The sequence below is a fragment of the Macrococcus brunensis genome (assembly GCF_004359615.1).
Classification (GTDB): domain Bacteria; phylum Bacillota; class Bacilli; order Staphylococcales; family Staphylococcaceae; genus Macrococcus; species Macrococcus brunensis.
In genome coordinates, this window is the sequence record NZ_SCWA01000010.1 from 1 (window position 1) to 57,671 (window position 57,671).

48 protein-coding genes, 1 tRNA gene and 1 pseudogene (1 of these 50 running past the window's edge) are annotated in these 57,671 nt (G+C 42.5%); 43 read left to right on the top strand and 7 right to left on the bottom strand.

The window, feature by feature from the left end; translation table 11 throughout:
* A partial coding sequence (locus ERX27_RS06460) for a transposase (RefSeq protein ID WP_165983082.1) occupies nucleotides 1-132 on the bottom strand: 132 nt, incomplete at its 3' end.
* An 85-nt stretch (nucleotides 133-217) separates the two neighbouring features.
* The gene (gene acsA, locus ERX27_RS06465; protein WP_133432021.1) at nucleotides 218-1,930 is read right to left on the bottom strand and encodes an acetate--CoA ligase; all 1,713 of its coding nucleotides are present in this window, start codon (nucleotides 1,928-1,930) and stop codon (nucleotides 218-220) included.
* Between the two features lie 101 nt (nucleotides 1,931-2,031).
* On the opposite strand from acsA, the gene ERX27_RS06470 reads away from it, so the two are divergent.
* From ERX27_RS06470 to ERX27_RS06535, 14 genes are all read left to right on the top strand, one after another.
* Nucleotides 2,032-2,664, top strand: coding sequence for a GNAT family N-acetyltransferase (locus ERX27_RS06470; RefSeq protein WP_133432022.1), 633 nt, complete (start codon nucleotides 2,032-2,034; stop codon nucleotides 2,662-2,664).
* Between the two features lie 10 nt (nucleotides 2,665-2,674).
* Complete coding sequence (locus ERX27_RS06475) at nucleotides 2,675-3,310, top strand: CBS and ACT domain-containing protein (protein ID WP_133432023.1); 636 nt, start codon at nucleotides 2,675-2,677, stop codon at nucleotides 3,308-3,310.
* Nucleotides 3,307-4,446: an acetoin utilization protein AcuC gene (locus ERX27_RS06480; RefSeq protein WP_133432024.1), complete on the top strand. Its 1,140-nt coding sequence runs from the start codon at nucleotides 3,307-3,309 to the stop codon at nucleotides 4,444-4,446. The genes ERX27_RS06475 and ERX27_RS06480 overlap by 4 nt, the downstream gene beginning before the upstream one ends.
* Before the next feature lie 105 nt (nucleotides 4,447-4,551).
* Nucleotides 4,552-4,634, top strand: a tRNA-Leu gene (locus tag ERX27_RS06485).
* A gap of 240 nt (nucleotides 4,635-4,874) precedes the next feature.
* Complete coding sequence (gene abc-f / locus ERX27_RS06490; RefSeq protein ID WP_165983109.1) at nucleotides 4,875-6,458, top strand: ribosomal protection-like ABC-F family protein; 1,584 nt, start codon at nucleotides 4,875-4,877, stop codon at nucleotides 6,456-6,458.
* Between the two features lie 152 nt (nucleotides 6,459-6,610).
* Entirely contained in the window at nucleotides 6,611-9,451 is a 2,841-nt protein-coding gene (locus ERX27_RS06495; RefSeq protein WP_133432026.1) for a YhgE/Pip domain-containing protein, read from the top strand.
* A 94-nt stretch (nucleotides 9,452-9,545) separates the two neighbouring features.
* Complete coding sequence (locus tag ERX27_RS06500; protein WP_165983110.1) at nucleotides 9,546-10,073, top strand: tyrosine-type recombinase/integrase; 528 nt, start codon at nucleotides 9,546-9,548, stop codon at nucleotides 10,071-10,073.
* Between the two features lie 11 nt (nucleotides 10,074-10,084).
* Nucleotides 10,085-12,430 (top strand): hydrogen gas-evolving membrane-bound hydrogenase subunit E, encoded by a 2,346-nt coding sequence (mbhE, locus tag ERX27_RS06505; RefSeq protein WP_133432028.1) that lies wholly within the window; start codon nucleotides 10,085-10,087, stop codon nucleotides 12,428-12,430.
* Nucleotides 12,417-12,842, top strand: coding sequence for an MnhB domain-containing protein (locus ERX27_RS06510; RefSeq protein ID WP_133432029.1), 426 nt, complete (start codon nucleotides 12,417-12,419; stop codon nucleotides 12,840-12,842). Before mbhE ends, ERX27_RS06510 begins: the two co-directional genes overlap by 14 nt.
* Nucleotides 12,839-13,168, top strand: a complete 330-nt coding sequence (locus tag ERX27_RS06515; RefSeq protein ID WP_133432030.1) for a Na(+)/H(+) antiporter subunit C — start codon at nucleotides 12,839-12,841, stop codon at nucleotides 13,166-13,168. The genes ERX27_RS06510 and ERX27_RS06515 overlap by 4 nt, the downstream gene beginning before the upstream one ends.
* The gene (locus ERX27_RS06520; protein ID WP_165983111.1) at nucleotides 13,161-14,606 is read left to right on the top strand and encodes a proton-conducting transporter transmembrane domain-containing protein; all 1,446 of its coding nucleotides are present in this window, start codon (nucleotides 13,161-13,163) and stop codon (nucleotides 14,604-14,606) included. The genes ERX27_RS06515 and ERX27_RS06520 overlap by 8 nt, the downstream gene beginning before the upstream one ends.
* Nucleotides 14,606-15,091, top strand: a complete 486-nt coding sequence (locus ERX27_RS06525; protein WP_133432032.1) for a Na+/H+ antiporter subunit E — start codon at nucleotides 14,606-14,608, stop codon at nucleotides 15,089-15,091. Before ERX27_RS06520 ends, ERX27_RS06525 begins: the two co-directional genes overlap by 1 nt.
* Complete coding sequence (locus ERX27_RS06530; protein ID WP_133432033.1) at nucleotides 15,088-15,372, top strand: Na(+)/H(+) antiporter subunit F1; 285 nt, start codon at nucleotides 15,088-15,090, stop codon at nucleotides 15,370-15,372. The genes ERX27_RS06525 and ERX27_RS06530 overlap by 4 nt, the downstream gene beginning before the upstream one ends.
* Complete coding sequence (locus ERX27_RS06535; RefSeq protein ID WP_133432034.1) at nucleotides 15,350-15,694, top strand: Na+/H+ antiporter subunit G; 345 nt, start codon at nucleotides 15,350-15,352, stop codon at nucleotides 15,692-15,694. Before ERX27_RS06530 ends, ERX27_RS06535 begins: the two co-directional genes overlap by 23 nt.
* A 34-nt stretch (nucleotides 15,695-15,728) precedes the next feature.
* On the opposite strand, the gene nagA is transcribed toward ERX27_RS06535, so the two are convergent.
* Nucleotides 15,729-16,868 (bottom strand): N-acetylglucosamine-6-phosphate deacetylase, encoded by a 1,140-nt coding sequence (gene nagA / locus ERX27_RS06540; protein WP_133432035.1) that lies wholly within the window; start codon nucleotides 16,866-16,868, stop codon nucleotides 15,729-15,731.
* Nucleotides 16,869-16,988: 120 nt separating this feature from the next.
* Between nagA and nagE the strand changes: the two genes are divergently transcribed.
* The 8 genes and pseudogenes from nagE to ERX27_RS06580 all read left to right on the top strand — a co-directional run.
* A complete protein-coding gene (gene nagE / locus ERX27_RS06545; protein WP_133432036.1) occupies nucleotides 16,989-18,437 on the top strand; it encodes an N-acetylglucosamine-specific PTS transporter subunit IIBC in 1,449 nt (482 codons plus the stop codon).
* A 496-nt stretch (nucleotides 18,438-18,933) separates the two neighbouring features.
* Nucleotides 18,934-19,209 carry a 30S ribosomal protein S16 gene (rpsP, locus tag ERX27_RS06550; RefSeq protein WP_133429287.1) on the top strand — a complete coding sequence of 92 codons (276 nt, stop codon included), beginning with the start codon at nucleotides 18,934-18,936 and terminating at the stop codon, nucleotides 19,207-19,209.
* A 5-nt stretch (nucleotides 19,210-19,214) separates the two neighbouring features.
* Nucleotides 19,215-19,442, top strand: a complete 228-nt coding sequence (locus ERX27_RS06555) for a KH domain-containing protein (protein WP_133432037.1) — start codon at nucleotides 19,215-19,217, stop codon at nucleotides 19,440-19,442.
* Between the two features lie 42 nt (nucleotides 19,443-19,484).
* Nucleotides 19,485-19,985, top strand: a complete 501-nt coding sequence (rimM, locus tag ERX27_RS06560; RefSeq protein WP_133432038.1) for a ribosome maturation factor RimM — start codon at nucleotides 19,485-19,487, stop codon at nucleotides 19,983-19,985.
* Entirely contained in the window at nucleotides 19,982-20,707 is a 726-nt protein-coding gene (gene trmD / locus ERX27_RS06565) for a tRNA (guanosine(37)-N1)-methyltransferase TrmD (RefSeq protein WP_133432039.1), read from the top strand. Before rimM ends, trmD begins: the two co-directional genes overlap by 4 nt.
* Nucleotides 20,708-20,846: 139 nt before the next feature.
* A complete protein-coding gene (gene rplS, locus ERX27_RS06570; protein WP_133432040.1) occupies nucleotides 20,847-21,194 on the top strand; it encodes a 50S ribosomal protein L19 in 348 nt (115 codons plus the stop codon).
* A gap of 1,024 nt (nucleotides 21,195-22,218) precedes the next feature.
* Complete coding sequence (locus ERX27_RS06575) at nucleotides 22,219-23,874, top strand: ABC transporter ATP-binding protein (RefSeq protein ID WP_481817044.1); 1,656 nt, start codon at nucleotides 22,219-22,221, stop codon at nucleotides 23,872-23,874.
* Nucleotides 23,859-25,688, top strand: a pseudogene (locus tag ERX27_RS06580) (ABC transporter ATP-binding protein); the annotation flags it as partial. The gene ERX27_RS06575 and the pseudogene ERX27_RS06580, both read left to right, overlap by 16 nt.
* Before the next feature lie 41 nt (nucleotides 25,689-25,729).
* On the opposite strand, the gene ERX27_RS06585 reads toward ERX27_RS06580, so the two are convergent.
* The 4 genes from ERX27_RS06585 to ERX27_RS06600 are packed head-to-tail and all read right to left on the bottom strand — an operon-like array spanning nucleotide 25,730 to nucleotide 32,207.
* On the bottom strand, nucleotides 25,730-28,333 hold the full coding sequence (locus ERX27_RS06585; protein ID WP_133432043.1) for a YfhO family protein: 2,604 nt from the start codon (nucleotides 28,331-28,333) through the stop codon (nucleotides 25,730-25,732).
* Nucleotides 28,330-30,906, bottom strand: coding sequence for a YfhO family protein (locus ERX27_RS06590; RefSeq protein WP_243715873.1), 2,577 nt, complete (start codon nucleotides 30,904-30,906; stop codon nucleotides 28,330-28,332). The genes ERX27_RS06585 and ERX27_RS06590 overlap by 4 nt, the downstream gene beginning before the upstream one ends.
* A complete protein-coding gene (locus ERX27_RS06595; protein ID WP_133432044.1) occupies nucleotides 30,896-31,279 on the bottom strand; it encodes a GtrA family protein in 384 nt (127 codons plus the stop codon). Before ERX27_RS06595 ends, ERX27_RS06590 begins: the two co-directional genes overlap by 11 nt.
* Nucleotides 31,272-32,207 (bottom strand): glycosyltransferase family 2 protein, encoded by a 936-nt coding sequence (locus ERX27_RS06600; protein ID WP_133432045.1) that lies wholly within the window; start codon nucleotides 32,205-32,207, stop codon nucleotides 31,272-31,274. The genes ERX27_RS06595 and ERX27_RS06600 overlap by 8 nt, the downstream gene beginning before the upstream one ends.
* Before the next feature lie 87 nt (nucleotides 32,208-32,294).
* On the opposite strand from ERX27_RS06600, the gene ylqF reads away from it, so the two are divergent.
* The 21 genes from ylqF to ERX27_RS06705 all read left to right on the top strand — a co-directional run.
* Nucleotides 32,295-33,170: a ribosome biogenesis GTPase YlqF gene (gene ylqF / locus ERX27_RS06605; RefSeq protein ID WP_133432046.1), complete on the top strand. Its 876-nt coding sequence runs from the start codon at nucleotides 32,295-32,297 to the stop codon at nucleotides 33,168-33,170.
* Nucleotides 33,157-33,912: a ribonuclease HII gene (locus ERX27_RS06610; protein ID WP_133432047.1), complete on the top strand. Its 756-nt coding sequence runs from the start codon at nucleotides 33,157-33,159 to the stop codon at nucleotides 33,910-33,912. The genes ylqF and ERX27_RS06610 overlap by 14 nt, the downstream gene beginning before the upstream one ends.
* An 81-nt stretch (nucleotides 33,913-33,993) precedes the next feature.
* Nucleotides 33,994-35,163, top strand: coding sequence for an ADP-forming succinate--CoA ligase subunit beta (gene sucC / locus ERX27_RS06615; RefSeq protein ID WP_133432048.1), 1,170 nt, complete (start codon nucleotides 33,994-33,996; stop codon nucleotides 35,161-35,163).
* Between the two features lie 17 nt (nucleotides 35,164-35,180).
* Nucleotides 35,181-36,089 (top strand): succinate--CoA ligase subunit alpha, encoded by a 909-nt coding sequence (gene sucD / locus ERX27_RS06620; protein ID WP_133432049.1) that lies wholly within the window; start codon nucleotides 35,181-35,183, stop codon nucleotides 36,087-36,089.
* A 156-nt stretch (nucleotides 36,090-36,245) separates the two neighbouring features.
* Entirely contained in the window at nucleotides 36,246-37,091 is an 846-nt protein-coding gene (dprA, locus tag ERX27_RS06625; RefSeq protein ID WP_133432050.1) for a DNA-processing protein DprA, read from the top strand.
* Nucleotides 37,092-37,167: 76 nt separating this feature from the next.
* The gene (topA, locus tag ERX27_RS06630; protein WP_133432051.1) at nucleotides 37,168-39,237 is read left to right on the top strand and encodes a type I DNA topoisomerase; all 2,070 of its coding nucleotides are present in this window, start codon (nucleotides 37,168-37,170) and stop codon (nucleotides 39,235-39,237) included.
* 88 nt (nucleotides 39,238-39,325) lie between these two features.
* Nucleotides 39,326-40,630, top strand: coding sequence for an FADH(2)-oxidizing methylenetetrahydrofolate--tRNA-(uracil(54)-C(5))-methyltransferase TrmFO (gene trmFO / locus ERX27_RS06635; RefSeq protein ID WP_133432052.1), 1,305 nt, complete (start codon nucleotides 39,326-39,328; stop codon nucleotides 40,628-40,630).
* Nucleotides 40,631-40,690: 60 nt separating this feature from the next.
* Entirely contained in the window at nucleotides 40,691-41,563 is an 873-nt protein-coding gene (locus ERX27_RS06640; protein WP_133432053.1) for a tyrosine recombinase XerC, read from the top strand.
* 14 nt (nucleotides 41,564-41,577) lie between these two features.
* Nucleotides 41,578-42,102: an HslVU peptidase proteolytic subunit gene (gene hslV, locus ERX27_RS06645; RefSeq protein WP_133432054.1), complete on the top strand. Its 525-nt coding sequence runs from the start codon at nucleotides 41,578-41,580 to the stop codon at nucleotides 42,100-42,102.
* 10 nt (nucleotides 42,103-42,112) lie between these two features.
* Entirely contained in the window at nucleotides 42,113-43,498 is a 1,386-nt protein-coding gene (hslU, locus tag ERX27_RS06650; protein ID WP_133432055.1) for an ATP-dependent protease ATPase subunit HslU, read from the top strand.
* A gap of 13 nt (nucleotides 43,499-43,511) precedes the next feature.
* Nucleotides 43,512-44,285 carry a GTP-sensing pleiotropic transcriptional regulator CodY gene (gene codY / locus ERX27_RS06655; RefSeq protein WP_133432056.1) on the top strand — a complete coding sequence of 258 codons (774 nt, stop codon included), beginning with the start codon at nucleotides 43,512-43,514 and terminating at the stop codon, nucleotides 44,283-44,285.
* Between the two features lie 153 nt (nucleotides 44,286-44,438).
* Entirely contained in the window at nucleotides 44,439-45,209 is a 771-nt protein-coding gene (gene rpsB / locus ERX27_RS06660; protein WP_133432057.1) for a 30S ribosomal protein S2, read from the top strand.
* Between the two features lie 126 nt (nucleotides 45,210-45,335).
* Nucleotides 45,336-46,217 (top strand): translation elongation factor Ts, encoded by an 882-nt coding sequence (gene tsf, locus ERX27_RS06665; protein ID WP_133432058.1) that lies wholly within the window; start codon nucleotides 45,336-45,338, stop codon nucleotides 46,215-46,217.
* A 149-nt stretch (nucleotides 46,218-46,366) separates the two neighbouring features.
* Nucleotides 46,367-47,086, top strand: coding sequence for a UMP kinase (pyrH, locus tag ERX27_RS06670; RefSeq protein WP_133432059.1), 720 nt, complete (start codon nucleotides 46,367-46,369; stop codon nucleotides 47,084-47,086).
* A 17-nt stretch (nucleotides 47,087-47,103) separates the two neighbouring features.
* Nucleotides 47,104-47,661, top strand: a complete 558-nt coding sequence (gene frr / locus ERX27_RS06675) for a ribosome recycling factor (protein WP_133432060.1) — start codon at nucleotides 47,104-47,106, stop codon at nucleotides 47,659-47,661.
* Between the two features lie 111 nt (nucleotides 47,662-47,772).
* Nucleotides 47,773-48,522 carry an isoprenyl transferase gene (locus tag ERX27_RS06680; protein WP_133432061.1) on the top strand — a complete coding sequence of 250 codons (750 nt, stop codon included), beginning with the start codon at nucleotides 47,773-47,775 and terminating at the stop codon, nucleotides 48,520-48,522.
* On the top strand, nucleotides 48,519-49,307 hold the full coding sequence (locus ERX27_RS06685; RefSeq protein ID WP_133432062.1) for a phosphatidate cytidylyltransferase: 789 nt from the start codon (nucleotides 48,519-48,521) through the stop codon (nucleotides 49,305-49,307). The genes ERX27_RS06680 and ERX27_RS06685 overlap by 4 nt, the downstream gene beginning before the upstream one ends.
* Nucleotides 49,308-49,315: 8 nt before the next feature.
* Nucleotides 49,316-50,446, top strand: a complete 1,131-nt coding sequence (gene dxr / locus ERX27_RS06690; protein WP_133432063.1) for a 1-deoxy-D-xylulose-5-phosphate reductoisomerase — start codon at nucleotides 49,316-49,318, stop codon at nucleotides 50,444-50,446.
* Nucleotides 50,447-50,449: 3 nt separating this feature from the next.
* Complete coding sequence (rseP, locus tag ERX27_RS06695) at nucleotides 50,450-51,730, top strand: RIP metalloprotease RseP (protein ID WP_133432064.1); 1,281 nt, start codon at nucleotides 50,450-50,452, stop codon at nucleotides 51,728-51,730.
* 14 nt (nucleotides 51,731-51,744) lie between these two features.
* Nucleotides 51,745-53,448, top strand: a complete 1,704-nt coding sequence (locus ERX27_RS06700) for a proline--tRNA ligase (protein WP_133432065.1) — start codon at nucleotides 51,745-51,747, stop codon at nucleotides 53,446-53,448.
* Between the two features lie 79 nt (nucleotides 53,449-53,527).
* Nucleotides 53,528-57,671 carry the 5' portion of a PolC-type DNA polymerase III gene (locus tag ERX27_RS06705; RefSeq protein WP_133432066.1) on the top strand. It continues 161 nt past the right edge of the window, so the window shows 4,144 of its 4,305 coding nt (coding positions 1-4,144); its start codon is at nucleotides 53,528-53,530; its stop codon lies off the right edge, out of view.

A 57,671-nucleotide genomic window follows, 5' to 3' on the forward strand; every position in this document is an offset into this window, starting at 1 on the left:
GATCCATTTCCCTAATGCCGAAGGCGTCAGGTCATACTCACGTACAATTTCATTTCTAGGTTTACCATTCTCATAAAGTTTGACCATCTGTAATTTGAATTCTGGACTGAAACTTCTTCTTTCACGTAACATAAATAAATCGCCTACTTTCTTAGATTAACAATATCTATTCACATAGAAATTGTCCAACTAAGTGTAGACGATTCAGAACTATGACCTAGTCTTCCATCGTACTTAAATCGCCTGTCGGTAGATTTAGTTCCCATGCTTTCAGCACGCGGCGCATAATTTTACCGGAACGGGTTTTAGGCAGTTTATCTTTAAACTCGATTTCTCTAGGTGCCGCATGAGCTGCAAGACCATTTTTAACGAAGACGCGTATCTCTTCTTTCAATTCATCGCTTGGTTCATATCCTTCACGCAGAGCAATGAATGCCTTAATAATCTCGCCGCGAATCGGATCCGGTTTACCGATAACGCCTGCTTCTGCGACTGCCGGGTGTTCGACAAGTTTAGACTCCACTTCGAAGGGACCGACACGTTCACCCGCTGTCATGATGACATCATCGACGCGCCCCTGGAACCAGAAGTAACCGTCCTCATCCATATAAGCGGAATCACCTGAAACATACCAGTCACCCGGCAGGAAATAAGATTCACATTTTGCTTTGTTGTTCCAGATAGTCCGCATCATAGATGGCCAGCCTTTTTTCATGGCCAGGTTCCCCATACGGTTCGGTGGCAGCATATTACCGTCGTTATCGACAATTGCTGCTTCGATGCCTGGCAGGGGTTTACCCATCGAGCCTGATTTAATAGGCATGCTTGGGAAATTGACAATCATATGAGCGCCAGTTTCCGTCATCCACCATGTGTCATGAATGCGTTTGCCGAATACTTTATAGCCCCATTTAATCACTTCTGGATTCAGAGGTTCGCCGACAGATAAAATATGACGAAGATGCGTGAGGTTATAATTTTTAATCATCTCATCGCCGGCACCCATCAGCATACGAAAAGCAGTTGGTGCCGAATACCAGATGGTCACTTTAAATTCTTCAAGAGTCTGATACCAGCCCTCCGGGGAGAAGCGTCCGCCAGCTATAACATTCGTTGCGCCGTGCAGCCATGGTGCAAAGACACCATAACTTGTACCTGTGACCCAGCCTGGATCGGCTGTACACCAGTAAATATCGTCTTCCTTTAAATCGAGCACGAAATAGCCTGAAATATAGTGCTGAAGCATGGCGTTCTGAACATGGAGAACCCCTTTAGGCTGCCCCGTTGAGCCTGACGTGTAATGCAGAATAAGGCCGTCCTCACGGTCCAGCCATTCTATGTCAAATGTCTCGTCCGCTTCCTGGTATAATGCATTGAAGTCGATATAATCTGCACTGACATCTTCATCTACTATGAAGATATGCTTGAGGTGGGGCAGTTCATCAACTGGAATACGTTCAACAAGACTGTTAGTCGTTACAATAACGCTTGCTTCACTATTTTCGAGGCGGTCTTTAACTGCTTTTTCCATGAATGCTTCAAATAAAGGCCCTACAATGGCCCCTGTCTTTAGAGCCCCTAATAACACGAAATAAAGTTCAGGTGAGCGGGGCATAAAGATGAATACACGATTTCCTTTTTTGACATCAGCCGCTTTTTTGAGTACATTCGCAGCTTTATTGGAATTTAATTTCATATCACTGAATGTGTACTGCTCATGCCGTTCTTTATCTTTATAATAAAGTGCGACCTTGTCCCCTTTGCCAAGATCGACATGCCGGTCAATACATTCATACGCCATATTCACTAGACCTGTCTCATGCCACGAAAAAGCTTTCTCTACTTCTGTCCAATCAAAATTTGCATAGGTCTGGTCATAGTCAGATAGATGATACTGGCCGTGCTCTACTTCATAGATTTCACTTTTCATCATTACATCCCCTTTGTATGCGTTTTCATATGTACATTTTTATTATATAATAAACATAAGTAAATTTTCAAAATAATTTGAATCTTAAGAGGGAGAATCATATGAATCACACCAAAACTTATTACAGGCGTGATGTTCAATATCAAGCGCGGACTTTTGTTATTGAAGGTCCAGTGTCAGGTGATGAGTTATCCCACTATTCGTTTGATGACGGTCTCAGTGCCTTTAGACGACCGGCGGAACAATTTGCAGCAATTAAAGAAATAGCGGATCTGCCGGAAGGTCGTATCATCATCTGCAGAGATCATTCTCAAATCATTGCCTACGTGACTTTTCTTTATCCGGATCCTTTAGAGCGATGGAGCGAAGGGAATCTGCCTTTTCTGATGGAACTCGGCGCTATAGAGGTTGCGCTTCCATATAGAAGTCTTGGAATAGGTAAGGAGATGCTGAAGCTTGCGATGCTGGATGACCAGATGGAGGATTACATCATCATCACGACTGAATATTATTGGCACTGGGATCTGAAAAATAGCGGGCTCAGTGTCTTTGAATATAAAGACGTCATGAGAAAAATGATGGAGGCTGGTGGGATGGAAGTCTTTGCAACGAATGACCCTGAAATCACCAGTCATCCTGCTAACAGTCTGATGGCACGCATCGGTAGCAGAATTAACAATGAGCAGATTGATCAGTTTGATAAAATCCGGTTTATAAACCGATTCTTTTTTTAGGGGTGAAGCTATGTTAGTAGAACGAATCATGACTAGTCCATGTATCACTATCAATGAAGAACGAACAATTGATGAAGCCATCAAATTGATGCGCGAGGAAGATATCAGACATTTGCCTGTTGTCGATGAGCTTTTAAGAGTAAAGGGGATTATCACCGACCGGGATGTCAATCTCGCTCTCCCGTCGATATTAGGTGAAACAGAAGTAAAGTTAGACGCGCCTGTCGCTGATATTATGAATCGTGATGTTATGACCTGCCATCCGCTAGATTTTGTTGAAGACATCGCTATCGATTTCCATGAGCTTTCAATCGGCTCTATCCCAGTTGTCAAAAAAGGCCGCTGTATCGGAATTGTCACACAGAAGGATATGCTGAATACATTTCTTGAGCTGACGGGCGTTATGACACCAGGTTCTGCTGTTGAAGTGGCAGTACCTGATGTGCCAGGCATTATGCACGAAGTCACAAAAGTATTTTATGTACATCACACCAGCATCGAGAGTATTCTGGTCTATCGGGATAAAGAAAACCCAGGACAGAAGCTGGTGCTGATCCGTATGCAGTCCATGAATCCGCGTCCCATTATTGATGCACTGAATGAAGCAGGATTTACTGTGCGTACCCCTCTGGACATGCGCTTATGAGCCGATATGTCTATACAGAAGAACTGCTTAAATACCGTTTTTCAGATCAGCATCCTTTTAATCAGATGAGACTTGTTCTGACCACTGATCTGTTGAAAAAATTGGGGGTCCTGTATGATGATGAAATCGTTGCCGGAAGAAAGGCCACGGATGAAGAACTGGCACTCGTTCATCATGCTGGTTATATCGATGCGGTGAAGGCCGCTTCAAAAAACGAACTGCCAGCTGATAAATGTGAAAGTCATGGACTGAATACAAATGATACACCAAGTTTCCCTGATATGCATGACAGTGCAGCGTGGCTCGTAGGGAGTACTTTGACAGCCTGTGACGTCGTGATGACAGGTGTTGACCAGACAGCCTGCAATATAGGCGGCGGTCTCCATCACGGGTTTCAGGGTAGAGCATCCGGATTCTGCATCTATAACGACAGTGCAGTTGCCATCCAGTATATGATAAAGAAATACGGAGCACGTGTTCTTTATATTGATACCGATGCGCATCACGGTGATGGTGTTCAGTTTACATTCTATCATACAGATGATGTCTTCACATATTCCATTCATGAGACCGGTCGCTATTTATTTCCTGGTACTGGTCATTATAATGAAAGAGGTGAAGGGGAAGGCTATTTATACAGCATGAATCTGCCCGTCGACGCTTACACAGAAGATGATTCTTTTCTCGAGTGTTTTAAGGGAAGTCTGGAGACAGCCTGTGCTTTTTTCAAGCCTGATGTCATCTTAAGTCAGAACGGGGCGGACGCACACTTTTTAGACCCGCTGACGCATCTACATTGTACGATGCGGATATTTGAGGAAATTCCGCGTTTCGTCAAATATCTTGCGAATACATACTGTAGTGGCAGATGGATTGCTGTCGGCGGCGGTGGCTATAATATCTTTCAAGTTGCGCCGCTTGCCTGGAGCCAAGTATGGCTGGCGATGAAAGGATTACCGGCACCAGCTGGCGCTCTGCCGGTGCACTGGATCACTAAGTGGCAGAAAGAAACAGAGCTAGAGCTGCCGAAGTCATGGCATGATGATCTGAAATCATATCAGGAGATACCCCGTCGTTCAGAGATCACTGAAAAGAATCAGCTGATGTTGAAACGAGTGCTTCAGCATTATATTTAGAGGACTGAAGGACAGCGCCGAGCAAAATTTACAAATTTAATATAAGTTTTACACAAAGACTTTTCTTTTTTTAAATTACTGTTATAATTAATTTATTGCTTTAGAGCGGTCGTGGCGGAATGGCAGACGCGCTAGCTTCAGGCGCTAGTGCCCGCAAGGGCGTGGAGGTTCAACTCCTCTCGGCCGCATACTGGAACTTCTGATCAGTCAGAAGTTCTTTTTTTATTTGCTAAATTATAGGTGTATAGTAAAATGTAACCAATATATTAAAGGAGGCATCTACATAGATGATTATTCGATAATATGCTAAACATATCATGTGAAATGTTATCGGGATAAATCTGTCTATTTTTAAATGCCCTGGCGGGTCTCTTTTTGCCGATTTCTCTCACATGATAAGTGAGGATTTTTTTATGGGGAGAGATTCGATGAAAACAATTGTTAAGCAGTTAAAAGTAGAAGATAAAGTACTATGTGAACAGGTTCATTTTACAGTTTCTGAAGGAGAGCATATCGCGCTTATTGGCCATAACGGTGTCGGCAAATCAACGCTACTTTATCAACTAAGAGACGATTATGATGCCGTTATTCTGGAACAGGAGACGATGTCAGATGATGTCGTCATGGATTACATTCTCAGCGTCCGTCCTGACATTTATGCAGTGAAGCAGAGAATAGTAGATGATTATGAGGCCATCAGTGACTATATTGAACTCAGTGGATACGAACTGGAAAACACGGTTATAACTTATATTAAAAAGTTCGGCATGGCGGAGTCACTGATAGAAAGAGCTGTGAATACATTGTCAGGCGGAGAACAGACTAAAGTTTCATTAATTCGGCTATTGGTCAGTGGCAAAGACTGGTTTCTCTTCGATGAGCCGACCAATCATATTGATCAGGAGACAAAAGCCTGGCTTATAGACTGGATGCAGGAGGCCGGGCAGACGATTCTTTTTGCCTCTCATGACCGGGATTTCATTAATCAGACTGCAACAAAGATCATAGAGATGACAGCGGATAGAACATACACATATCAGATGAATTACGATGATTATGCAGTAGAAAAAGAACGGCAGGACCGGGAGAATGCGGCACTGATTCAAAAAGAAAATAAAGAAAAACAGAAAATGCGACGCATGATTCAGGAGATGAAAGAATGGCATCACGAGGCAAGTGCTAAAGCGAGTGTCAGGAACCCGGGAGAACAGAAGAAAGTTGCTAAAATAGCGAAGCGTTATAAAACAAAGGAACATCAGCTGGAGCAGAAGCTAACTGGCTTCACGGCGCAGCGCGACAAACAGCCTCGTACAGAATATGACTTGAAACATAGTGGTTTCAGAGGAAGATACTTAGTTCAGGCAGAGAATATCTCACTTAAGTTTGGAGAAAAAGTGCTTTTCACTGATGTCTCCTTCCAGATTAAGCCGGGTGATAAGATAGCCTTGACCGGTAAAAATGGCAGTGGTAAAACGAGCCTGCTTAAACTTTTACTGAATGAGCTGGAGCCAGACACAGGTTCTCTTCAGCTGAATCCGAATGTGAAGATCGGTTACTTTTCTCAGCAGCTGGAAAATTTAAATGATGCCAATACAGTGCTTGAAGAAGTGCAGTCTCTCAATATCGCTTCAGCTAGTGAGGTACGTACGATTCTCGCTTCATTCAGATTCGGCGCAGACCGTATGGATGATCAAGTTGCTTATCTGTCGATGGGAGAAAAATGTCGTCTGTCATTTATTAAGCTGTATTTCTCAGAAGCGAACCTGTTATTGCTGGATGAACCGACCAACTATTTCGACATAGAAATGCAGGGACTGATTGAAGCGATGCTGCAAAAATTTGAAGGTGCCATACTTTTTATCAGTCATGATCCTTACTTCTGCGAGGCAGTCAGCACGAGACAATGGAAAATAGAACAACAATCTTTGATTGATCTCAATCTAGTGGGAGAAAAGGCAGAAAATGAAGAACTATTAAACAACTTCTATAAACTTGATGATATTTTAGAATAATAACATTTTTATCATTTAGGGCTACATATAACTGATAAAATCTTTTTTAACTAATAACAAGTTATATTGATATAAATTTAAGTGTATTATTTCCTTGAAAATGATGCGTCAATGAAGTAGAATAGTAGAATCGAAAAAACGGGAGGACTACTATGAAAAAGATCTTCAGCTTATTTATTAAGGATGTTCAGCATGCGCTTAAAACGCCTATGGTACTCATCGTCATACTTGGACTGTGTATTCTCCCATCATTTTATGCATGGTTCAATTTAAAATCCTCATGGGATCCTTATTCCAATACAAAAGGCATAAAAGTGGCAGTTGTCAATTTTGATGAGGGCGCGACTGTTCAAGGTAAACACGTCAATGTCGGCAAATCGCTTGTCAAAGAACTGAAGACAAATGATCAGTTCGGCTGGGTCTTTGTCGATTCCCTTAAAGATGCGAAACAAGGTGTAAGACTAGGGAAATACTATGCCATGATTCATATTCCGGAACACTTCTCGGAAGATATGACAAGTATTTTCGATAAAAAGCCAAAACGAGCGCATATCGATTATCAGGTCAATCAGAAAATCAATGCCATCGCACCTAAGATGACGACAGCGGGCGCGACAGCTATCACAAAGACTTTAAACGATAAGTTTGTTGAAGCGGCGACTCAGGCTTTCCTTAAAGAAAGTAATTCGCTTGGTATCGATTTAGAGAAGAAACTGCCGCTATATCACAAGATTGAAAATGCTGTGTTTCAGGCTGAAGCCGCCATCCCCAAGATGGAAAAGTTCAGTGCTGCAGTGCAGAAAATAGATGCACATCAAGGTGATATCAATCAATATGCAGAAGAATTCTATGCACTTGAATCCTATAAAGACGAAATTAACAGTGGAGCCGCTAAACTGATCAAAGCCAATCAGCATGCCGGAGAAATCAATGAAGCGGGTCAGATGATTGTGGGTCTTAACAGTAAGATGAGCAATATAGAGGCTGCACTGAATAAGGCACAGCAGTTCGAGGAACGTTTTCCGGAGATCAATGCGGCTGTCGCTAAAGGGATAGATGCCACTAACAAAGCAAGTGAAGTTCTTTCAACCGCGCAGAACAGAATGCCTCAAGTCCACGCTCGGTTAAACCAGGCACAGGACGCGACAAGTAAAGCGGATACTAAAGTAGAATCAGCTGAAGAAAAAGTATCATCTGAGGAAGTAGATACTGAAGAAAAGGTGACTACAGAAGGCAGTTCAACACAGGAAAATCAAACAACGTCATCCGAACAAAAAATAGAGATTCCAGATTCTACTGAAGCGGTAACGACTGAATCAGTGACGACTGAATTGCCAAGTACAGAAGCCAAAAAGACAGCGACCATGCAGACGGTTGCTAAAACCAAGGATGAACCACTGACACAATCCGATCTGGAACCTGCTAAACAGGCACTGAGTGAAGCGCTGCAGGCAATGGCCGGCCTAGTAAAAGATAATGCAGCGGCTCAGAAGGATACGCTTAGTGCCTTGAAAGACCACCAGCCTTCTAAAGATAATATGAAGGTGATTGCACAGAATATTGGACAGACGATTCAGCTTCAGAAAGAAGTCGCAGACGTACTCCAACAGTCATCGATTGATACGAGTCAAATAGAAGAAGCACTCAATAATAGCAACAATGCCCTGGCAGTCGTGCAAAAACAGCTGGAAAACGGTCAGATCGATGCGTCCAGCACCAGTCGTGCTGAAGAAGCACTAAGTGTCATTCAAAATATGGATATGCAGTCTATTTTATTACAAGGACTTGAAACAATAGATTCAGGACTTGATACAGCAGCAATGAAACTCAGAGACGCAGAGCAATTTGCAAACAAAGTCGACGGCATCCTGACGGAAGCTCAGCAGGTGACTTCTGCAGCAAACGAAAGACTGGTGACGATAAACAATGAACTGCCTGCACTAGAAGAACGCTTCAAGGAAGTCAATGCGAATGTGCAGTCTAATTTTCCTGCATTCAAAGCACGAGTTGCAGAAGCAAGTCAGTTTGTACAGAATGAACTGCCTGGTGTGCTGAACGATTTAAGTCGCATCAGTCATTTTGCCCAGAATGATCTGCCAGGCGTCATGTCTAAATACGATGAGACCGCAGATCTTCTGCGTAACAATTTGCCAGGAGCAGAAAAAGGGATTCATGATTTAGCTGAGTTTTCACGCAATGACTTACCAGGCATCGAAAAAGATATCAAAAAAGCTGCAGATAAGTTCAGAGAACTAGACAAAAAAGATGTCATGAATAAACTGATCAAACTATTACGTAATGATCTTCAGGGGGAAGCGGATTATTTTTCTGATCCGATACAGTTAGACGAAAAGCAGATGTTCCCGATTCCGAATTATGGTTCTGCCAGTGCGCCTTTCTATACAGCACTTGCACTCTGGGTAGGTGCCTTATTATCAAGCAATCTGTTGACGACAGAACTGAAAGACCAGTCGCTTAAGGGCACCTATTCACTTAGAGAACTGTTTGCCGGACGACTGCTCTTATTCCTGAGTATCGGTATCATACAGTCTGTAATCGTCGTCATCGGTAATTTCTTTATACTGGATGCCTATGCTAAACATCCTGTCATGAATCTGTTGTTTGCCGTACTGGTCTCTATCGTCTTTACATCCATTGTCTACACGATGGTCAGTTTACTGGGTAACGTCGGTAAGGCACTGGCCATTATTTTGATGGTGCTCCAGATTTCTGGTGGAGGTGGTACGTTCCCGGTACAAGTGACGCCACATTTCTTTCAGATGATTCATCCGTTCCTGCCGTTTACGTATGCGGTTGATCTCCTGCGAGAAGCTGTAGGTGGAATCGTGCCGGAACTGGTGACACTCAACATCAGCAGACTGCTTATATTTTTCACTGGCATTCTGGCCATTGGATATGGTCTTAAACCAAAATTCGAGCCGATCAAAAATCGCATGATCAAAACTTCAGAAGAAAGCACAATTGTCGAATAGAGCATCCTCGGATGCTCTATTTTTTTATGAGCATGTTGATGGAATGTTTCTTAAATATAATATATTATAAATGTGTAACTTCAAGGAGGTTAGTATGCATAAAGTTGATCCGATAAAAGACATAGAAGTGATTAAACAGATTGAAACCCATTTAAAAGAAAGAAGTTTAACCTATTATTTTATATTTAAGATAGGAATCAACGCACCTCTTAAAACAGAGGAGCTCGTTCAATTGACTGTTTCATCCGTTCAGTCGCCAGTTTTTCTTGAGATGAATGGGTTTAAGATTTTGCTGTCGGAGGCGCTTGTACATGAGCTGAATGATTATATCGCTGACCATCAGCTCGCGCCGGAAGATTGTCTTTTCTGCTCAAAACGGACAGGAAAACCTTATACGCGTCAGCATCTGCACCGCGTATTAGCTGAAACAGCAGAAGCATTAAACTTAGACTGCCATATTGGTGCGCAGTCGTTGAAAAAAACATTTGCTTATCATGCTTATCAGCAGGGAATGGAACTTACATACTTACAGCATCTGCTAGGTCATCAGTCTAAAAAAATGACTCTCAGTTTTATTGATGTCCCACCTGAAACAGTCTGTTTAATACAATTAAATTTATAAGGAAGTGAATTATGCTCATCTTATTTCTGTTATTTGGACTCGTCATGATGGGTCTTACTTTATTCCATTATTCGTTGACTCGTCGAATTCCTTTAGGTGTTACGGTTCTTTTTTATCCGCTGGTGGGCGCAGTTATCAGTCTTTATGCGCTCGTCACTAAACAGACCCTCAGTCAGACGATTCCGTGGATTCCCGCTTTTGATATTAATTTTTCCTTCAGACTTGACGCTTTAAGCCTCATCTTTTTTGCGCTTATTTCATTTATAGGCGTGCTTGTTGTCATTTATTCTATTTTCTATCTCTCATCACGTGAGAACCTGCCTAAGTTTTATAGCTATTTACTGCTCTTCATGATTGCGATGTACGGTGTTGTTTTGTCCTCAAATACAATCGTTCTTTACTTGTTCTGGGAGCTGACTAGTATATCCTCTTTCCTGTTGATCAGTTTCTGGAATAAAAAGTCAGCTGCCCTTCAAGGCGCGCTTAAGTCATTTCTTATCACTGTCTTTGGCGGCATGATGATGCTGCTTGGTTTTATCGCACTTTATGTTATAACGGGGACAAATGACATAGTCGCTATAGCCGAATTAATGAAAGGCACCGATAAAAATGTGCTTTATTATTTTGCGCTTGCTTCTATATTACTGGGTGCATTAACTAAATCTGCACAGTTCCCGTTCCATATCTGGCTGCCGGATGCTATGGAAGCGCCGACACCTGTCAGTGCATTTCTCCACTCCGCGACAATGGTTAAAGCAGGTATTTATCTATTGCTTAGAATGATGCCGGTTTTCAGCGGGGATCCGATTTTTCAGTGGATACTGGTGATTGACGGTTTGATCACCATGCTTGTCGGCAGTCTTTTTGCGGTCCGTCAATCAGACTTAAAAGGGCTGCTTGCTTATTCAACTATCAGTCAGCTGGGCATGATTGTGACTTTGATCGGACTCGCTGCATTTGACGGTATGAACCCAAATTATCAGCCTTTTATTGTCATGGCACTTATTGCAGCACTGCTTCATATTATCACACACGGTATATTTAAAGCGGCGCTCTTTATGGGGGCAGGTATAGTCGATCATGCGGCGCATACGCGTGACATGAATCAATTAGGCGGCTTAAGAAAAGCCCTGCCTGTCACTTTTATCGTGATGACGATTGCAGCACTTTCTATGGCAGGGATACCATTTCTGAACGGCTTTTTAACGAAAGAGATGTTCCTGACTGCTTTAGTAGATCTCAGAGAACTGAATATAAATGGTGTATTCTGGCTGATTGCAGCTGGGGTCATCGCAAGTGTCGGTACTTTTGTTTACAGTCTGATTGCGATTGCACGTACATTCTTCGGCCAGCAGACAATTGAAATTGAAAAGGGTGAGTCTAAAGGCATTCTGATATCGCCGACGATTTTAGCTGTTCTGGTTATTTTGTTGTTCTTTATACCGAATGTACTACTTGTGTATATGATTGAACCTGCATTATCTGTCATACTCGACTTTAATCCAGGCACTTATATGAAGCCGATTCATGCATGGCATGGATTTAATTTACCTTTGATGCTGACGATTGTGATTATTATAAGCGGCTTGGTTATTGTTCTTACTGGTGTCTACCGTAAACTGTTTCCTAAATATAAAGAGATGCCTCTAAACAAAGTATATAGAAAGACGTTGCATGGCCTGGACGTTGTCAGCCATCAAATGATTCGCCGGATTATGACTGATCGTCTCAACCATTATCTGATGTTTTTATTCGGGGTTGTACTGGTATTGATATTGCCTGTCACCTTAAAAGTACTGTTCGATGTTTATCCGGCTTTTGAACTGACCGAAGCAGGCATCTATCCGGTTATTTTATTACTGGTTATCAGTGTCGCTTGTTTAGCGCTGCTGCAGGTGAAGTCCAGAATGACAGCGACCATCTTGACGGGTGTCGTCGGTTACGGGACGTCTCTGATCTATGTGCTCATGTACGCGCCTGACCTTGCACTGACACAGTTTGTGATAGAGACCATTACAACTGTCCTCTTTTTGAGCTGTTTCTACCATCTGCCTAATCTCGAAAAAGAAAATAAGAGTCGGCTCAATCGAACTGTCAGCTTAACCATTGCATTCAGTATGGCGATTCTCATGATGACGATGATGGTCATTTCTCAGTCTGCTGAAAGCTTTGAATCTATTTCAGAGTTTTATGAACAGGCTTATGAATTAGCGGGCGGTAAAAATATAGTCAACGCCATTCTTGGAGACTTCCGCGCGTTTGATACGTTACTAGAGGGAATTGTTCTTTTAATTACGGGTCTAGGGATTTATGCATTAGTTAGAAAGAGAGGAGAGGTCAAACATGAGAGAAAATGATGTACTGCTGGTGACGATTTCTAAAGTCGTTATTGTCATCATTTTGACGTTCGGATTTTATATCTTCTTCAGTGGTCATAACGGACCAGGTGGGGGATTTATCGGAGGTCTTGTCTTTACTTCTGCCTTCATTCTGATGTTTCTCGCTTTTGATGCTGAGAAAATACGTCAGTCATTACCTTTTGACTTCAGATATCTTATAGTGGGGGGAAGTGTGATATCCTTATCAACTTTGTTTCTGCCGCTTTTTCTTGGTGATGAATGGCTGACACAATATGATGAATATTATCAGCTTCCTGGAGTCGGTGAAATTCACTTTACGACGGTAACTGTCTTCGAATTTGGGATATTACTGACAGTACTCGGCGTCGTGATGACAATATTATTAACGATTAGTGGTGATCAAAAATGAATTTAGTGATGATACTCATGACAGGTATTCTTACCTTTACAGGTGTTTATCTCGTGCTGTCAAAGAACCTGATTCGGATTGTTCTGGGTACGAGCATTCTAAGTCATGCCTCAAATATCTTCCTGCTTTCGATGAGCCAGGCAGGTAAAAATGTACCGATCATAGGAAATGGTGAAGAGTATGTAGATGCAGTTCCGCAGGCTCTTATTCTGACTGCCATTGTCATCAGTTTTGCGATTACCGCATTTCTGCTAGTCATCGTATACCGGACTTATCGGCATACCAATCATAACCATATTGATGCGTTAGGAGGTCATGATGAATAACTTGATATTACTGCCTCTTTTAATTCCACTTTTAGCCGGTTTAGTGACTGTGCTCTATAAGCCTTATCGACGTGAAATCACCATAATAGCAAGTGCTGTAGCAGGTGTTATAGCGTTGACGCTGTCTTTTCATGCTGTTAACGAAATGATGGTCATCAATTTTGGTGGCTGGCAGTCGCCTTATGGTATTCAGTTTGCGGGTGATTTTATCAGTCTGTCACTCTCAGGCATCAGTCTTATTCTGACTTCGCTTATTCTGATGTACGGCTTACATCGGCCGGAATATGAAAATGATAAACTGCCGTTTATTCTTTTCCTGCTCGTGGGCGTCAATGGGTCATTTCTTACCGCTGATATCTTCAATTTGTTCGTGCAATTTGAAGTGATGCTGCTTGCATCGTTTGTCCTTATGGCGATTGGTAATCGGGCTGCGCAGTTTAAGGCGAGTATTCCATATATCGTCATCAATATTATTGGTTCATGGATTTTCCTCGCTGCTATAGCGATGACCTATCGATTGTATGGCACATTAAACTATGCACATCTATCCATCCGAGTGCAGGATCATGGCATGTCTGATCATGCGATTTTGATTGCACTGCTTTACCTGCTTGTTTTCGCCTTAAAGTCAGCGCTTATTCTGTTTATGTGGCTGCCGAAATCTTATGCGGTTCTGTCGACTGAGAACTCTGCTATATTCAGTGCGTTGCTGACGAAAGTCGGTGTCTACGCGATGATCAGATTCTTCACCGTTATTTTTTCTGTTCATGCTGCTGTCACCCACGAAGTGTTATTAGTCGGCAGTATTCTGACGATGATCATCGGTTCAATAGGTGTACTTGCCTATAGAAGCATCAAATATATGATCTGTTATCAGATCATATTGTCAATCGGCATTATCTTATTTGGTCTTTCGACTCATACAGACGCGGGACTACAGGGTGCGCTGCTTTATCTGATGAATGATATGTTGATCAAGGGATTGTTGTTCCTGGTTGCAGGTATTATTATACGTGACCTTCACATCAGTACGGTCCACGCTCATCATGGTGCCATCAAACAGTATCCGCTGCTTGGTACTATTTTTCTGTTAGTGACGCTGACGATAGGAGGCGTTCCGCCGTTTGGTGGATTTGCAGGCAAGTTACTGATAATCGAAGGCGGACTGCACGATAGATCATACATCGGCACAATCGTGATGATTATAGCGAGTCTTATTGCACTCTATACTCTGATTAGAATGTTCCTTAAAGTCTTCTTCGGGGAAGTCGATAAAATGAGGGCAAATGACATTCCTAAACATCAGTATGGCGTCATGGTGGTTATTCTCATCTTGTCACTCTGCATTACCTTGTTTGCTCAGCCGATTATCGATATGCTGAGTCACTTCGATGTAGATCAGTATAACCAGTTTCTAATTAAAGGAGGTGAGAAATAGTGGCACAGTTTCTGCTTAATATTCTGATTGCTATATTATGGACGTTATTTGGAGACCAGGATCGCTTTTATTTCTCAACTTTCTTTAAAGGCTATCTTATTGGACTTATTATTGTCTGGCTGATTCATCAGTTCTTCGGAGGTAAGTTCTATCTCTACAAGATTTGGGCTCTTTTCAAGCTGTTCATGGTCTTCAACTATGAGCTGCTGACTTCCAGTCTGTCAACAAGTCGTTATATTCTCTTTAAGTCGTCTGAGGTAAATCCTGGGGTGGTACAATATCAGACAAAACTCACGACTGACTGGCAGATCACAGTTCTGACGATGCTGATTATTCTGACTCCGGGTTCTGTTGTGCTGAGAATTTCTGATGATAACAGCACACTGTTTATCCATGCCTTAAATCAAACGGAAAAGGAAAATAAAAAATTACTGAGTTCTATTAAAAACTATGAAGCATTGATAAAGGAGGTCATTTATTCATGAGTGTGATCATCATAAAAGTGGCATTAATTATTTATGGTGCTGCGATGTGTCTGGCATTATTTCGGCTTCTGAAGGGACCTTCGCTGCCAGATAGAGTCGTAGCGTTTGATACGATTGGTGTCATCACGATGTCTTCTGTTGCCATCATTGGTGTACTGTATGAAACACAAGTCTATCTAGAAGCGGTTCTTATTATCGGCGTCCTGGCTTTCATCAGCACGATAGCGACTTCACGGTTTATAGAAAGGGGCGTTATCTTTGAACGTAAACGACATAAGTAACCTTATTGCGGCCTTTGTTATTCTGCTCGGCAGCATCATGACGTTGATCAGTACAATCGGAATTGTGAAGTTCAAGGATGTTTATACGCGGAGCCATGCTGCAACAAAAAGTTCGACATTAGGTGTCCTGCTTACTCTTTCAGGCGTGTTCATCTACTTCTGGGTCAATGATCATTATTTCAGCGTACGGATTATTTTAGGTATCGTCTTTCTTTATATCACCAGTCCAGTGGCCGGTCACCTCATTACGCGTGCCGCCTTTAATTCTGGTGTCGAGATGTATACGAAAGAAAAAGGTAAAAAAGGAAAACGACTCAACTAAAAAGACATACAGAGCAGCTGCTCTGTATGTCTTTTTAGTGTCTATAGCCATTTTTAATGGTCATCTGGACATGACAGTCGTCATCCAGAATGACGAGGTCTGCATCACTTCCAGGGGCGATACTGCCTTTTTGGTCTGCTATGCCTAGTGCCTTAGCCTGGTTAAAACTCGTAACAGGCCAGAGTTCTGCTAAAGGACGTCCTGTGTACTCTTTCAAAAGCCGAAGTCCATCATTCATCTTGAGTATACTGCCAGCTAGTGTGCCATCACTAAGACGCGCTGTCTGATTTTTGACGATAACATCCTGTCCGCCAAGATCATAGGTGCCCTCAGACATTCCTTTTGCCCGCATAGCATCCGTGATGAGGTAAAAACGCTCACGTCCTTTCATACGATAGGCAATCGCCACAGAAGCGGGATGAGAATGCACGCCGTCGACAATCACTTCAGCAGATAACTGGTCGTTCAGCCAGGCGGCACCGAATGCACCTGGGGCACGGTGCTGAAAAGGAGTCGCAGCATTATAAAGATGGGTGATATGCTTCGCACCGAGGTCTGCTGCCTGGTTCAGCTGATCAAAATCAGCTGTTGTATGCCCGATAGAAAAAATGATATCATCTTTGAAATGCTGCAGGACTTCCTCTGCGCCAATGACTTCTGGTGCAAAAGTCATCACTTTGATCAGACCATTTGCTTTGTCCTGCAGGTCATTGATGGCTTGGATAGTCGGTTTTTGAACATAAGCTGGATTCTGGGCGCCTACTTTATCAGGAGAGATAAACGGACCTTCTAGATGGATGCCCAGCATCTCGGCATCTTCAGGCAGCTGTTTAGAGTGGTACGATTGAAGTGTTTCAAGCGCTGTCATAATAGCATCACGTGACTGTGTCATTGTCGTTGCCAGGTAACTGGTTGTACCTTCAGAGAGCAGAGACTTGGATAAGTGATGAAGACCAAGTGCATTGGCATCCATGAAATCTTCGCCGTACCCCCCGTGTATATGAATATCAATGAAGCCTGGGAGGACATGTTTGTATTCTAGATCGATTGTCTCAAGAGGACCTGAATAGGGGCCTTCCTGAACAGATTTAATATGACTTTCTTCTATTATAATATGGCCCTCTACCGTACCGTTTTCTGTATGAATCGTGCCATTCATCAGCACATAACTCATGGGATCACTTCCTTATTAGAATGGTTACATTATAGCATAAATAGACGCTTGCTTTAGTCTATGAAAACGGTTAAAGTAATTAAGTGAAAAGTTTAACAAACTATAAAGGAGAATCAAAATATGTTAGGTTTCTTACAAAAACTGGGACGTTCATTAATGCTCCCAGTTGCAATACTACCGGCAGCGGCAATTATTATTGGTATTGCCAATACAATGATTGCTATTCAGGAAAAGCCGAATGCAGTGTCTTCATTTATTCTGAATGCAGGTGTGAGTATATTAGGTCTAATGGGCGTCCTGTTTGCTGTAGGAACAGCTCTTGGCATGGCGAAAAAGAATGACGGAGCGGTGGCGCTTGCTGCTGTTGTTGGATTTTTCATGGTATCAACTATTCTCAAACCTGTAAATGTAGCACTTTATCTAGGAATTGATGTCGCTAAAGTGAATCCGGGTTTCGAAAAACTTGATAATTCAAATGTCTTTGTTGGTATTTTAGTCGGATTGATTGCAGCATATATGTACAATCGATTTTCTGAAACAGAACTTCCTATGGCGCTATCGTTTTTCAGTGGTAAGCGTCTTGTACCGATTATGACTGCGTTCGCTAGTATGCTACTCGCATTTATACTGCTGTTTATCTGGCCTATTGTCTTCAGTGGTCTTGTTAATTTTGGTGAGATGATTTTAGGACTTGGCCCAGTGGGTGCGGGGCTTTACGGATTTTTTAACCGACTGCTGATACCTGTAGGTCTTCACCATGCCTTGAACTCTGTATTCTGGTTTGATGTCGCAAATGTCAATGACATCATCAACTTCCAGAAAGGGCACGGAACTGAAGGTATTACCGGTCGCTATATGGCTGGTTTCTTCCCGGTTATGATGTTCGGTATGCCGGCTGCTGCACTCGCGATGTATCATACAGCGAAGACAGATCAGAAAAAACGTGTTGCGGGCCTACTACTCGCAGGTTCAGTCTCTGCGTTCTTTGTTGGTATTACAGAGCCCATTGAATTTGCATTTATGTTTGTCGCACCTGTTCTATTTGTCATTCATGCAGTACTGACTGGTCTTTCGATGTTCATCGCGGCTTCATTCCAGTGGACAGCAGGATTTTCTTTCAGTGCTGGCTTGATTGACTTCATACTTTCATTACTGAATCCAATGGCGCATCAGCCAATGATGCTGATGATACAGGGCGTCGTATTCTTTGTTCTTTATTATGTCATTTTCAGAGCAGCTATTCAGTTCTTTGATTTAAAGACGTTAGGGCGTGAAGATAATGTTACTGAAAGTATGAGTGAAGAAGTTGCTGCTGGAGAAGGTAAATATTCAGCAATGGCACATCATATCATCGATGGATTAGGGGGAGAGGACAATATCGTCACTCTGACGAACTGTGCCACTCGTCTTCGATTGGAAGTAAAGGATAATTCAGTGATCGATGATGATAAAATTAAACAGGCAGGTGCAGTAGGGGTCGCTAAAAGTGGGCGCACACAAGCTCAAGTGATTATCGGCACACATGTTCAGCAAGTAGCTGATGAAGTAGAACGACAATTAGAATATTAAGACGAATCTATCCAGGCGAGTACTGGATAGATTTTTTGTTATGAGCGGTATCTGGCGTTTATCGCTGGTAATGTGGTGGAATCGCTTGAATACACAGAGTTACCGTTGATATTTGCTGTTTATCGCTGGTAATGTGGTGGAATCGCTTGATTACACAGAGTTACCGTTGATATTTGCTTTTTATCGCTGGTAGTATGGTGGAATTGCTTGAATACACAGAGTTACCGTTGATATTTGCTGTTTATCGCTGGTAGTATGGTGGAATTGCTTGAATACACAGAGTTACCGTTGATATTTGCTGTTTAACACTGGTAACTTGAAGGAATTGATTATTTGCATGAAATTACGAGCGATATTTGGTGTTTATCGCTCATAACGCCAGACACCATTCAAGCCTCAAAAAAAATTCAAACTGTAAAGAAAAAATACTTTACAGTAATTTTGTTATCTGTTATAGTAAGTACTTGAGAAAAGAACTAAAGGAGAGAATTAAATTATGGCAGTTAAAATTCGTTTAACACGTATGGGTTCTAAAAGAAACCCTTTCTACCGTATCGTTGTAGCTGACGCTCGTGCGCCACGTGACGGTCGTATCATCGAAGCAATCGGAACTTACAATCCAGTTGCTAAACCAGCAGCAGAAATCAAAGTTGACGAAGAGTTAGCTTTAAAATGGTTAGCTGATGGTGCGAAACCAACTGATACAGTACGTAATATCTTGTCTACACAAGGTATCATGGAGAAATTCCATAACCAAAAAATCGCGAAGTAATAGCGATGGAACAATTATTACAAACGATTATTGAGCCACTCGTTGATTTTCCGGAAGATATTCATATATCTAAAGAAGAACATCATTCAAGTGTCACTTATCATATAAGCGTCAACAAAGAAGATACTGGCAAAGTCATCGGTAAGCAAGGTCGTCTGATTAAGGCGATTCGTACGCTGACGATGGCGGGCCAGCACGAGTCAGGTAAAAAAGTGTTTGTAGAAATTGATTAAGGGGTGCCTGTTGGTGCCCTTTTTTTATTAGGAGGCGATCTAATGTCAGTCAATGTAGGTAAGATTGTGAATATGCATGGTATTAAAGGTGAGGTGCGTGTGCTGTCTGCTTCAGACTTTACACAGGAGCGTTTCAAACCGGGCAATGAAATCATCATTAAGCAGAATAATGAGGAAACAACTGTTAAGATTAAAAGTTACCGTACGCATAAGAACTTCCATTTACTGCAGTTTGAAGGGCTGGAGAACATTAATTTTGTCGAGAAGTTTAAAGGTGCCGATATATTTCAGGACATCGATGAGATAGAGATTCCACTCGCAGAAAATGAGTTCTACTACCATGATATTATCGGCTGTACAGTCTTTAATGCAGATGAACCGATCGGCCGAGTGATTGATATCTTTGAAACAGGTGCGAATGATGTCTGGGTCGTGAAAGGTAACAAGGAATATCTGATTCCCTATATCGAGGATGTCGTGAAAAAAGTAGATGTCGCGAATAAAACAATTATAATAGAAGCAATGGATGGACTGTTATCGTGAGAATTGACTATCTGACACTCTTCCCTGAGATGTTTGAGACCCTCAATCATTCCATTATGAAGCGTTCTCAGGATAAGGGGATTGTCTCTCTTAATCCGGTGAATTTCCGTGAGTTTTCGAATAATAAGCATAATCAGGTGGATGACTACCCGTACGGTGGCGGGCAGGGTATGGTGCTGAAACCGGAACCTGTCTTCAGTGCGATCGAGTCGCTTGAAGTGTCCGATCAAACGCGTATTATATTAATGTGTCCGCAAGGTGCACGTTTTGATCAGGCGAAAGCAGAAGAACTGGCTCATGCAGAGCATCTGATATTTATCTGCGGTCACTACGAGGGATATGATGAACGGATTCGGACGGAGCTGGTGACCGACGAGATTTCGCTCGGGGATTTTGTCCTGACTGGTGGTGAGCTTGCTGCGATGACGATGACAGATGCGATTGTACGTCTGATTCCTGATGTGCTTGGAAACGAAGTCTCTCACGAAGATGATTCATTTTCTTCCGGTCTACTGGAGCATCCGCAGTACACTCGCCCTGCAGACTTTAAGGGAATGCAGGTACCTGATGTGCTGCTCAGTGGTAACCACAAGCTGATAGAAGAATGGCGGCATCAGGAAAGTCTGAAACGGACATTTGAAAGACGACCGGATCTTTTAGAAAGTTATCCACTGACACAAGCGGATATTCAGTATTTACAGACGCTCGGCTACCAGGAATAAAATTAATTTATAAACTGTCAAGATTTTTTCTTGTCAGAAGCGTTCAATTGTGATAATATTCTATGAGTGTGAAAACACATAATCACTATGGTCCGCTGAAATTATTATTTTAAGAACATAGGAAGAAGGAGAAGGAAAAATGAACAACAAATTAATCGATGCAATTACTAAAGAACAACTCCGTACTGACATCCCGGCATTCCGCCCTGGTGATACTTTAAAAGTACACGTACGTATCGTTGAGGGAACTCGCGAACGTATCCAGGTCTTTGAAGGTGTTGTAATCAAACGTCGTGGTGGCGGTATCTCTGAGACTTTCACGGTTCGTAAGATTTCTTACGGTGTGGGTGTAGAACGTACTTTCCCAGTACACACTCCAAAAATCGAGAAAATCGAAGTATTACGTCGTGGTAAAGTACGTCGTGCGAAACTTTACTACTTACGTAGCTTACGTGGTAAAGCTGCTCGTATTAGAGAAATTCGCTAATAAAAGCGTGAAGCATCCTGAGTATTCAGGGTGCTTTTTTTATTGTCTACTGTAAATTCTTATTTTTAGATATATTGTAAATTATTGACTTTGATAAAAATGCTTATTAGAATGAATTAGAAAAGAAGTGCATAGTGATGGGATTTTATTATCTGATAATATTACTAATAGGCGTTACTAGTTTAGTTTTAGGTCTGAGAAGCCAGTCTTTAAACCAAAAAGTAATTTTAGTTGTTGCTGGTGTACTAACTATTACAGGATCTTTGTTGTTATTTCTGCCAGGCAGTTCTGAGATTTTAGCAATTTTATTTGATATTAAGAGTGCCTGAGTTCTTCAAGTGCTATTAACTTCTCATGTTTGACATGAGTCTGTTAATAGGGCTTTTTTTGTTATCCAACATTTCTACGAGTTTTGTTCATTGACTCAACCAGTCGTACGCTATATGATTTACCAAGTAATGAAAAAGAAATGTAAAGGAGTGAAAAAATGTTATATATTTTCAGATATTTAAAAGCCTTCATCATTCCACTTCTACTGGCGATTGTTTTTCTATTTGTACAGGCATTTAGTGATCTGAGTCTGCCGAACTATATGTCAGATATTGTTGATAACGGTATACAGCAGAATGGTGTGACGGATGAGGCACCAGAAGCCATCAGTCAGAATGGAATGAAGCTGATGCAGACCTTTATGACCGATAATCAGAAAGATAAGGTCAAAGCTTCTTATCAATTAGTCGACGCTGAACAGTACAAAGATACATATAAAAAAGCAGAAGGACAGTTTTATGTAAGACAGGATGTATCGAGTAGTGAGCTGAAAGATTTAAATAGTACGTTCCATAAATCAAGTCTTGGACTGTTCAATGCGCTCAGTGATGCTTCTAAGTCACAGAACAAAACAGCTCAACCGACTGAGAAAAAACTGGATGTGACTCAGCTCTACAAGATTCAGCCAGTTCTCGATCAGCTGCCTGAAACGAAAAAAGAAGCATATCGCAACCAGAAAGCAGATAATGATATCATGACGAAACAGCTCGGCGTTAGTCTGACTCAATCATTTTATAATGAACTGGGACTTGATATCACAAAAATTCAGACATCCTATATCATTAAGATGGGTCTTTTCATGTTAGGCATTGCGCTGATCGGTGGTATCGCGACGATTATGGTGAGCTTACTGTCATCTCGTATAGCAGCCGGCTTAACACGTAACTTGCGTCGTGATGTCTTTAAGAAAATTGAAAGTTTTTCATTTAAGGAGATAGACAATTTCTCAACCGCGTCATTAATTACCCGCTCTACAAATGACATGACGCAGATTCAGCAGTTCTTTATGATAGGAATCCGTATGATCTGTTATGCACCGATTATGGGGGCAGGCGGGGTCATTATGGCAATCAATAAATCAAACTCTATGAGCTGGATTATCGTGATTGCTGTGGTCATTTTGCTGATTTTTATCGGCATTATTATGGTGCTCGCCATTCCAAAGTTTAAAATCATTCAGAAACTGGTGGATAAGGTCAACCTCGTGTCACGTGAATTTTTAAGTGGCTTAATGGTTGTCCGTGCGTTTGGTACAGCGGAGTACGAGAAAAAACGTTTTAACGTCGCTAACAGAGATCTGACAGATACTAATTTATTTATCGGGCGGGTGATGTCACTCATGTCGCCTGTTATGACACTGATTATGAATGGTGTGTCGCTTGTGATTGTCTGGGTAGGGGCGCACCGTATTGCTGATGCTTCCATGCAGGTGGGTGATATGATGGCGTTCATCCAGTATACGACACAGATCATCATGGCTTTCCTGATGCTATCGTTCACGTTTATCCTGATTCCGCGTGCTGCTGTATCAGCTGGTCGGATCAAGGAAATACTGGAAACAGATTTATCAATAGAAGACCACCAGAATACGAAAGAATTTACAAATCAGAGTGGTCTTGTTGAATTCAAAAACGTCAGCTTTAAACATGACGGCGCGAAGGAATATGCGCTTAAAAATATCGATCTAGTGGCAAGACCAGGAGAGATGACTGCGATCATCGGTTCAACAGGCGCAGGGAAATCGACTCTGATTAACCTGCTGCTCAGATTCTATGACACAACGAACGGGGAAGTGCTGTTAGACGGCGTCAATATTAGAGATGTTAAACTAGAGAGCCTGCGGGACCGCGTTGCACTTGTGCCGCAAAAAGCAGCACTCCTAAAAGGGACTATCCGTTCTAATCTGCGGGTCGGTAAGGAAGACGCAACTGATGAAGAGATGCTTCTTGCCCTTGATATTGCTCAGGCGACTGAATTTATCTCACAGATGGACGGACTTGATACAGAAATCTCGCAGAACGGCAGTAACTTATCCGGTGGTCAGAAACAGCGTCTGGCTATTGCCCGTGCAGTATTGCGCGATGCTGAAGTTCTGGTATTTGATGACAGTTTCAGTGCACTGGATGCGAGAACAGAGAAACAGCTGAGACAGGCTCTTTTCAATCAGCAGAGAGGGAAGACGATTATCGTCATCGGCCAGCGTGTAACTTCTATCATGGGTGCTGAACAGATCATCGTTCTAGATAAAGGCGAAGTGGTCGGCAGAGGTACACATGAAGAATTACTTCGAACAAACAAGGAATATTTCGAGATTGCATCATCACAATTATCTGAGGAGGAGTTAGCATGAAACAGGATAAACCCAATAATATGAAACAAGCGCTCATGCGTCTCTTCAGGTATATCGCCACCTATCGTCTGATGATTCTCCTTGTTGTCATTTTAGCAATGGTGTCAACAGTCTTTATGATTTTTGGACCGAAGATTCTTGGTAACGGGATTGATGTCCTCTTTAAAGGGGTTATTGCACAGACAAATGGTACCGGCAGTATTGATTTTGGTGAAATAGAGCGTGTCTTACTCTTACTCACAGCATTTTATCTGGTCAGTGCACTCTTCAACTATCTGCAGGGATATGTTATGTCTGGTGTTACCGCCAAAATAACTTATTCTTTAAGAGAAGATATCAATAAAAAACTCCATCAACTGCCGCTCAAATATTATGATAAAACGTCACAAGGTGATGTCTTAAGTCGTATCACTAATGATATCGATACCATCAGTCAGACGTTAAATCAAAGTTTAGCGCAGATTATTACTTCCATCACGATGCTGATCGGTATCTCGATTATGATGTTCACCATCAGCTGGCAGCTGACTCTCGTCGCACTATTGACACTGCCACTGTCAATGATTGCAGTTGTCATGATTATGAAGAATTCACAGATTCATTTTAAGAACCAGCAGGAATCACTCGGGCTGGTCAATGGTCACGTTGAAGAAATGCTCAGCAATCATACAGTCATCAAAGCATTTAACCGCGAGACAGAATCCGGCAGAACATTTGAGGCATACAATGATACACTTTACAAGTCAGCCTGGAAAGCGAACTTCCTGTCCAGTCTGATCATGCCGATTACGATGTTTATCGGTAATATCACTTATGTCGTCATCTGTATACTCGGCGGCTACTTTACAGTAAAAGGCACGATGACTGTCGGCGGCATTCAGGCATTTATCCAGTATATCCGACAGTTCAATCAGCCGATCTCTCAGATTGCAAGTATCAGTAATACGCTGCAGCTGACAGCAGCTGCGACAGAACGAGTATTCGCAATTATTGATGAGCCAGAAGAAGTAAAAGATGATGTCCATGCATTATCGGTCGCAGATCATCGTCAAGACGTGAGTAGAGAACATGTTTATGTTGAAGGTTCAGTGGACTTTGAAGGCGTGAACTTCGGTTATAATGCAGATAAAACAATCATCAATCATTTTTCAACACACGTTAATCCTGGTCAGAAAGTCGCCATTGTCGGTCCGACAGGTGCCGGGAAATCAACTATCATCAAGCTTCTGATGCGTTTTTATGATGTGAACAGCGGTGCCATCAAAATAGATGGCATCAATATACAGGACTTTAAACGTGATGAACTACGTAAACTGTTCGGTATTGTGCTCCAGGATACATGGTTATTCAACGGGACGATTCGTGAAAATATCCGCTACGGTAAACTGGACGCTACAGTTGCAGAAGTAGAGCAGGCAGCACGTGATGCGCAGGTTGATCACTTCATCAGAACATGGCCGCATGCTTATGATATGGTCTTAAATGAGGAGACGAGCAACGTGTCACAAGGTCAGAAACAGTTACTGACCATCGCCCGTGCGATTCTATCAGATCCTAAGATTCTGATTCTCGACGAGGCAACCAGTAACGTCGATACACGAACAGAAGTCCTGATTCAAAAAGCGATGGATAAACTGATGGAAGGACGGACCAGCTTCGTTATTGCACACCGTCTATCTACAATCCGGAATGCTGACTTGATTCTTGTCATGAAGGACGGGGATATCATCGAGCAGGGTACACACGATGAACTATTGGAGCAGGACGGCTTTTACAAAGGATTATATGAAAGTCAGTTTGACGAGGCAGTATAAGAAAAATCCCGTTATATCTTTTAAGATATAACGGGATTTATTTATTCAGCAGGGGGCGCAAATGTTTCGATTTCTTCTTTATTGGTTACAATGCTGTGTTTTCCTCGGCTCACTTTTCGCGTATACCAGATAGCAATGACCAGACCGATAAGGCTGATGAACTGCATGAGGTGGAAGTAGGGCGGTGTGTAGGAAAGTTCTATTTTCCTGGCACTTTTGTCTATTTTGACAGCAGTCATTAAATAGTTGCCTTCAGAAACTTCAGCTTTCTTACCGTCCACTTTAGCTGACATCCCTTTTAAATAAGGGGTGGGGATAACGGCGTACCCTGTGTCATGCGGACTCAGTGTCGCGACGAGTTTACTGCCTGTCTGAGTCAGCTGATGTTTCTGCTGCTTTGTAGCTGATTCCAGTGTCTTATAATCTTCACCGTAAATACCGTTGATCTGATACGTATAGGTGCCTGACATGAGCTTCAGCTGAATTAAATCAGACGCTTTGATACGTAGAGTAATGGTCGGGTTAAAGCGACGGTAGTCATCATCAAGCGGTTTACGTGACTGATAGATTTCATTGATCCAGACGTAATGATAGCGACTCGGCGTTTTTAATTCGATGCTTAAGTCCACGTACAAATCTTTATAGCGGTCAGCCAGACGCCTAGGAAGCTTGTAAGTGATGCCGCCCTGGTCCTGATTGACGATCAGCTGTTTACCGTTATAGGTCGCATTATTCAACGACATCGATGCCTTGGATAGAAGATTCTCAGCAGGCGTCACTTTTCTGTTTGATGGACTGTCCAGTACAACACCGTCAAGCATCGCATGCTCACGGTCAATCGGTGTCTTCAGTTCATTCGGATTAAACACTTTATCAGTGACTCTGACAAGTGGCAGCTCATTGGTGTTGTGATAGACAGAATAACTTTTGTCTTTGCCTTGTCTCTGGTCAGTCAGTTCAAATCCATAAGGCAATGTCGCAACGTTATCTGTCCGGATGGAATGGTTGACGTTAAAGAGACTGTACAAATTGGCACGTTCACCTAAACGGTAGTAAATACTGTTGCTGTCTGTGTCCATCGTAATATTCAGTTCCTTGTCATAGAACTGATAGATATCTTTATCGAATATACTTGAGTACAGTTTAATGCCATTGAAATGCTGATAAAGCGGTGTGTTATGAGTCGCTGACGTCTGCCAGTCTATCCGGGCAGCAGGTGATGCTTCTGTAATATCATTGATGATTGAGCGCTGCGTCTCGCTGTTGTATTTATCTGACTGGACAAACGCTAAGTCGTGCTCATAGAAAGGGTGCAGTGTATCCATCTGTTCACGGATATAGTCATAGACAAAGAAAAGATTCATAATGACGATTGTGACGGCTAAAAACTGATAAGTGGCGACCTTTGGTCTATTGATATAGAGCATGATAGTGACTGCGATGACCGGAATAAATAGCAGCCAGACGAGCGATTTACCGGCACCGATAATGGACAGACTATAAATGATGGAGACTGGAATCAGTGAAATAGCAATGTCCTTTAGGTTCAGGTTCTTTAGATGATGCAGGTAGGTTGCTATCAGCCCGGCTGATGAGAATGCGAGCATATAGACCCAGCGTCTCTGATCGATAGAAAAGCCATTAAAGAAACTGTCGAACAATGGCGACAATGAACCCGCCATAAAGAGCCAGGTAATGACGGCGAACAATCGGAATGTATAGTTTCTGTATAGCTTGAAAGTAAACAGTGCCATGACCGCAATAAATGGGATGACGATATAGTAGCCATCATAAAACAAATTATAGTGGATAATAAAATCGATAAAGGGCTTCAGTTTAATCGGTGGTAGTGTCCGGTCGTTCAACACATAACTCGTGACACCGGTCGAGAAACCGACAGCACTGACCATCAGTGCAATAACAGACGAGATGACGATCACTTTGATCTTAGTCGGGCGTAATACGCTGTCGCTCTCTTTTTTGTAAACAGTCCGGTAGACGAAATAGAACATCACAAAAATGAACTGATAATAACTGAAATAAAAATTGGAATGAAGCGTCAGTGCGATTCCTAAAATATAGATGCCGATCTTACGTTCAGCAAAAAATCGTTCCATACCAAGTATAGTAAGCGGCAGATAGAACATGACGTCACTGAAGAAACTCCAGGTAAACGTAAAAAAGAAATAGACGGTCGAGTAGCTGTATAGAAAAGCACTTGCCATGCTTGCATATCGATTGATGCCGAGATATTTAAAGAGACGGTAAGTCACATAAAGGATGGCCGTCAATTTAAAGACAGAAACGATGATCTGATTGACAAACCAGAAATCGGGACTGCCAGTATTCAGCGGCAGCAATAAGTCGAGCAGATAGACTACACCGAAATTGATATAGGCAATCGGTGAAGTCGAATAATAATAGGCAAGGCTGCGAAAGAAATCGCCGCCAATACCAAAGCCCATATCATAGAAAAAGTTGAACTTTGAGAACTGCTCATATAAATAAAGCTGGAAAGGAATCATCTGCGCGATACTGTCACCTTTACCCGAGAAGAGAATGCCTTCAGTGACGAACCTGTAAATGACAACACTATGGGCCAGAAGCGACAGAACGAGACAAGTCGCTAATGTTTTGAATTTCATGATTTACGCTTCCTTTGCACCGGTTTTAAGTAAAATATCGCAGCAATGAGTGACAGAACGGATATAAGAACAGTCAGATAGAAATAAGGCGGCACATACTTGAAGTCGACGACTTTGGCATCAGCAGGTATTTTAACGACCGCCTGCAGATAATTACCTCTTTCAACTTCTGTTTTTTTACCGTCAACTCGAGCTGTGAGACCATCGCGGTAAATAATCGGCGTGACGAGGTAGCCTGCCTGGTGATTATCCAGTTTCGCCTGCATATGATTGCCGCTTTCAGTAAACTGGATGCCATTCTCTCGCTCTGCGTTTTTAAGGGTCTGATAATCTTCGCCGTAAATACCCTGTACTTTAAAGCGATAGGTGCCTTTTGTCATGCCGATCAGAATCTTGCCATTTTTAGGTCTGACCCGGTATAGCAGATCGTCCTGATGCGTTCGGTATTTACTTGACTTAAACAGACGGTTATTGGCATAACCATTGACATTAATCTGAATATTGCTTTCAGCTGAAGTCAGTTCAGCATGGAGCTCAACGTAAAAATCCTGATACTTCCTGAGTGCATCTTCAGGCAATGTGATCACCACACCGCCGCTTGGAGGATTAACGATTAAAGATTCATTATAGGTCTGCCACTTGGCACCTGAAGCCTGAATAGTGCTTCTGCTGAGTAAGTTTTCAGCGGGATTTATTGCAGTGTCTGAATCTGTATTCATCACAACACCCTTCAACATCGCATGTTCCCGGTCGATCGGCGTCTTTAAGTCGTCAGCATCAAAAATGGTGTCTGTGACTTTAGCGACTGGCAGAGGCAATGTATTCTCATATATTTTATACTTGCCTTTTGTCTCAATCAGCTTGAAGTTTTCAGGGATGTCTGTCTGATAATCTTTTCTGACGAGATAGCGTACATTAAAAAGCGACTCCAGATTACTGCGCGACTGAAAAGTAGAGTAACGGCTGATGGATTCTTCTTTTAAATTGATTTTCAGCTGATTATAGTAGAAGTCAATGAGAGAACCGTCAAAAATACTGGAATAAAGACTGACGCCAGGGAAACTCTGATAAAGCGGGGTGTTATCCTGTTCCAGGACACGCCAGTCGATGCGTTCTCCTGGTTTAAGCTTTGACTTCAAGCTAGCAATAATTTCCTGCTGCAGCCCTGAGTTATAGACGCTGGACTCGATATAAGACATCTTCGCACGGCTGTCGATACCCGGATTGTAGTTATCATACAGATTGTGTTCTTTAACGATATGCCAGTTGAGCAGCATAATCGCAGCAATCTGCGCATAGTACAGGTAGTGCTGAGCCGGTTTATTTTTAAGTAGCAGAATGAAGAGACCGATAATCGCAATAACTGGCATATACCAGATCCATTCTACTTTTTTATCAATATAGATATAGCTCAAGCTGACAATAATGAAGCCTGGCAGTAATGAATAGAGATAGTTCTGAATAGAAATCTGACGGAACTTCGCTATATACATGGCAATCAGGCCACTTGAGAAAAAGGTCAGCAAGTAATGCCAGCGTTTCTGAGGGGCTGAAAAGCCATTAAAGACAGAATCGATAAAAGGCATAAAGCTTAAGTAAATCAGTGCAATCGTCAACAGTGCAAAGAAACGATAGAAATAAGAACGGTAGAACTTGAAAGTGAAGAGCGCCTGCAATGCAATATAGAGCACGATCACTAAATAGTTGTCATAAAAAATATTGGCGTGCTGGTCAAATGTATTGAACAATTTCATCGGGTCCGTATAAGGCGCACGGTCGTTCTGCATAAATCCTTTGACCCCGTAGAAAAAGCTGAACATCGAAATCCCTGTGCCGAGTAGTGTCATCGTTAGAAATGCTTTCCACTGTTCGAGTCGCGTTGCACGGTCACTCTCTGATCGGAAAATCATGCGCAGAACGAAATAGATAACACCGAACAGCATCTGATAATAAGCGAAATAAAAATTATTGATCAGAGACAAAGCAACGGCCGCAATAAACCAGATTTTTTTCTTGTCCTGAATGTACTTCTCTATCCCGAGGAGGAGAAGGGGCAGGAAGATAAAGACATCAGAAAAGAAAGACCAGTAAAGCGTAAAGCGGAAGTAAATCGCTGACGTCAGAAACAGAAATGCACCAAGTACAGCACTTGCACGATTCACCTTCAGATAAGTGAAATAAAGATAGGTGAAGTACATGGCTACAGCAGACTTAAAGATGGAAATATAAAATGCATTGACTGCCCAGAACTGAATGGTGTCTGTCTTAAAATGAAAAAGAAGATTCAGCCACCAGACAGCCACCATATTGAAATAAAAGACGACGGATGTTGAATAATAATAGGCGAGATCAGTATAATAATCGCCGCCAAGACCAAAATTCATGTCATAAAAAAACTCGCCGTGTGACCATTTATCATAGAGGAACAGCTGGAAAGGCAGCATCTGTTCAAGACCATCATTAGGTCCAGTGAATATAGTGCCATCTTTAATAAAACGATAAATATAAAAACTGTGACCGAAAACAGCGAGCAGCAGAAAAAGAAAAGGAAATAGATACTTTTTATTTTTCATGATTGTCCTCAACAAAAATATATTTTGCGATGAAATAAGTGACAGGTACTGTAATAATAAGTGCCGGGAACGGGGCGAGTCTTTCGTCCAGTCCCATTTTAACGAAAAGCATCAGCAGTAAGGTCTGCAGTCCCATGTTGATGACTTGAGTCAGCGGGAACTTCAGGAACGTTGACCATTTCGGCTTAACATGATAGACAAAATAACAGTTCAAATAGTAGGAACAGATAAATGACCAGAGAAATGCGGTGATATGACTGACCATATAAGGTACAATATTCAGCAGCAGTAAATACATCACATAATAGTTGACCGTATTGATAACGCCGACGATGACAAAACGGATAAATGCAGAGCTGAACAGTTTAGTCATGTTTCATCGCCTCAACATTCGTCCGCTCAACAATAAAGTGAGGTCGTCTCTTGCTTTCAGAGTAGATACGTCCGATATATTCACCGATGACACCTAGACTGAAGAGCTGAACACCGCCGAGAAAGAGGATAGCAGAAATGATGGTGAAATAGCCTGGTTCATCGATGCCGTGGAAGATGATCTGAATCAAAGTCGTCAAAATATAGAGAAGACAAATGATTAAAGTTACCGTTCCGAAATAAAAGCAGACCCGAAGCGGCTTGTTGTTATAGCTTAAGACGCCGTCTATCGCATAATCTAATAGAGACAGGAAATTAAATGATGATTGCCCGGCTTCCCGCTTCACATTTTTAAAAGGGATGGTTTTCTTACTATAGCCGACCCATTCAAAAATTCCTTTTGAGAAGCGGTTGTATTCATCGAGTGACAATATTGAGTCAATTACAACACGGGAGATCAGTCTGAAGTCACCTTCACCGTCAACGAGATCGACATCTACATTAAAGTTGATCAGTTTATAGAACAGCTGACTTGGAATTTTTCGAAGTATATGTTCACCGTCACGGTCACGACGAGCGACGACCTGATCATATCCCTCCTTATAAGCCGCGACAAACTGTGGAATTAGTTCGGGCGGATGCTGAAGGTCGGCATCCAGTATAATCGCAGCATCTCCTGTGGCAGATTTTAAGCCGGCTAGCATAGCAGATTCTTTTCCAAAGTTACGTGAGAATGAAACATATTTGATATGCGGATCCTGTTTACTGAGCGCTTCAATCATCTCAATAGAACGGTCGCTTGAACCGTCATTGATCATAATAAGCTCATAATTATAATCATTTTCTGTCATGGTTTGTGTGATAGAATGATGAAGTCGACTGATATTTTTTTCTTCATTATAAATAGGGATGATTAATGATAATTTCATGATGACTCCTTTTTAATGCTGATTAATGATTTCAGACTTTATCATAACATGAATTAACTTAAAGAATAATGAAAGAAGGTAATGACTTTGACAATACAATGGTTTCCCGGCCACATGGCCAAAGCAAGACGCGAAGTAACAGAACAGCTGAAGATGGTGGACTGTGTCTTTGAACTACTGGATGCACGAATTCCATATTCCTCCAGTAATCCGATGATCAGTGATATCATCAAGGATAAGCCGCGCGTCGTGTTGCTCAACAAAATGGATATGGCAGACCCGAGAGAGACAGCGAAATGGATGAAGCACTTTGAAGCTGAAGGCGTCTATCCGGTTGCGCTGGATGCGAAGAACGGCAAGAACTTAAATATGGTCATCAAAGCAGCAGAAGCGGTGACGAAAGAAAAGTTTGAAAGACTAGCTGCAAAAGGACTCCGACCACGTGCGATACGTGCCATGATTGTAGGTATTCCAAATGTCGGAAAGTCAACTCTTATCAACCGTCTTGCTAAAAAATCACTTGCTAAGACAGGTAATATGCCGGGTGTCACAAAGAAACAGCAGTGGATTAAAGTCGGTAAAACACTTGAACTGTTAGACACACCGGGTATACTCTGGCCGAAATTTGAAGATCAGGTTGTCGGTAAAAAGCTCAGTCTGACGGGTGCGATTAAAGACAGCATTGTCCATCTTGACGAAGTGGCTATCTACGGACTTGAATACATGCAGATGTACGATCTTGAAACACTGAATAAACATTACAATATTACAATAGAAGAAAATGATTCGTATCTGGAAATCTTCGATCAGATCGGCAGGAGCCGCGGTATGAAAAACAAAGGAAATGAAATCGATTATGAATCTGTCATTGAACTTGTCGTTCGTGATATTCGTAATGCGAAAGTGGGCCGTTATACGTTTGACCGGGTAGAAGAAGTAGGACAACCGGATGAAACTGAGTGACCTTAAAAACGAGCTGCAGGACTATCATGTGGCGGAAGATATTTTAAATGATTTTGGGCAGGACACGCGGAGCGGTGCCAAAAAGCTGGTCGCACAGAGACTGAAGCAGCTGGAACAGGCTGTCAAAATCAAAGAAAACTATTTGCAGGCGATGGAATTTGAGAATCGTTATCCAGGTGAAATTATCTGCGGTATAGATGAAGTAGGGCGAGGACCACTCGCTGGTCCCGTTGTCGCCTGTGCCGTCATATTGGAAGAAGGTCATTATTATCCGGGTATGACAGATTCGAAAAAACTGTCTGCGAAGAAACGTCAAAGTATTGAAACAAGTCTTCTCAGTCAGGTGCGGGATTATGCGATTGGGATAGCCTCTGTAGAAGAAATCGACGAAGTCAATATATACGAGGCGTCAAAGCTTGCGATGCGACGTGCTGTAGAAAGTCTGAAGGTTAAGCCGACTGTTCTCTTAATCGATGCCATGACGCTTGATACCGGCTTAATCGAAGAAGCGATTGTTAAAGGAGATATGCGCAGTGTCTCCATCAGCGCTGCGAGTATTCTCGCAAAAGAATACCGCGATAGATTGATGGCGGATTATGACAAGATATACCCCGGCTATGATTTCAGTCAGAATGCCGGCTACGGGACTGCAAAACATTTAGCGGGCATAGAGGAACGGGGAATCACTCCGATACACCGCCGGACATTCGAACCCATTAAGTCAATTATCAGCAATGTCTGACAATTATCGTTTACAATAACGCTTACATTTTCTATAATTGAACCGTAAGCTGAATTTAACCCGTATTTAGGAGGATGGAAGATGAATATCCATGAGTATCAAGGGAAAGAAATTTTTCGCTCAATGGGTGTAGCTGTACCTAATGGTTCAGTTGCTTATACACCTGACGAAGCATTAGAAGTAGCAAAAGGATTAAAAGAGGGCGTTTACGTCGTTAAAGCTCAAATCCACGCAGGGGGCCGCGGTAAAGCGGGTGGCGTTAAAATTGCGAAAAGCTTAGATGAAGTGAAAGGTTATGCTGAAGAACTTTTAGGTAAAGTACTGGTGACACATCAGACAGGCCCTGAAGGTAAAGAAGTCAAACGTCTGTTAGTAGAAGAAGGCTGCGATATTCAAAAAGAATATTATCTTGGTTTCGTTTTGGACCGTGCCACTGACTCTGTTGTTTTAATGGGGTCAGAAGAAGGCGGAACAGAAATTGAAGAAGTAGCTGAATCTAATCCGGAAAAAATCTTTAAGGAAGTCATCGACCCTGTAACAGGTCTTATGCCGTTCCAGGCGCGTCGTTTAGCGTTCAACATCAATATTCCTAAAGAATCTGTGAATAAAGCAGTGAAAATTATGATGGGTCTTTATGATGTCTTCATCCAGAAAGATGCTTCTATCATTGAAATCAATCCGCTTGTCACAACAGGTTCAGGCGATGTACTTGCGCTTGATGCAAAAATCAACTTTGATTCTAATGCACTGTTCCGTCATAAAGACATCGTTGAACTTCGTGACTTAGAAGAAGAAGATCCAAAAGAAATCGAAGCATCTAAATATGACCTTGCGTATATTGCACTCGATGGCAATATCGGCTGTATGGTCAACGGTGCGGGTCTTGCGATGGCAACGATGGATACTATCAACCATTTCGGCGGCAATCCGGCAAACTTCCTGGATGTAGGGGGCGGTGCGACGAAAGAGAAAGTAACAGAAGCATTCAAGATCATCTTAGGTGACGATAAAGTAGAAGGTATTTTCGTCAATATCTTTGGTGGTATTATGAAGTGTGATGTTATCGCTGAAGGTGTCGTTGCGGCAGCTAAAGAACTTGAACTGACGATTCCTCTTGTGGTGCGCTTAGAAGGTACAAACGTTGACCAGGGTAAAGAAATTCTGGAGAACTCAGGCTTAGCGATCACACCTGCCGGTACAATGGCAGAAGGGGCACAGAAAATCGTTGAATTAGTTAAACAAGCTAAATAGGAAGCGGGGAGAAATTCGTGGGAGTATTTATTGATAAAAATACGAAAGTATTAGTACAAGGGATTACAGGATCAACAGCTCTTTTCCATACTAAACAGATGATTGAATACGGTACACAGATCGTAGCCGGTGTTACACCTGGTAAAGGCGGCATGGAAGTTGAAGGCGTGCCTGTTTTTAATACAGTAGAGGAAGCAGTTAAAGCAACAGGCGCTACAGTATCTGTTATCTACGTGCCAGCTCCATTTGCAGCTGATGCCATTGTTGAATGTGTAGATGCTGAACTTGAACTTGCCATCTGTATTACAGAACATATTCCAGTTCTCGACATGGTTAAAGTGAAACGCTATATGAAAGGCAAGAAAACACGCCTCGTTGGACCTAACTGTCCGGGTGTTATCACAGCTGACGAATGTAAGATTGGTATTATGCCAGGCTATATTCATAAAAAAGGTCACGTCGGTGTTGTTTCCCGCTCAGGAACACTCACTTACGAAGCAGTTCACCAGTTAACTCAGCTCGGTATCGGTCAGACGACAGCTGTCGGTATCGGTGGTGACCCGGTTAACGGTACAAACTTCATCGATTGTTTAGAAGCATTCAACAATGACCCTGAAACTTATGCTGTCGTGATGATTGGTGAAATCGGTGGAACAGCTGAAGAAGAAGCTGCTGAATGGGTGAAAGCGAACATGACAAAACCTGTTGTCGGCTTTATCGGTGGTCAGACAGCGCCTCCAGGTAAACGTATGGGTCACGCAGGTGCGATTATTTCAGGCGGTAAAGGTACAGCTGCAGAAAAAATCAAAGCGATGAATGCTGCTGGCATTAAAACAGCTGCGACACCTTCTGATATCGGTTCTACATTAGTAGAACGTATTAAAGAAGAAGACGGCTTATACGAAAAATGTTTAACAGTTAAATAATATGTTAAAAGGCGGACTGATGTCTGCCTTTTTTTGTTAGTTGTAATTATAATCAACTTTTTTTCTCGATGAAATTTACATAATGAATGTTCAAAGTTCATAGTTCTGTTACTGATTCTTTATCAAATACATTTAAGATGAAGTTGAGGTGAAGACATGAATGATCTGATTCTAAAATTAATTTATGCAGGTTTTACTACGAAACAGCTTCATCAGTATTATCGTCAGTTTGGCTGTTTTGACTTCGTCACTGAAAAATATGAGATGCTGCTAAGAGAAGGGCAGGATGAGCGTCTACGTGCCAAGCTACAATGCCTGAAAAAACTTGATAGCACACAAATCAGACAGAACTTGAGCCGTGATCAAATTCAGACGGTGTTTTATCATGAATCTGATTATCCTGTTTTATTAAAAGAAATCTACGACTTTCCTTTCGTCCTCTTCTACAGAGGAGATATTAAACTTGCACAGAACAAGGCGCTTGCGATAGTAGGTGGTCGTGAGCGGACAGATTATACAAAACAGGTTCTCACGCGTTTGATGCCTGAACTACGTGACCTGACTATCGTAAGTGGTCTGGCTAAAGGAACTGATGCTGATGCGCATCTAGCTGCCATGGAACACGGCAGTCGGACAATCGGCGTACTCGGCTTCGGCCACCTGCATCATTATCCGAGCGAAACTGCTTTACTCAGACGCCATATGGAAGAACATCAGCTGGTGGTCAGTGAATATCCCCCTTTTGCGGGACCAAAGACATGGCAGTTTCCAGAACGCAACAGGCTGATCAGCGGACTTGCTGAAGGGGTGCTGGTCATTGAGAGTAAAAAACGCTCGGGTAGTTTGATCACACTGGATCAGGCGCTTGATCAGAACCGAAACGTCTACTGTATCCCGGGGCCGGTTACAAGTCAGTATTCTGAAGGCAGTAATCTGAAGATTTTTGAAGGGGCAAAGATGTGTTTAAAGGCGAGTGATATCCTCGAAGATTTTATCGTCTGAAAATTTAATAATTGACAGCACTATCCTTGACCGTTATCATTTACACTTGAAAACGAGTTAAGAAGGGGAGATACAATTGGCAGAGAATCTTGTCATTGTTGAATCGCCTGCAAAAGCAAAAACCATTGAAAAGTATTTAGGAAAGAAATTTAAAGTCATTGCTTCTATGGGACACGTCAGAGACTTACCGCGTAGTCAGATGGGCATTGATGTTGATAATAATTTTGAACCTCGATATATTACGATCCGCGGTAAAGGTCCTGTTGTACAGGATTTAAAAAAACATGCGAAAAAAGCGAAACACGTCTATCTCGCAAGTGACCCGGACCGTGAAGGTGAAGCGATTGCCTGGCATTTGGCACATATACTGGATATAGATCAAACAGCAAAATCACGTGTTGTTTTTAATGAGATAACAAAAGATGCTGTGAAGGAGAGTTTTAAATCTCCGCGCGAAATTAAACATGAACTAGTGGATGCACAACAGGCACGTCGAGCACTCGATCGTCTCGTCGGCTATAACATCTCACCTGTATTATGGAAGAAAGTCAAAAAAGGACTGTCAGCAGGACGTGTTCAATCTGTGGCACTTAAGCTGATTATTGACCGTGAGGAAGAAATCAATGCGTTCAAACCTGAAGAATACTGGACGATTGATGGCACATTTAAACATAATGGTGTCACTTTTAAAGCGAAGTTCCTGCATGAGAATAATAAACCGAAGAAACTGAAAAACAGTAATGATGTCAAAGCGATAGTCAGCCAGTTATCTGGTAATCAGTTCGATGTCACAGACGTTTCTAAAAAAGAAAAGCTCCGTTATCCTGCTAACCCGTTCACAACTTCATCCCTGCAGCAGGAAGCAGCACGTAAACTGAACTTTAAAGCACGTAAGACGATGATGCTCGCTCAGCAGCTGTACGAAGGGATTGACCTTAAAAAACAAGGAACGGTCGGTCTGATTACTTATATGAGAACAGACTCCACACGTATTTCTGAGACTGCTAAAAGTGAGGCAGCAGGTTACATCAAAGAACAGTACGGTGACAACTATTTATCTAAACGTACGGAAGGCAAACAAAAAGAAGGCGCGCAGGATGCCCATGAAGCTATCCGACCAACTTCAGCGCTTCGCACACCGAATGCAATGAAAGACTACCTGTCACGAGACCAGCTTCGTTTATATAAGCTGATCTGGGAACGCTTTATGGCGAGTCAGATGGCACCCGCTGTCATCGATACAGTAGCCGTTGACCTCACTCAAGGCAACATCAAATTCCGTGCCAATGGTCAGACGATTAAATTCAAAGGTTTTATGAGCGTTTATATTGAAGGACAGGACGATGCGGAAGAAGAAGGGGAAAACCGACTACCTGAACTTGAGGTCGGTGATCAAGTTCAGGCGACAGATATCGCTGAAAATCAACACTTTACTCAGCCCCCGCCACGATATACCGAGGCACGTCTCGTCAAGACACTTGAGGAGAAGGGCATCGGTCGACCTTCTACTTATGCACCGACACTTGATACGATTCAGAAGCGTAACTACGTGAAAGTGGATCAGAAGAAGTTTTATCCGACGGAACTTGGGACTATCGTCAATGACAGTGTCAAAGAATACTTCCCAGAGATTGTCGAAGTTGATTTCACTGCCAATATGGAAGCTTTACTTGACCGTGTCGCAAACGGTGAGATGGAATGGAAAAAAGTCATTGCTGCTTTCTATGACAACTTCAAGATTGATTTAGAACGTGCAGAGGCAGAGATGGAGAAGATTGAAATCAAGGATGAGCCTGCTGGAGAAGACTGCGAAAAATGCGGTTCTCCGATGGTTATCAAGATGGGACGATACGGTAAATTTATGGCTTGTTCCAATTTTCCGGACTGCCGTAATACAAAAGCAATCGTTAAAACAATCGGAGTGCCTTGTCCGAAGTGTGACAATGGCGAGGTAGTCGAGCGGAAATCGAAGAAAAATCGTATTTTTTACGGCTGCACCAACTATCCAGAATGTGACTATATTTCATGGGATAAACCAGTGCCGAGAAAATGTCCGAAATGTGAATCACAGCTTGTTGAACGTAAGAAAGGCAAGAATATTCAAGTGGTCTGCACGAACTGTGAATACGAAGAAAAACCACAATAAACTGACGATGTGCTTAAGCACATCGTTCTTTTAGTTTATTTAATTATCAGAATATATTACAATCAGTAAGGATTAAGGAGGAATTATAATGACGACAGAAGTAAATGTAATCGGGGCTGGTCTTGCCGGCTCTGAAGCAGCTTATCAGCTGGCAGAACGCGATATTAAAGTGAACTTATATGAAATGAGACCGGTGAAACAGACACCTGCTCATCATACTGATAAATTTGCTGAGCTTGTCTGCTCAAATTCATTAAGAGGTAATGCACTGACAAATGGTGTGGGTGTTCTAAAAGAAGAGATGCGGAGACTCAACTCGCTGATCATGAAAGCAGCAGATGCAGCAAGTGTTCCTGCCGGCGGCGCATTAGCAGTAGACCGTCATGAATTCAGTGGCTACATCACGGATACATTAAAAAAACATCCCAATATCACTGTATTTAATGAAGAAATTCACTCGATTCCAGAAGGACCGACTATCGTGGCAACTGGACCTCTGACAACTGAAAAACTTTCTAAAAGCATTCAGGAACTGACAGGTCAGGATCACCTTTATTTCTATGATGCAGCAGCTCCGATTATAGAGAAGGACTCTATCGATATGAATAAAGTTTACCTGAAGTCCCGTTACGATAAAGGAGAGGCCGCTTATCTGAACTGTCCGATGACGGAAGAAGAATTTGACCGCTTCTATCAGGCCATTCTAGATGCAGAAGTGGTGCCACTTAAAGAATTTGAAAAAGAAATCTATTTTGAAGGCTGTATGCCATTTGAAGAGATGGCGAAACGTGGCCGAAAAACATTGTTATTTGGACCTATGAAGCCAGTTGGACTGGAAGACCCTAAAACAGGTAAACGTCCTTTTGCGGTTGTTCAGTTACGTCAGGACGATGCAGCAGGTACGTTATACAATATCGTCGGTTTCCAGACGCATCTGAAGTGGGGCGCACAGAAAGAAATTCTTCAGCTGATTCCGGGTCTTGAGAACGTGGAAATCGTCCGTTATGGTGTGATGCACCGTAACACATTTATCAATTCTCCGACTAATCTGCAGCCGACTTATCAGTTTAAAGGAAAAGACGATTTGTTCCTGGCAGGTCAGATGACAGGTGTCGAAGGATACGTGGAAAGTGCAGCAAGTGGTTTGATTGCAGGCATTAATGCCGCAAAGATAGCGACAGGGATTCAGCCGATTGTATTTCCGAAATCAACAATGATTGGTGCGATGGCACATTACATTACACATACGAATGCGAAAAACTTCCAGCCAATGAACGCGAACTTCGGACTATTACCAAGCCTTGAAAAACGAATCAAAGATAAAAAAGAACGGTATGAAACGCTTGCGCATAAAGCACTTGAAAGCCTTGATCAATTTAAAGTCACATTGTAAAGCTATGAATTGATAATAATTTCTGAATTGTGATACAATTCGGATAAATGGGGTGCTATAATGAACAAGGCCATAGAAGATTTCAGCCGTTATCTGCTGCTTGAAAAAGGATTTTCACCTCATACTCAGACGGCTTACATTCAGGATGTTGTACAATTTGAACAGTATTTAAAAGAACAGCATCTACAGATTGAAACGTTTCAATATCGAGATGCGAGAGGCTATCTCGTGTACTTATATAACCAGAAACTGACGCGTGCCTCTGTTTCCAGAAAGATTTCCAGTCTGAAGACCTTTTACCGGTTTTTAAATCTGGATCAGGAAGAGACGAATCCATTTGACAGCCTGATTCATCCGAAACAGGATAAATATCTGCCTCAGTTTTTTTACGAGGAGGAAATGGAACGACTCTTTGCTGAAGTTGATCAAGGAAAACCATTTCACAAAAGAGATCGCTTTATTCTTGAACTGCTGTATGCTACGGGTCTCCGGGTATCTGAACTCGTCAGTCTTAAGCTGACGGATATTGACGAAGAGATGATGGTGCTCAAAGTGCTGGGTAAAGGGAATAAAGAACGCATCGTCCCATTTGGCCACTTTGCGCTTGACAGCTTAAGGGATTACCTGCTGCTCAGACGAAAGTACGCGAAAGATCATGATGGGCTCTTGATTAATCAGCAGGGCGGTATACTGACAGCGAGAGGTGTCCGTTATATTCTGACTGATATCATAAAGCGAACAGGTCAGGTGTCGCATATCTATCCCCATATGCTGCGTCATACGTTTGCGACACATCTCTTAAATGAAGGCGCTGACCTCAGAACGGTTCAGGATTTACTGGGACATGTTAATTTATCAACAACAGGCCGCTATACGCATGTGACAAAAGAACATCTCAGACAAACTTATTTAAGTGCACATCCTCGTGCCTAAAGGAGAGAAATGAATTGACTACAATATTTGCAATCAGACACGACGGCCACACGGCTATGACGGGCGATGGTCAGGTGACACTCGGGGAACAGGTTATTATGAAAGCGACAGCCAAAAAAGTACGTCGTCTTTATGACGATAAAGTAGTCGCTGGCTTTGCCGGAAGTGTTGCAGATGCTTTTACTTTGTTCGAGAAGTTTGAATCGAAACTTTATGAATATAATGGTAACTTATCACGTGCTGCTGTAGAACTGGCAAAAGAATGGCGCGGTGATAAAATGCTTCGTCAGCTTGAAGCCATGCTCATCGTCATGGATGATAAAGAGCTGCTCCTTGTGAGTGGGACGGGAGAAGTCATTCAACCGGATGACGATATCATCGCTATCGGTTCAGGCGGCAACTACGCACTGAGTGCCGGTCGCGCTCTCAAAAAACATGCACCTCATCTATCTGCCAGTGAAATTGCACAAGCAAGCCTCGAGACGGCGGCGGATATTTGTGTGTTCACGAACCATAACATTATTCTTGAGGAACTTTAGGGGGGAGACTATGAATCAAAAACTGAAATTGACACCTAAGGAAATCGTAGCTGAACTGAATGCGCATATCGTGGGTCAGGAAGAAGCGAAGAAAAAAGTAGCGATTAGTTTACGCAACCGCTATCGTCGCTCGAAACTGGATGACCAGCTGCAGCAGGAAATCATCCCGAAAAATATTTTGATGATGGGACCAACCGGCGTGGGTAAGACTGAGATAGCCCGCCGTATTGCCCGCCTGGTCGGTGCACCCTTTGTTAAAGTAGAAGCAACGAAGTATACCGAAGTAGGATACGTCGGACGTGACGTCGAAAGCATGATCAGAGATTTAGTTGAAAATGGAATTCGACTGGTCAAAGAAGAGAAGAAGAAAGAAGTTTTAGATGAAGCCACTAAACAGGCAGATGAACGCCTCGTTCAATTACTGGTGCCTGCTATCAAGAAGAAGAAACAGAGTGGTTCAAACCCATTTGAAGCACTTTTCAGTGGTCAGATGCCAATGATGGATCTGCCTGAAGAAGAAGAGGTTACGCCTGAAGTATCAACGAAGCGACAGGACATCAGACGCCGCCTGTTAGCAGGTGAATTAGAAGAAGAAGTCATCAAGATTAAAGTCGAGCAGGAACAAAGTCTTCCGTTTGGTATGGATATGCCTGGTAACAATATGCAGGATATGCTCAGTCAGATGATGCCGAAGAAAAAAGTGGAAAGAACACTGACCGTTCAAAAAGCGCGTCCGATTCTAATTGATGAAGAAGCGGGTAAACTGATTGACCAGGAATCCGTCAATCAAGAAGCAGTCCAGCTGACAGAACAGCTCGGTATTGTTTTTATCGATGAGATCGATAAGATTGCCGGCAGCTCTGAAAGAGGACAGGATATTTCCCGCCAAGGCGTACAGCGCGACATTCTGCCGATTGTAGAAGGCAGCGTGGTACAGACTAAATATGGGGCGGTCAATACAGAACATATTCTCTTTATAGGTGCAGGCGCTTTCCATGTCTCTAAACCAAGTGACCTGATTCCAGAACTACAAGGTCGTTTCCCGATCAGAGTCGAACTGAACAAATTATCAGTAGAAGATTTTGAAAAGATCCTGAGAGAACCTAAACTCTCGCTCTTACGTCAGTACGAGAGTTTACTAGCGACGGAAGACGTGACGATCTCATTTACTGACGAAGCGATTACACGTCTTGCTGAAATTGCATTTGAAGTCAATCAGGAAACGGATAACATCGGTGCAAGACGTCTTCATACGATCATGGAAAAAATGCTTGAGGATTTATCATTTGAAGCACCTGAAATGCCGAATGCTCATGTTGAAATAACGAAGCAGTATGTTGAATCAAAACTTGGTTCGATTGCAAAAAATAAAAATCTCAGCGAATTTATACTCTAAAGGAGAGCATAAAATGTCTTTATTAAAGAAAACACGTGATATCAACAAATTATTACAGGAACATGAAGGACTAGCAGTCGATTTTAAAGAAATGGCTGATCAGCTGGGTAGCGTGATGCAGTCGAATGTCTTCATCATCTCTCGTCGCGGTAGAATTCTTGGCTTCGGTGTCAACGAACTTCTGAAGAATGAACGCATCATCAAAATGCTTGAAGAGCGTCAGATTCCTAAAGAATATACTGACTACATTCTTAAAGTAGAAGAAACAGAATCCAATATTCCTCTCGAAAATAAATTGACCGTCTTTCCACCTGAAAATGAGAATCTCTTTAAAGAGAGTATGACTACGATTATTCCTATTAAAGGTGGCGGCACTCGATTAGGTACACTTGTACTGGGTCGTGTGGACAAAGATTTTGTCGAGAATGATTTAGTGCTCGGCGAATATGCCGCAACAGTCGTCGGCATGGAAATCCTGCGTGAAAAACATACAGAAATCGAGCAGAAAGCCCGTGACAAAGCAGCAATTACAATGGCCATCAATTCTCTGTCTTACTCTGAGAAAGAAGCGATTGAGCATATCTTCGAGGAACTGAATGCGAATGAAGGGCTGCTTGTCGCTTCAAAAGTAGCGGATAGAGTTGGTATTACACGTTCAGTAATCGTCAATGCACTGCGTAAACTTGAAAGTGCAGGCGTCATTGAATCACGATCACTTGGTATGAAAGGAACATTCATTAAAATCAAGAAAGAACAGTTCCTGAAAGAACTTGAAAACAGCCATTAATATGGTTGTTTTTTTTTGTTCAATGTGATATATTAGTAAACGGCTTTTAAAAAAGCTAATTCACACACTATAGCTAAGTATTTCAGTGGTGCAGCATCATGCTGTTCTGGAATTGCCTGTAGTGGCGGAATAAACCAATAGGAGGAAAATAAAATGGCAGTTATCTCAATGAAACAATTGTTAGAAGCTGGTGTACATTTTGGACACCAAACTCGTCGCTGGAACCCAAAAATGAAGAAATATATCTTCACAGAAAGAAACGGTATCTACATCATCGACCTTCAAAAAACAGTGAAGAAAGTTGAAGAAGCTTACAACTTCATGAAATCTGTTGCTGAAGAAGGCGGTACTGTATTATTCGTTGGTACTAAAAAACAAGCGCAGGAAGCAATCAAAGAAGAAGCTGAGCGTTCAGGTCAGTTCTACATCAACCAACGTTGGTTAGGTGGAACATTAACGAACTACAAAACAATCAACAAACGTGTAAAACGTATTGCTGAAATCGAAAAAATGGAAGCAGACGGTACTTTCGAAGTCCTTCCTAAAAAAGAAGTCGTTGAGCTTAAAAAAGAATACGATCGTCTGATCAAATTCTTAGGCGGTATCCGCGATATGAAATCTATGCCCTCAGCTATCTTCGTTGTTGACCCTCGTAAAGAGCGTAACGCGATTGCTGAAGCTAAAAAATTACACATTCCAATCGTTGGTATCGTTGATACAAACTGTGATCCTGACGAAATCGATTACGTTATCCCTGCAAACGACGATGCTATCCGTGCCGTTAAACTTTTAACAGGTAAAATGGCAGATGCGATTCTTGAAGCAAAACAAGGCGTTTCAGATGAAGAAGTTGCAGCTGAGCAGAACATCGACTTAACAGAAGCAAAAGCTCCAGCAACATCTGAAGAAACGACTGAAGCATAATAAACTAAGGTGATAAGTTTACTTATCACCTTTTTTAAAGAAATCATGTAAATATTTCGCCTTTTGGCTGACAATTTAGTATGATTAATGAGTGAAGAACATTACTTTTATCTGGAGGAATTATTCATGGCAATTACAGCACAATTAGTAAAACAACTTCGTGAAAGAACTGGCGCAGGTATGATGGACTGCAAAAAAGCATTAACTGAAACAAATGGTGACATTGATGCAGCAGTAGACTACTTACGTGAAAAAGGGATCGCTAAAGCAGCTAAAAAAGCGGACCGTATCGCAGCTGAAGGTACAACTTATGTAGCTTCTAAAGGTAACGATGCAGTTCTTTTAGAATTAAACTCTGAGACTGACTTCGTTGCACGTAATGAAGGTTTCCAAGCATTAGTAAAAGAAATGGCAGATCACATCTTAACTTCTAAACCAGCTGATGTTGAAGCGTTAATGGCTTCAGAAATGTCAGACGGTAAAACAGTTGAAAATAAAATGAACGAAGCAATTTCAACAATTGGTGAAAAATTAACGTTACGTCGTTTTGTTCTTGCAACTAAAACAGATGCTGACACATTTGGTGAGTACTTACACATGGGCGGCCGTATCGGTGTTCTTGCTGTAGTAGAAAACTCAACTGACGCTGAAGCAGCAAAAGACGTTGCAATGCACATTGCAGCACTTAACCCTAAATTCGTTTCTCGTGAGCAAGTTTCTGCTGAAGAACTTGAGCATGAAAAAGATATCTTAAAGCAGCAAGCATTAAATGAAGGTAAACCTGAAAATATCGTTGAAAAAATGGTTGAAGGTCGTCTTCGTAAATACCTTGAAGAAATCTGTGCAGTCGATCAGCCGTTCGTTAAAAACCCTGATCAGACAGTTGCTGAATTCCTTAAATCAAAAGGTGGCTCTTTAAAATCATTCGTTCGTTACGAAGTGGGTGAAGGTATCGAGAAACGTCAAGATAACTTCGCTGATGAAGTAATGGGTCAAATCAACAAATAATATTAGACAGACACGATGATTCAATAAGATGATTCGTGTCTTTTTTTAAGCATTAACAGATTAGTCATTAACTGATATAATACATATAGTTTGTGCGCTTCTTTCAATAAAGAAGAGTTAAAATAAACGAGCGAAAGGGCGGAATAACAATGGATACATCTAAATATAAACGAGTCGTACTGAAATTAAGTGGAGAAGCATTAGCAGGAGATACGGGATTCGGTATCAATCCCGTTATCATTAAAAATATTGCGAAGCAGGTCGCTGAAGTGGCAACAATGGACTGTGAAGTGGCTGTTATTGTCGGTGGCGGCAACATCTGGCGTGGTAAAACTGGCAGCGACCTCGGCATGGACCGTGGTACAGCCGATTACATGGGGATGCTTGCAACAGTGATGAATTCACTTGCCCTGCAGGATAGTCTTGAGCAGCTTGATTGTGATACACGTGTTCTGACTTCAATCGCGATGCAGCAAGTAGCAGAACCTTACATCAGACGCCGTGCAATCCGCCATCTGGAAAAAGGACGTGTCGTTATTTTTGCAGCCGGCATCGGCAATCCATACTTCTCAACTGATACAACTGCCGCTCTTCGTGCAGCAGAAATGGAAGCAGATGTCATTCTGATGGGTAAAAACAATGTAGATGGTGTGTACTCAGCAGATCCGAAACTCGATCCGACAGCGAAAAAATATGAGAAACTGACGTATATTCAGATGCTGCAGGAAGGTCTGCAAGTCATGGATTCAACGGCAAGCTCGTTCTGTATGGACAACGACATCCCGCTCGTGGTATTCTCAATTATGGAGGATGGTAACATTAAGCGTGCCATCATGGGAGAAGAAATCGGTACAACGATAACAAAATAAGTGAGGAGTTATTTCTTATGACGAAAGAGATCATCAATGAAACAAAAGACAAAATGCAAAAGAGTATTGACAGCTTAACTCGTGAGTTTGCAGGCATCCGTGCAGGACATGCCAGCGCAAGCTTACTTGACCGCGTGTCTGTTAATTACTATGGTGCAGATACACCTGTACAACAGCTTGCAGGTATTTCAGTACCTGAAGCAAGAATGCTTGTAGTGACACCTTATGACAAATCTTCTATCGATGATATCCTTAAAGCAATCAATATGGCTAATTTAGGTGTCAATCCAACTTCTGACGGTACAGTAATCCGTATTACAGTGCCAGCACTGACAGAGGAACGTCGTAAAGAGTTCGTAAAAGAAGCGAAAAAAGAAGCAGAAAACGCAAAAGTGGCTATCCGTAATATTCGTCGTGATGCTAACGATGAACTGAAAAAAGCTGAAAAATCTGGTGAACTGACTGAAGATGATCTTCGCAGCTACACAGAAGATGTTCAGAACTTAACGAATGACCATATCAAGAAAATTGATGACTTAACAGCGGCTAAAGAACAGGATATTATGGCTGTCTAATAACTGGGGGCTGATGTTTCACTTATTGTGAGACATCGGCTCTTTTTTTGTGGTTAAATAGAAGAGTAGATATGTTAGAATGAAGTTTAGTATCAAAGTTGGAGGACCGCTATGTTTAATATATTTAAGAAGAACGCTTCTCAAACCATCGAACATGACGTTGTGCCGGAACATATTGCTATCATCATGGATGGCAATGGCAGATGGGCTAAAAATAGAAAGATGCCTCGTGTGAAAGGGCATTATGAAGGCATGCAGACGGTCAAAAGAATTACGACTCATGCTAGTCAGATTGGGGTTAAATACCTCACGCTTTATGCGTTTTCGACTGAGAACTGGTCGAGACCGAAAGAGGAAGTCAATTACTTGATGAAATTACCGGTTGATTTTCTGGCTTCGTTTCTACCGGATTTAATGAAAAATAATGTGAAAGTAGAATCTATCGGTTTTATCGAACAGCTGCCAGAGCATACGAAAGAAGCACTTTACAAAGTTCAGCGGGAAACAGAGAATAATACGGGAATGAAGCTGATCTTCGCATTGAATTATGGGGGGCGGAAAGAAATCGTCGCTGCTGTGCAGCTGCTGGCAGCTGCCTATAAAAACAATGAGATTCAACTGGATGATATCGATGAGGAACGTGTCGGACAGGCACTCTTTACACGAGATTATCCCGATCCGGAGCTATTGATCCGCACTTCTGGAGAAAAACGTCTCAGTAATTTCATGCTCTGGCAGACTTCATACAGTGAATTTGTTTTTGATGAAAAACTTTGGCCGGATTATGCACCAGAAGACCTTGATCACGCGATTCATACCTACTGTAAGAGACAGCGGAGATTCGGAGGGCTGAATGGATGAAGACTAGAACAATAACAGCGATTATCGCAATGGCAATTTTCTTACCGATTGTCATTTACGGCGGAATTCCTGTGCTGCTGCTCTCATACTTACTCGCAATCGTCGCGCTTAAGGAAGTACTGAACATGCAGCGTATCAAGCTCTATTCACTACCTGGTCTGATCAGTACTGCAGCGCTCTGCCTGATTATGTCGCCTGCGCGCAGTCGAATTGTAGAAAGTGACTACCAGGTCCCTTTTTTGATTATTATCAGCCTGATTCTGCTAAGCCATACAGTGATTTCTAAAAACCGTTTCTCATTCGTTGATGCGGCATTCTGTATGCTGGCGGTAGCTTATGTCGGTATCGGCTTTATGTATTTCTACGAAACAAGACATCACGGGCTGCATTATCTCCTTTTTGCGCTGCTTGTGGTATGGTTAACAGATACAGGTGCATACATATTTGGACGTTTATTCGGCAAACGTAAACTATGGCCGGAAATCAGTCCCAACAAAACGATAGAAGGCTTTATTGGTGGAATAGCGAGCAGTACGATCGTCGCAATTGTCTTTGCACTTAACTATGAGATGCCGCTCGGACTGGTCCCGCTCATCTTTGTAACATGGTTGTTCAGTATAGCCGGTCAGTTAGGTGATTTAGTGGAATCTGCATTGAAACGAAATTTCGGCGTGAAAGACTCAGGGACATTGCTGCCAGGTCACGGTGGTATATTGGACCGTTTTGACAGCCTGATATTTGTTCTGCCGTTGATCAATATCTTTTTAATTAACTTTCAGAGTTAGGTGATGACATGAAAAAAATAGGAATTTTAGGTGCGAGTGGTTCAGTTGGCATGCAAGGATTGGATATTATCCGTCAGCATCCGGAAGAATACAAGCTTGTAAGTTTTGCTGTAGGGCGTAGTATAGACCTTGCAATTAATATTATCGAGGAGTTTAAGCCCGCTATCGTCTCTGTCCAGAACGCAGAAGATAAAAAAGTATTGGAGAAATACGACATTGAAGTTGTGCACGGTGAGGAAGGACTTCTTGCTGTAGCCGGCTATTATGAAAACGATATGCTGCTGAATTCCATTTTAGGCAGTGTGGGACTACGACCCACTCTGCATGCGATAGAACAGGGGATTGATATTGCGCTAGCCAATAAAGAGACACTCGTTGTTGCAGGGGAAATAGTCATGCAGCATGCGAAAAAGTACGGCGTTAATATTCTGCCTGTTGATTCTGAGCATTCAGCGATTTTTCAGTGTTTAAACGGTGAGGACCCGAAAAATATTGAGAAGATCATCATTACAGCAAGCGGTGGTTCTTTCAGAGATAAAACGCGCAGTGAACTCGAGAATGTCACACTTGAAGATGCGCTTAACCATCCGAACTGGTCAATGGGTCAGAAGATTACGATTGATTCTGCGACGATGATGAATAAAGGACTGGAAGTCATCGAGGCGAAATGGCTCTTCGACTTGCCGGTTGAGAAGATTGAGACTATTCTTCATAAAGAGAGCGTCATTCATTCGATGGTTGAGTTTAATGATACGAGTGTCATGGCTCAGCTCGGCACGCCGGATATGCGGATGCCGATTCTATACGCATTCAGCTATCCAGATAGACTCCCTCGTCAAGGTGAACGTCTTAACTTAGCGAAGTTCGGGACTTTGGACTTCAAGGAGATGGACTTCGAGCGCTTCAGATGTCTGAAGTTCGCCTACGATGCGATTAAGATCGGTGGCACAATGCCTGTTGTCATGAATGCTGTCAATGAAGTCGCCGTGCAGATGTTCTTAAACGGAGAGATCAGTTTTCTTGATATCGAGCGACTGATTGAGCGAGAGATGGAGCAGCATGAAGTCATCCAGCATCCTGACCTGGAAACGATACTGAAAGTCGACGCGGATTATAAATCGCGTCAATATGAGGTGTAAAGTATGATAGGGATTATCGCATTTATATTTGTCTTTGGGTTATTAGTGACTGTCCATGAGTTTGGGCATTTATACTTCGCTAAAAGAGCGGGTATTATGTGTCCTGAGTTTGCGATTGGTATGGGACCCAAAATATTCTCTTACAAGAAAAACGAAACACTTTATACGATTAGAATGCTACCGGTCGGCGGATACGTTATGATGGCCGGAAGCGGTATGGAACAGAATCCATTGACAGCAGGACAGACGGTCAGCATTAAACGTAATACTGCAGGTGAAGTGACGCATGTCATCTTAGATGATCAGCATCAGTTCAGACAGATTGAACAGCTGGAAGTGGAAGACAGCGATTTTGAAGATGGTCTCTTTATAGAAGGTATAGACAGTTATACGAATGAACGCGTGCGTTATACACTGGCTGATGAAGCTTACTTCGTGCGTGAAGGTGACCTCGTGCAGATTGCACCACGCCACCGCCAGTTTAAAAATAAAAAACCGTGGCCAAAATTTTTGACGCTTTTTGCTGGGCCGCTGTTTAACTTTTTACTGGCACTCGTCATTTTCATTGGTCTCGCGTTTGTATCTGGTACACCGACAGATAAACCGATCATCGGTGAAATTTTAAAAGACAGCCCGGCAGATAAAGCAGGACTCGTGATGAAAGATAAAGTTCTGGAGATTGACGGTCAAAAAATCGATAAATTCGAAGATATGGGTCCACACTTAAAAGATGGAGAGACTCATGAATTTCTGATTGAACGAGACGGTCAGAAACTGACTAAGTCAGTGACTCCGAAGAAGATGGAGTACCGTGAAAAAACTAAAACACTTAAAAAGTATGCTATCGGTGTGAATCCGATGATGACACATGATAATTTCCTTGCACCATTTAAATATGGTTTTTTCAAAACAATTGAGATGATGTCTCTTATCTTCATGCTGGTAGGTCAACTCTTCTCCAGTATATTCACGGGACACTTCAGCTTCGATATGCTGAACGGACCGGTCGGTATTTATAAGAATACAGAGAAGGTTGCATCGCTGGGTATCCTGTCACTATTATCATGGGCAGGAATGCTGTCTGTGAACTTAGGGATTATGAACTTATTGCCGATTCCAGCTCTTGACGGCGGCCGCATTCTCTTTGTCATCTATGAGGCAATCTTCAGAAAGCCTGTTAACAAAAAAGCGGAAGTTGTCATTATTACTGCTGGTGCTGTTTTCTTATTCTTTGTCATGATTATGGTGACATGGAACGATATACAACGATATTTCTTTAATTAATAGGAGGTTAAGACATGAAACAATCTAAAATGTTTATTCCGACATTACGTGAAGTGCCTAATGATGCGGAATCTAAAAGTCATCAGCTTTTACTGAAAGCAGGTATGATTAAGCAGATCGCGAGCGGGGTCTACAGTTATTTACCCATTGCTAAACGCGTACTTAATAAGATAGAAGCGATTGTGCGTGAAGAAATGGAAGCTATAGACGGCGTCGAGATTCTGATGCCGGCACTGCAGCCATCTGAGCTGTGGCAGGAAAGTGGACGCTGGCCAAGCTATGGTGCTGAACTGATGCGTATGACAGACCGTCACGGTCGTGAGTTTGCGCTCGGACCAACGCACGAAGAGATCATCACGTCCTTAGTGCGTGATGAACTGAAGTCTTATAAGAAGCTTCCGGTGACGTTATTCCAGATCCAGAATAAATTCCGTGATGAAAAACGTCCTCGATTTGGTCTACTGCGTGGACGTGAGTTCATCATGAAGGACGCTTACAGCTTCCACGCGACAGAAGAGTCACTGGACGAGACTTATCAGGATATGTATCAGGCATACAGCAATATCTATAACCGCGTCGGTCTTAAGTTCCGTCCGGTCATTGCAGATAGTGGTGCGATCGGCGGCAGCCATACACATGAATTTATGGCGCTTGCTGAAATCGGTGAAGATACGATTGCTTATACAGAGGGCAGTGACTATGCTGCAAACATTGAAAAAGCTGAAGTTGTTTATACGCCGAATGTTCAGTATTCAGCAGAAACGGCACTTGAAAAAATTCATACACCAGGTGTCAAGACAGCGCAGCAGCTGGCAGACTTACTTGGTAAACGACTTGATGAGATCGTTAAGTCGATGATCATCAAAGTAGACGATCGTTTCGTCATGTTCCTGATACGCGGTCATCATGAATTAAACGACGTCAAAGTGAAATCTTTCTTTAGTACTGAAGTGGTTGAAATGGCGACTGAAGCAGAGATTGAAGGCATTATGAACGCGAAGCCGGGTTCACTCGGTCCAGTCGGCGTGACGAAGATTGATATCTATGCAGACAATGCGGTACAGGATATCAACAACCTTGCAGTAGGTGCCAATGAGACAGATTACCATTATATCAATGCGAATGCAGGTCGCGATTTTAAGGTTAAAACTTATGGCGACTTCCGCTTCATCTTAGAAGGTGAAGAAGCGGCTGATGGTAGTGGTCCTGTTAAGTTTGCAGAGGGGATTGAAGTCGGTCAGGTCTTTAAGCTGGGCACAAAGTACTCTGAAGCGATGAAGGCGACATTCCTGAACGAACAAGGGAAAGCACAGCCAATGATTATGGGCTGCTACGGTATCGGCGTCTCCCGTACACTGAGTGCTGTCATTGAACAGCATCATGATGACAACGGCATTATCTGGCCGAAATCAATCACGCCATTTGATATCCATGTGATCTCAGTCAACCCGAAACAAGAGGCTCAACGACTGCTTGCAGACCAGCTTTACACGGACTTCTCTAAAAACTATCAGGTTCTTTATGACGACCGTCAAGAACGTGCAGGCGTTAAGTTTAACGATGCAGACTTGATTGGGGTACCGCTTCGTATCGTCGTCGGCAAACAGGCGGCAGATGAAATTGTTGAAGTGAAAGTTCGTCAGACGGGTGAGTCATTTGAAGTCCCTGTCAGTGAACTGGCTACTAAAATTGAAACTTTATATCAAGACTTAGCTTAAAAATTTGCTATAATAGAACTAACTTAAGTAATGCGCTTTTTGGCGCGTTACTTTTTCATTTTATAAAGGTGGTCATGGCGTGAATAAAGAAGAAAAATTTAAGGTTTTGCTGTCTCAGCTGAAAATGACAGAGGCCTTTCCAGCTGAACTGGATGGATGCACGCTTGAACGTCTGGACATCTCAGAAAAAGAACGCCAGTGGTTCTTTCATATCAAGAGTCCGGTCATTTTTCCGGCAGATGTCTATATGCATTTTCTGAATGAGATGAAGAACGCGTTCGGCCATATTGCGACTGTTGACTTTCAAATATTAGCAGCTGATCAGTCTGATAAACTTGATAAAGTTAAAGACTATCTCCATCACTGCGTTGAACAGACAGCCTTAAGCCCGAATCTTAAAAGACAGCTGAAACAGAAGAAATATATCTTTTCAGGCGACGTCATCAGATTCATCGTCAATAATGAAGTCGAGCAGCAACATCTTGAAAAATCTTGCAATGGTTCTCTTTTGAAAGCATTTAAGAAAGCAGGCTTCCATTTCGACAAGATTGTATTCGAGATTGACGATATGGACCAGCAGCGTGAACTGGAATCCCTGGAAGCAACCATCCAGGAAGAAGATACGACAAGTGCTATTCAGACTCGGGAACGGGTCGCAGAAATGCAGAAACAACGTGCTGAAGAAGATAGTGATGAAGTGACAGAAGCATCTATCGGTAAGGATATCAACATTGAGTCCATCCGGCCGATTTCATCCATTATCGAAGAAGAATATAAAGTGGCGATTGAAGGGGTCATCTTTGATGCAGAGATCAAGGAACTGAAAAGTGGACGTTACATCCTGCAGCTCAAAATCACTGATTACACGGATTCTCTGACACTAAAAATGTTCAGCCGTAATCGTCAGACGAAGAATGACCTTGAACACTTTAAGGCATTGACACCTGGAAAATGGGTACGTGCGCAGGGGAAAATAGAAGAAGATACGTTTATCCGCGATCTGGTGATGATGATCAACGACATCCATGAGATTAAACGCTCTCCTCGTAAAGATAAATCAGAAGAAAAACGTGTGGAATTTCATCTGCATTCCAGTATGAGTCAGATGGATGGTATCACGCATATCGGAAAATATGTGGCGCAGGCTGCTCAGTGGGGACATAAGGCGATTGCGGTGACCGATCATAACGTCGTGCAGGCTTATCCGGATGCTCATGCCGCAGCTGAAAAGAACGGCATTAAAATGATCTACGGTTTAGAAGGCATGCTCGTTGATGAAGGAGTGCCCATCACTTATCATCCGATAGATCGAAACTTGAACTCAAGCAGCTATGTGGTGTTTGACGTAGAGACGACCGGTCTCAGTTCGCAGTACGATAAAATTATTGAGCTCGCAGCAGTCAAGGTTCAGAACGGTGAAATCATCGATAAATTTGAAAGTTTCAGTAATCCTGGTGAACTGTTGAATGAAACGATTAAACAACTGACTGGCATTACTGATGATATGCTCGTCGATGCACCGCCGATAGAGGACGTGCTGCCGCGTTTTAAGGAGTGGGTCGGCGATGCGATTTATGTCGCTCATAACGCGAGTTTCGATATGGGGTTCATTGATACAGGTTATGACCGTTTAGGACTTGGAGCCAGCGAGAACGGGGTCATTGATACGCTCGAACTGTCACGGACGATTAATACAGAGCTCGGCAAACATGGTCTGAACTTCCTGGCGAAGAAATACGGTGTTGAACTGACACAGCACCATAGAGCGATTTATGATGCGGAGACGACTGCGCATATCTTTGTCAAGATGCTGAAACAGATGGAAGAACGCGGTGTGACTAATCATCAGGAGATCGATCAGAAGTTGTCTAATCAGGATGCGTATAAACGTGCGCGTCCTGTACACGTCACGCTTATCGTGCAGAATCAGACAGGACTTAAAAATCTGTTCAAGATTGTTTCGGAGTCTCTCGTTCATTATTATTACCGCACGCCGCGTATAACGCGCAGCCTGCTGGAAGAGAATCGTGAAGGGATACTGGTCGGCAGTGCCTGTGACAACGGTGAGATATTCACCGCTGTCATGAACAAGGACCAGTCAGAAGTTGAGAAAGTGGCCCAGTTCTATGACTATATAGAAGTTCAGCCGAAAGCACTCTATCAGCATCTTCTGGCACGTGATTTAATCCGTGACAATGAAACGCTGGAAGAAATTTATCACCGTATTATTGATGTAGCAGACAAACTGGATAAACCGGTTATCGCAACAGGGAATGCCCATTATCTGCATCCGCATGACAAGATTGCGCGTGAGATACTCGTCGCAAGTATGCCGGGGAATCCGCTTAATAAAAGTGGTTTTCCGGATGCTCATTTCAGAACGACAGACGAAATGATGGACGACTTCATGTTCCTCGGTGAAGATAAGGCTTATGAGATTGTCATCAAGAATACGAATGAGCTTGCAGACCGCATTGAACGCGTCGTTCCAATCCGTGATGAACTTTATACACCGTCAATTGAAGGCGCAAATGAAGAAATCCGTGAAATGTCATACGCAAATGCACGTAAACTTTACGGGGATGACCTTCCTGAAATAGTCGTCGCACGACTTGAGAAAGAACTCGCCAGTATCATCGGTAACGGTTTCGCCGTTATTTATCTCATCTCACAGAAACTCGTTAAAAAGTCTCTGGATGACGGTTACCTGGTCGGTTCAAGGGGGTCCGTCGGCTCAAGTTTTGTAGCGACCATGACAGAAATCACTGAGGTCAATCCACTGCCGCCGCATTACATCTGTCCGAAGTGTAACGAAAGTCATTTCTTCGACGACGGGTCTGTCTCCAGTGGCTATGATTTACCCGATAAAAAGTGTGAGAAATGTGATGTTCCTTTTATCAAGGAAGGACAGGATATCCCGTTCGAGACTTTCCTCGGCTTTAAAGGTGATAAAGTACCCGATATCGACTTGAACTTCAGCGGGGAATATCAGCCTCAGGCTCATAACTATACGAAAGTGCTGTTCGGTGAAGATAAAGTATTCCGTGCCGGAACGATTGGTACTGTAGCCGAGAAAACGGCGTTCGGTTATGTCAAAGGCTACCTGAATGACAACAGTATGCACAAGCGGGGTGCCGAAGTTGACCGGCTTGTTCAGGCCTGTACAGGTGTGAAACGGACGACGGGTCAGCACCCGGGTGGTATCATCGTTGTCCCTGAGAACATGGATATCTATGACTTCACGCCGATACAATTTCCGGCAGACGACCAGAACTCAGCCTGGAAAACCACACACTTCGACTTCCACTCGATTCATGACAATCTTTTGAAGCTTGATATACTGGGTCACGATGATCCAACGATGATCCGCATGCTGCAGGACTTATCCGGTATTGATCCGAAGACGATTCCGATGGATGACAAAGAGACGATGAAAATTTTCTCAGGACCGCAGAGTCTCGGCGTCACAGAAGAAGATATTATGTGTAAGACCGGCACATTCGGTGTACCGGAATTTGGTACAGGATTCGTGCGTCAGATGCTTGAAGATACTAAACCGAGCACATTCTCGGAGCTTATTCAGATTTCAGGACTGTCGCATGGTACAGACGTCTGGCTTGGCAATGCGCAGGAACTGATCAGAACCGGTACTTGTGACCTGTCTGGTGTAATCGGTTGTCGAGATGACATCATGGTTTACCTGATGTACGCTGGGCTGGAACCATCACTCGCATTCAAAATTATGGAGTCAGTACGTAAAGGTAAAGGACTGTCAGAGGACTTTGAAGCAGCGATGAGAGAAAATAAAGTACCGGAATGGTATCTCGAATCATGTAAGAAAATCAAATATATGTTCCCGAAAGCCCATGCCAGCGCCTATGTGATGATGGCACTCCGTATCGCCTATTTTAAAGTGCATCATCCGCTGTATTACTATGCTGCATATTTCACTGTCCGTGCTTCTGACTTTGACCTGCTCACGATGACAAAGGACAAAAATACGATTAAAGCAACTGTGAAAGATTATTATGCACGTTACCATGATCTGTCGAAAAAAGAAAAAGATGTTCTGACTGTACTTGAACTCTCTAACGAAATGGCGCAGCGCGGTTTTCGCATGCAGCCAGTCTCGCTTGAGAAAAGTCAGGCATTTGACTTTATTATTGATGGAGATACGCTCATTCCACCTTTCAATGCAGTACCGGGACTTGGTGAGAACGTTG

Excerpts from the sequence above, each read along its gene's own strand:
- dprA (WP_133432050.1), top strand. The coding sequence starts at position 36,246 with ATGAATGATCTGATTCTAAAATTAATTTATGCAGGTTTTACTACGAAA.
- ERX27_RS06510 (WP_133432029.1), top strand. The coding sequence starts at position 12,417 with ATGAGAGAAAATGATGTACTGCTGGTGACGATTTCTAAAGTCGTTATT.
- ERX27_RS06500 (WP_165983110.1), top strand. The coding sequence starts at position 9,546 with ATGCATAAAGTTGATCCGATAAAAGACATAGAAGTGATTAAACAGATT.
- pyrH (WP_133432059.1), top strand. The coding sequence starts at position 46,367 with ATGGATACATCTAAATATAAACGAGTCGTACTGAAATTAAGTGGAGAA.
- ERX27_RS06700 (WP_133432065.1), top strand. The coding sequence starts at position 51,745 with ATGAAACAATCTAAAATGTTTATTCCGACATTACGTGAAGTGCCTAAT.
- ERX27_RS06595 (WP_133432044.1), bottom strand. The coding sequence starts at position 31,279 with ATGACTAAACTGTTCAGCTCTGCATTTATCCGTTTTGTCATCGTCGGC.
- abc-f (WP_165983109.1), top strand. The coding sequence starts at position 4,875 with ATGAAAACAATTGTTAAGCAGTTAAAAGTAGAAGATAAAGTACTATGT.
- frr (WP_133432060.1), top strand. The coding sequence starts at position 47,104 with ATGACGAAAGAGATCATCAATGAAACAAAAGACAAAATGCAAAAGAGT.
- ERX27_RS06590 (WP_243715873.1), bottom strand. The coding sequence starts at position 30,906 with ATGAAAAATAAAAAGTATCTATTTCCTTTTCTTTTTCTGCTGCTCGCT.
- dxr (WP_133432063.1), top strand. The coding sequence starts at position 49,316 with ATGAAAAAAATAGGAATTTTAGGTGCGAGTGGTTCAGTTGGCATGCAA.
- ERX27_RS06585 (WP_133432043.1), bottom strand. The coding sequence starts at position 28,333 with ATGAAATTCAAAACATTAGCGACTTGTCTCGTTCTGTCGCTTCTGGCC.
- ERX27_RS06555 (WP_133432037.1), top strand. The coding sequence starts at position 19,215 with ATGGAACAATTATTACAAACGATTATTGAGCCACTCGTTGATTTTCCG.
- ERX27_RS06470 (WP_133432022.1), top strand. The coding sequence starts at position 2,032 with ATGAATCACACCAAAACTTATTACAGGCGTGATGTTCAATATCAAGCG.
- rpsP (WP_133429287.1), top strand. The coding sequence starts at position 18,934 with ATGGCAGTTAAAATTCGTTTAACACGTATGGGTTCTAAAAGAAACCCT.
- ERX27_RS06520 (WP_165983111.1), top strand. The coding sequence starts at position 13,161 with ATGAATAACTTGATATTACTGCCTCTTTTAATTCCACTTTTAGCCGGT.
- ERX27_RS06495 (WP_133432026.1), top strand. The coding sequence starts at position 6,611 with ATGAAAAAGATCTTCAGCTTATTTATTAAGGATGTTCAGCATGCGCTT.
- rplS (WP_133432040.1), top strand. The coding sequence starts at position 20,847 with ATGAACAACAAATTAATCGATGCAATTACTAAAGAACAACTCCGTACT.
- nagA (WP_133432035.1), bottom strand. The coding sequence starts at position 16,868 with ATGAGTTATGTGCTGATGAATGGCACGATTCATACAGAAAACGGTACG.
- ERX27_RS06680 (WP_133432061.1), top strand. The coding sequence starts at position 47,773 with ATGTTTAATATATTTAAGAAGAACGCTTCTCAAACCATCGAACATGAC.
- ERX27_RS06480 (WP_133432024.1), top strand. The coding sequence starts at position 3,307 with ATGAGCCGATATGTCTATACAGAAGAACTGCTTAAATACCGTTTTTCA.
- ERX27_RS06515 (WP_133432030.1), top strand. The coding sequence starts at position 12,839 with ATGAATTTAGTGATGATACTCATGACAGGTATTCTTACCTTTACAGGT.
- hslU (WP_133432055.1), top strand. The coding sequence starts at position 42,113 with ATGAATCAAAAACTGAAATTGACACCTAAGGAAATCGTAGCTGAACTG.
- ERX27_RS06640 (WP_133432053.1), top strand. The coding sequence starts at position 40,691 with ATGAACAAGGCCATAGAAGATTTCAGCCGTTATCTGCTGCTTGAAAAA.
- ERX27_RS06530 (WP_133432033.1), top strand. The coding sequence starts at position 15,088 with ATGAGTGTGATCATCATAAAAGTGGCATTAATTATTTATGGTGCTGCG.
- nagE (WP_133432036.1), top strand. The coding sequence starts at position 16,989 with ATGTTAGGTTTCTTACAAAAACTGGGACGTTCATTAATGCTCCCAGTT.
- tsf (WP_133432058.1), top strand. The coding sequence starts at position 45,336 with ATGGCAATTACAGCACAATTAGTAAAACAACTTCGTGAAAGAACTGGC.
- mbhE (WP_133432028.1), top strand. The coding sequence starts at position 10,085 with ATGCTCATCTTATTTCTGTTATTTGGACTCGTCATGATGGGTCTTACT.
- ERX27_RS06685 (WP_133432062.1), top strand. The coding sequence starts at position 48,519 with ATGAAGACTAGAACAATAACAGCGATTATCGCAATGGCAATTTTCTTA.
- rimM (WP_133432038.1), top strand. The coding sequence starts at position 19,485 with ATGTCAGTCAATGTAGGTAAGATTGTGAATATGCATGGTATTAAAGGT.
- sucC (WP_133432048.1), top strand. The coding sequence starts at position 33,994 with ATGAATATCCATGAGTATCAAGGGAAAGAAATTTTTCGCTCAATGGGT.
- rpsB (WP_133432057.1), top strand. The coding sequence starts at position 44,439 with ATGGCAGTTATCTCAATGAAACAATTGTTAGAAGCTGGTGTACATTTT.
- trmFO (WP_133432052.1), top strand. The coding sequence starts at position 39,326 with ATGACGACAGAAGTAAATGTAATCGGGGCTGGTCTTGCCGGCTCTGAA.
- codY (WP_133432056.1), top strand. The coding sequence starts at position 43,512 with ATGTCTTTATTAAAGAAAACACGTGATATCAACAAATTATTACAGGAA.
- ERX27_RS06600 (WP_133432045.1), bottom strand. The coding sequence starts at position 32,207 with ATGAAATTATCATTAATCATCCCTATTTATAATGAAGAAAAAAATATC.
- ERX27_RS06475 (WP_133432023.1), top strand. The coding sequence starts at position 2,675 with ATGTTAGTAGAACGAATCATGACTAGTCCATGTATCACTATCAATGAA.
- ERX27_RS06575 (WP_481817044.1), top strand. The coding sequence starts at position 22,219 with ATGACGAAACAGCTCGGCGTTAGTCTGACTCAATCATTTTATAATGAA.
- ERX27_RS06610 (WP_133432047.1), top strand. The coding sequence starts at position 33,157 with ATGAAACTGAGTGACCTTAAAAACGAGCTGCAGGACTATCATGTGGCG.
- rseP (WP_133432064.1), top strand. The coding sequence starts at position 50,450 with ATGATAGGGATTATCGCATTTATATTTGTCTTTGGGTTATTAGTGACT.
- acsA (WP_133432021.1), bottom strand. The coding sequence starts at position 1,930 with ATGAAAAGTGAAATCTATGAAGTAGAGCACGGCCAGTATCATCTATCT.